Source organism: Posidoniimonas polymericola, from assembly GCF_007859935.1.
Classification (GTDB): domain Bacteria; phylum Planctomycetota; class Planctomycetia; order Pirellulales; family Lacipirellulaceae; genus Posidoniimonas; species Posidoniimonas polymericola.
This window is the reverse complement of sequence record NZ_SJPO01000004.1, coordinates 398,133-455,803: the sequence shown is the minus strand read 5'-3', so window position 1 is coordinate 455,803 and position 57,671 is coordinate 398,133. Positions and strand designations below refer to the sequence as shown.

The 57,671-nt window shown below is 67.6% G+C and carries 45 protein-coding genes (1 of these 45 only partly in view); 30 read left to right on the top strand and 15 right to left on the bottom strand.

The window, feature by feature from the left end; all coding sequences use genetic code 11:
• Nucleotides 1–33: 33 nt before the first annotated feature.
• Together cysC and Pla123a_RS24590 are read left to right on the top strand one after the other, a co-directional pair.
• On the top strand, nt 34–705 hold the full coding sequence (gene cysC, locus Pla123a_RS10900; protein ID WP_146586775.1) for an adenylyl-sulfate kinase: 672 nt from the start codon (nt 34–36) through the stop codon (nt 703–705).
• Between the two features lie 382 nt (nt 706–1,087).
• The gene (locus tag Pla123a_RS24590) at nt 1,088–1,291 is read left to right on the top strand and encodes a BON domain-containing protein (protein WP_197527866.1); all 204 of its coding nucleotides are present in this window, start codon (nt 1,088–1,090) and stop codon (nt 1,289–1,291) included.
• A gap of 25 nt (nt 1,292–1,316) precedes the next feature.
• Here Pla123a_RS24590 and lpxK read toward each other — a convergent pair whose 3' ends face one another.
• Nucleotides 1,317–2,375: a tetraacyldisaccharide 4'-kinase gene (gene lpxK / locus Pla123a_RS10890; protein WP_146586771.1), complete on the bottom strand. Its 1,059-nt coding sequence runs from the start codon at nt 2,373–2,375 to the stop codon at nt 1,317–1,319.
• Between the two features lie 136 nt (nt 2,376–2,511).
• Here lpxK and Pla123a_RS10885 point away from each other — a divergent pair, with 136 nt between their 5' ends.
• Both Pla123a_RS10885 and Pla123a_RS10880 read left to right on the top strand, forming a co-directional pair.
• The gene (locus tag Pla123a_RS10885) at nt 2,512–6,123 is read left to right on the top strand and encodes a hypothetical protein (protein ID WP_146586769.1); all 3,612 of its coding nucleotides are present in this window, start codon (nt 2,512–2,514) and stop codon (nt 6,121–6,123) included.
• A gap of 24 nt (nt 6,124–6,147) precedes the next feature.
• Nucleotides 6,148–6,378, top strand: a complete 231-nt coding sequence (locus tag Pla123a_RS10880; protein WP_146586767.1) for a hypothetical protein — start codon at nt 6,148–6,150, stop codon at nt 6,376–6,378.
• A 1,019-nt stretch (nt 6,379–7,397) separates the two neighbouring features.
• Here the strand turns inward: Pla123a_RS10880 and Pla123a_RS10875 are convergent.
• The gene (locus Pla123a_RS10875) at nt 7,398–8,210 is read right to left on the bottom strand and encodes an SGNH/GDSL hydrolase family protein (RefSeq protein WP_146586765.1); all 813 of its coding nucleotides are present in this window, start codon (nt 8,208–8,210) and stop codon (nt 7,398–7,400) included.
• Nucleotides 8,211–8,418: 208 nt separating this feature from the next.
• On the opposite strand from Pla123a_RS10875, the gene nadB reads away from it, so the two are divergent.
• From nadB to Pla123a_RS10850, 5 genes are all read left to right on the top strand, one after another.
• Nucleotides 8,419–10,077 carry an L-aspartate oxidase gene (gene nadB, locus Pla123a_RS10870; RefSeq protein ID WP_146586763.1) on the top strand — a complete coding sequence of 553 codons (1,659 nt, stop codon included), beginning with the start codon at nt 8,419–8,421 and terminating at the stop codon, nt 10,075–10,077.
• A gap of 407 nt (nt 10,078–10,484) precedes the next feature.
• On the top strand, nt 10,485–11,255 hold the full coding sequence (locus Pla123a_RS10865; RefSeq protein ID WP_231956391.1) for an ABC transporter ATP-binding protein: 771 nt from the start codon (nt 10,485–10,487) through the stop codon (nt 11,253–11,255).
• 98 nt (nt 11,256–11,353) lie between these two features.
• Nucleotides 11,354–14,158 carry a Gldg family protein gene (locus Pla123a_RS10860; RefSeq protein WP_146586761.1) on the top strand — a complete coding sequence of 935 codons (2,805 nt, stop codon included), beginning with the start codon at nt 11,354–11,356 and terminating at the stop codon, nt 14,156–14,158.
• 182 nt (nt 14,159–14,340) lie between these two features.
• A complete protein-coding gene (locus tag Pla123a_RS10855; RefSeq protein ID WP_146586759.1) occupies nt 14,341–16,191 on the top strand; it encodes a DUF4340 domain-containing protein in 1,851 nt (616 codons plus the stop codon).
• Between the two features lie 242 nt (nt 16,192–16,433).
• Complete coding sequence (locus Pla123a_RS10850; protein ID WP_146586757.1) at nt 16,434–17,171, top strand: hypothetical protein; 738 nt, start codon at nt 16,434–16,436, stop codon at nt 17,169–17,171.
• 82 nt (nt 17,172–17,253) lie between these two features.
• Here Pla123a_RS10850 and Pla123a_RS10845 read toward each other — a convergent pair whose 3' ends face one another.
• Nucleotides 17,254–18,834 carry a BNR-4 repeat-containing protein gene (locus tag Pla123a_RS10845; RefSeq protein WP_231956390.1) on the bottom strand — a complete coding sequence of 527 codons (1,581 nt, stop codon included), beginning with the start codon at nt 18,832–18,834 and terminating at the stop codon, nt 17,254–17,256.
• A gap of 84 nt (nt 18,835–18,918) precedes the next feature.
• Between Pla123a_RS10845 and Pla123a_RS10840 the strand changes: the two genes are divergently transcribed.
• The 3 genes from Pla123a_RS10840 (at nt 18,919) to Pla123a_RS10830 (ending at nt 21,396) form a co-directional block, all read left to right on the top strand.
• Nucleotides 18,919–19,581, top strand: a complete 663-nt coding sequence (locus Pla123a_RS10840) for a hypothetical protein (RefSeq protein ID WP_146586756.1) — start codon at nt 18,919–18,921, stop codon at nt 19,579–19,581.
• Between the two features lie 151 nt (nt 19,582–19,732).
• Nucleotides 19,733–20,332 (top strand): hypothetical protein, encoded by a 600-nt coding sequence (locus Pla123a_RS10835; RefSeq protein ID WP_146586754.1) that lies wholly within the window; start codon nt 19,733–19,735, stop codon nt 20,330–20,332.
• Between the two features lie 182 nt (nt 20,333–20,514).
• Nucleotides 20,515–21,396 (top strand): hypothetical protein, encoded by an 882-nt coding sequence (locus tag Pla123a_RS10830; RefSeq protein WP_146586752.1) that lies wholly within the window; start codon nt 20,515–20,517, stop codon nt 21,394–21,396.
• 113 nt (nt 21,397–21,509) lie between these two features.
• On the opposite strand, the gene Pla123a_RS10825 is transcribed toward Pla123a_RS10830, so the two are convergent.
• The gene (locus Pla123a_RS10825) at nt 21,510–24,809 is read right to left on the bottom strand and encodes a beta strand repeat-containing protein (RefSeq protein ID WP_146586750.1); all 3,300 of its coding nucleotides are present in this window, start codon (nt 24,807–24,809) and stop codon (nt 21,510–21,512) included.
• Nucleotides 24,810–25,460: 651 nt separating this feature from the next.
• Between Pla123a_RS10825 and Pla123a_RS10820 the strand changes: the two genes are divergently transcribed.
• A complete protein-coding gene (locus tag Pla123a_RS10820; RefSeq protein WP_146586748.1) occupies nt 25,461–25,973 on the top strand; it encodes a helix-turn-helix domain-containing protein in 513 nt (170 codons plus the stop codon).
• Nucleotides 25,974–26,275: 302 nt separating this feature from the next.
• On the opposite strand, the gene Pla123a_RS10815 is transcribed toward Pla123a_RS10820, so the two are convergent.
• The 6 genes from Pla123a_RS10815 to Pla123a_RS10790 all read right to left on the bottom strand — a co-directional run bounded on the left by Pla123a_RS10815 (nt 26,276) and on the right by Pla123a_RS10790 (nt 34,002).
• Nucleotides 26,276–26,593, bottom strand: coding sequence for a DUF971 domain-containing protein (locus Pla123a_RS10815; protein WP_146586746.1), 318 nt, complete (start codon nt 26,591–26,593; stop codon nt 26,276–26,278).
• Between the two features lie 81 nt (nt 26,594–26,674).
• Nucleotides 26,675–28,534 (bottom strand): oxygen-dependent tRNA uridine(34) hydroxylase TrhO, encoded by a 1,860-nt coding sequence (gene trhO, locus Pla123a_RS10810; protein WP_146586744.1) that lies wholly within the window; start codon nt 28,532–28,534, stop codon nt 26,675–26,677.
• Nucleotides 28,535–28,567: 33 nt separating this feature from the next.
• Entirely contained in the window at nt 28,568–29,269 is a 702-nt protein-coding gene (locus tag Pla123a_RS10805; RefSeq protein ID WP_146586742.1) for a PEP-CTERM sorting domain-containing protein, read from the bottom strand.
• A gap of 73 nt (nt 29,270–29,342) precedes the next feature.
• Entirely contained in the window at nt 29,343–32,156 is a 2,814-nt protein-coding gene (locus tag Pla123a_RS10800; RefSeq protein WP_146586740.1) for a sulfatase-like hydrolase/transferase, read from the bottom strand.
• Between the two features lie 224 nt (nt 32,157–32,380).
• On the bottom strand, nt 32,381–33,637 hold the full coding sequence (locus tag Pla123a_RS10795) for a PQQ-binding-like beta-propeller repeat protein (RefSeq protein ID WP_146586738.1): 1,257 nt from the start codon (nt 33,635–33,637) through the stop codon (nt 32,381–32,383).
• A 71-nt stretch (nt 33,638–33,708) separates the two neighbouring features.
• On the bottom strand, nt 33,709–34,002 hold the full coding sequence (locus tag Pla123a_RS10790) for a hypothetical protein (protein WP_146586736.1): 294 nt from the start codon (nt 34,000–34,002) through the stop codon (nt 33,709–33,711).
• A 199-nt stretch (nt 34,003–34,201) separates the two neighbouring features.
• On the opposite strand from Pla123a_RS10790, the gene Pla123a_RS10785 reads away from it, so the two are divergent.
• The 3 genes from Pla123a_RS10785 (at nt 34,202) to Pla123a_RS10775 (ending at nt 39,014) form a co-directional block, all read left to right on the top strand.
• Complete coding sequence (locus tag Pla123a_RS10785) at nt 34,202–36,586, top strand: DUF1592 domain-containing protein (RefSeq protein WP_197527864.1); 2,385 nt, start codon at nt 34,202–34,204, stop codon at nt 36,584–36,586.
• 264 nt (nt 36,587–36,850) lie between these two features.
• Nucleotides 36,851–38,173, top strand: a complete 1,323-nt coding sequence (locus Pla123a_RS10780; RefSeq protein WP_146586732.1) for a DUF1552 domain-containing protein — start codon at nt 36,851–36,853, stop codon at nt 38,171–38,173.
• Nucleotides 38,174–38,219: 46 nt separating this feature from the next.
• Entirely contained in the window at nt 38,220–39,014 is a 795-nt protein-coding gene (locus Pla123a_RS10775) for a hypothetical protein (protein WP_146586730.1), read from the top strand.
• Nucleotides 39,015–39,030: 16 nt separating this feature from the next.
• Here the strand turns inward: Pla123a_RS10775 and Pla123a_RS10770 are convergent, their stop codons facing one another.
• A complete protein-coding gene (locus tag Pla123a_RS10770) occupies nt 39,031–39,942 on the bottom strand; it encodes a hypothetical protein (RefSeq protein WP_146586728.1) in 912 nt (303 codons plus the stop codon).
• 270 nt (nt 39,943–40,212) lie between these two features.
• Here Pla123a_RS10770 and Pla123a_RS10765 point away from each other — a divergent pair, with 270 nt between their 5' ends.
• Nucleotides 40,213–41,652, top strand: a complete 1,440-nt coding sequence (locus tag Pla123a_RS10765) for an alpha/beta hydrolase (protein ID WP_146586726.1) — start codon at nt 40,213–40,215, stop codon at nt 41,650–41,652.
• A 52-nt stretch (nt 41,653–41,704) separates the two neighbouring features.
• Here Pla123a_RS10765 and Pla123a_RS10760 read toward each other — a convergent pair whose 3' ends face one another.
• The 4 genes from Pla123a_RS10760 to Pla123a_RS10745 all read right to left on the bottom strand — a co-directional run bounded on the left by Pla123a_RS10760 (nt 41,705) and on the right by Pla123a_RS10745 (nt 45,737).
• Nucleotides 41,705–42,397, bottom strand: coding sequence for an alpha/beta hydrolase (locus Pla123a_RS10760; protein ID WP_197527863.1), 693 nt, complete (start codon nt 42,395–42,397; stop codon nt 41,705–41,707).
• A 203-nt stretch (nt 42,398–42,600) separates the two neighbouring features.
• Nucleotides 42,601–43,323, bottom strand: coding sequence for a class I SAM-dependent methyltransferase (locus Pla123a_RS10755; RefSeq protein ID WP_146586722.1), 723 nt, complete (start codon nt 43,321–43,323; stop codon nt 42,601–42,603).
• 5 nt (nt 43,324–43,328) lie between these two features.
• Nucleotides 43,329–44,786: a sodium:solute symporter family protein gene (locus Pla123a_RS10750; protein WP_146586720.1), complete on the bottom strand. Its 1,458-nt coding sequence runs from the start codon at nt 44,784–44,786 to the stop codon at nt 43,329–43,331.
• A 69-nt stretch (nt 44,787–44,855) separates the two neighbouring features.
• Nucleotides 44,856–45,737 carry a hypothetical protein gene (locus Pla123a_RS10745; RefSeq protein WP_146586718.1) on the bottom strand — a complete coding sequence of 294 codons (882 nt, stop codon included), beginning with the start codon at nt 45,735–45,737 and terminating at the stop codon, nt 44,856–44,858.
• Nucleotides 45,738–45,902: 165 nt separating this feature from the next.
• Between Pla123a_RS10745 and Pla123a_RS24585 the strand changes: the two genes are divergently transcribed.
• The 13 genes from Pla123a_RS24585 to Pla123a_RS10685 all read left to right on the top strand — a co-directional run.
• A complete protein-coding gene (locus tag Pla123a_RS24585; protein ID WP_197527862.1) occupies nt 45,903–46,676 on the top strand; it encodes a carboxypeptidase regulatory-like domain-containing protein in 774 nt (257 codons plus the stop codon).
• 160 nt (nt 46,677–46,836) lie between these two features.
• Nucleotides 46,837–48,084, top strand: coding sequence for a cytochrome c (locus Pla123a_RS10740; protein WP_197527861.1), 1,248 nt, complete (start codon nt 46,837–46,839; stop codon nt 48,082–48,084).
• Entirely contained in the window at nt 48,077–49,111 is a 1,035-nt protein-coding gene (locus tag Pla123a_RS10735) for a COX15/CtaA family protein (protein ID WP_197527860.1), read from the top strand. The genes Pla123a_RS10740 and Pla123a_RS10735 overlap by 8 nt, the downstream gene beginning before the upstream one ends.
• 10 nt (nt 49,112–49,121) lie before the next feature.
• Complete coding sequence (gene cyoE / locus Pla123a_RS10730) at nt 49,122–50,030, top strand: heme o synthase (protein WP_146586712.1); 909 nt, start codon at nt 49,122–49,124, stop codon at nt 50,028–50,030.
• 24 nt (nt 50,031–50,054) lie between these two features.
• Complete coding sequence (locus Pla123a_RS10725) at nt 50,055–51,035, top strand: ABC transporter ATP-binding protein (RefSeq protein ID WP_146586710.1); 981 nt, start codon at nt 50,055–50,057, stop codon at nt 51,033–51,035.
• Between the two features lie 113 nt (nt 51,036–51,148).
• Entirely contained in the window at nt 51,149–51,952 is an 804-nt protein-coding gene (locus Pla123a_RS10720; protein ID WP_146586708.1) for an ABC transporter permease, read from the top strand.
• A complete protein-coding gene (locus Pla123a_RS10715; protein ID WP_231956389.1) occupies nt 51,949–52,476 on the top strand; it encodes a DUF420 domain-containing protein in 528 nt (175 codons plus the stop codon). The genes Pla123a_RS10720 and Pla123a_RS10715 overlap by 4 nt, the downstream gene beginning before the upstream one ends.
• A 98-nt stretch (nt 52,477–52,574) precedes the next feature.
• Nucleotides 52,575–54,920, top strand: a complete 2,346-nt coding sequence (locus Pla123a_RS10710; protein WP_146586706.1) for an outer membrane protein assembly factor BamB family protein — start codon at nt 52,575–52,577, stop codon at nt 54,918–54,920.
• Nucleotides 54,921–54,980: 60 nt separating this feature from the next.
• Nucleotides 54,981–55,985 carry an AAA family ATPase gene (locus Pla123a_RS10705; protein WP_146586704.1) on the top strand — a complete coding sequence of 335 codons (1,005 nt, stop codon included), beginning with the start codon at nt 54,981–54,983 and terminating at the stop codon, nt 55,983–55,985.
• A 45-nt stretch (nt 55,986–56,030) separates the two neighbouring features.
• Nucleotides 56,031–56,264: an antitoxin family protein gene (locus Pla123a_RS10700; RefSeq protein ID WP_146586702.1), complete on the top strand. Its 234-nt coding sequence runs from the start codon at nt 56,031–56,033 to the stop codon at nt 56,262–56,264.
• The gene (locus Pla123a_RS10695; protein WP_231956388.1) at nt 56,261–56,662 is read left to right on the top strand and encodes a type II toxin-antitoxin system VapC family toxin; all 402 of its coding nucleotides are present in this window, start codon (nt 56,261–56,263) and stop codon (nt 56,660–56,662) included. The genes Pla123a_RS10700 and Pla123a_RS10695 overlap by 4 nt, the downstream gene beginning before the upstream one ends.
• 80 nt (nt 56,663–56,742) lie before the next feature.
• Entirely contained in the window at nt 56,743–57,246 is a 504-nt protein-coding gene (locus Pla123a_RS10690) for a DMP19 family protein (RefSeq protein WP_146586698.1), read from the top strand.
• A gap of 98 nt (nt 57,247–57,344) precedes the next feature.
• Nucleotides 57,345–57,671, top strand: the beginning of a protein-coding gene (locus tag Pla123a_RS10685; RefSeq protein WP_146586697.1) for a DUF58 domain-containing protein. It continues 642 nt past the right edge of the window; the window shows 327 of its 969 coding nt (coding positions 1–327); it begins with the start codon at nt 57,345–57,347; its stop codon lies off the right edge, out of view.

Below are 57,671 nucleotides of genomic sequence, written 5' to 3'. Positions count from 1 at the left end.
TCCACGACAGCCCCTTCGCTACCGCAGACCGCCATGGCCGACCCCACCGACCCGCAAGTAGTTTGGCACCAGCACGCCGTGACCCGTGAGATGCGCGAGCAGCAGGCCGGCCACCGCGGTTTCGTGCTGTGGTTCACCGGCCTGAGCGGGTCGGGCAAGAGCACCATCGCCGGCGCGGTCGACCAGCAGCTGCACGCCCTCGGCGCCCGGACCTACCTGCTGGACGGCGACAACGTGCGGCACGGGCTGAACGCGGCGCCGAAGATGCTCGAGGACCGCTACGGCGCCGAGCACGCCGAGCGGTTCGGCTTGGGGTTTGGCAAGCAGGACCGCGAGGAGAACATCCGCCGCATCGGCGCGGTGGCCGGGCTGTTCTGCGACGCCGGCTTCGCGACGCTGACGGCGTTCGTGAGCCCCTACCGCGCCGACCGCGACGCCGTGCGGGCGAGCCTGCCCGACGGCGACTTCATCGAGGTGTTTGTCGACACCCCGCTGGAGGTCTGCGAGAGCCGCGACCCCAAGGGTCTGTACAAGAAGGCCCGGGCAGGCGAGATCAAGGGGTTCACCGGGATCGACGACCCATACGAGGCTCCCGCCAACCCGGAGCTGCGGTTGCTGACGGCGGAAAAGGGCATCAGCGAGCTGGCTGATGAGGTCATTCAGTATCTGCGATCCGCCAAAAAGATGACCTCGAAGGTAGATTAAATAGTGCGCTAACGGTTTGACATTTGCCGACCCATACGGTTAGACTGTCGCCTCGCAAGGGACTCGTCGCGCCAAGCTTTCTGACGGAACTCCTACCGAAGCTCCCCACCCCCTTCTGGCGCGGTATTTGCGGATTAACTAAGGACTACGCTGCGGTCGTCTTCGAGGCGGTTGTTCTCGAAACTGGCGCTCGGTTGGACCGCGTCCACTCATGTGGCGCGACGAGCACTTCGCACGACACCTAGTACACAGCAGCGGAAGATCCCTATCTACGGAGGGTAAAGAGTTGCCGCCTACATCCAAGCAGCGTCGCGCAGTCCTGTCTCACGTCGCTGACGTCCCCCAGTTTTCCGCCGAAAGTTCCCCCAGCGAAGGGGGCAGCTTGGCGTCGCGCATTCAAAGCCGCATTCAGCGCCGGCTGGGGGATCGCATCCGTGACCTCCAGGTGTACGTGATCGACAAGAACGTCACGCTGCAGGGGTGCTGCGCCACGTACTATTCTAAGCAGCTAGCCCAGCACGCCGCGCTCGGCGTCCTCGAGGATGAGCGGCTTGAGAACGACATCTGCGTTGGCCTGGTTAACTAGACCCGCCGCTCGGTAGCCTGCCGCCCTATTCGGCCGCGGCTGCCTGCTGAGCGAGCAGATTGAGTCGTTCGGCCAACTGCTGCTCGCCAGATAGCCATTGCATGGCAATCTCCAACGCCCACAGCGGACGATTTCCGAGGATTTCTGATTGGACCTTCGCCAGGTCCTTGTGGGTGCAGACGACCAGGTCGGCGCCGGCCGCGTCGACAGCTACCTGGTCGATATCTTCCCGCGTGTAGCGGTGGTGGTCGGGGAACTCCCGCCAGGCGGCCAGCTTACAGCCGAGCGACTCGAGCGTCCGGCGGAACGCGGCCGGATTGCCAATGCCGCAGAAGGCGGCGACCCGCGTGCCGTCGAGCGTAGCCAGCGTCTGCTCGCGCCCCTCGCTGCTGATCAGCCGCTGCGGGGCGTGGGTTGCCTCGCACCACAGGGCCTGCGGGGCTTGCTTGAGGGCGGTCGCTTTGATCGCCCGTCGCTCGGACTCGTCGACCAGGTCGGCCCGCGTCAGGCAGATCACGTCAGCCCGGCGGAGCGAGCCGACCGGCTCCCGCAGCAGCCCGCGGGGCAGCAGGTGCCCGTGGCCAAACGGGCAGGTCGCGTCCAGGAGCACGATGTCGAGGTCCCGCCCCAGCCGGCGGTGCTGGAACCCGTCGTCCATGAGGATGAGCTGCGTTTCGAGCTCCTCGATTGCGATCCGCGCCGAGGCGACCCGGTCCGGGTCCTGCAGGTGCGGCACGTCGGGCAGCGACTGCTCGAGCTCGATCGCCTCGTCGTTGACGGCGCCCTGCTCGGCGCCGTAGCCGCGGCTGACGATGGCGACCCGCACTGCCGCCTCCCGCAGATAGCGTGCAACCCACTTCACCATCGGCGTCTTGCCGGTGCCGCCGACCGTCAGGTTGCCGATGCTAATGACGGGAACCGACACGCGGGCAACAGCGTCTGAGTCCTTGTCGAACCGCCGGTTCCGCAGCGATACGGCCGCCCGGTACGGCCACTGGCCGCCCCACAGCCCGGCCCGCAGCAGCGCAGCGGCCGGCCCGCGGCGTTTTCCGCTGACGAGTTGGTGGAAGAATTGCTCGTTCACGGGCGAATAGGTAAGCGGCGACGATTACAGGGACTCTGTGGCTGCCCATCCTAGAGATCCGCGGCCCATCGGGCCAGATTGACCCGCCCCGCAGCGGTATAATCGAAGAAAGCCCGCGAAACCTCCTCCGTACCGCATGCCCAAGCTCCCCGCCGCGTTCGAACGATCCAGCGTCCTCAAGGCGATCCGCTCCGCAGACGCGGGGCCGGAGGTCATTGAGTACGACCGCTACGTCGACCAGCACATCCGCCGCACCGGCCGGGCGGTGCAGGCGACCGAGATCGCCTACGCGGTGATGGCGCTGGCCGTCGGCTGGCTCGCCTTCATCCTGATCGCCGCGCTGGCCGAGCACTGGCTGACCGAGCGTGGTTTCTCCGACGGCTTGCGGTACGTCCTGTTCGCCCTGGCGGTTGGCGCCACGGCCTGGGGCGTCAAGAAGTGGCTCTGGCCGCTGCTGACCAGCCGCATCAACCCGCTGTACACGGCCAAGTCAATTGAGCAGAGCGCGCCGTCGCTCAAGAACAGCCTGATCAACCTGCTGACGCTCCGCGGCGACCGCCCGCTGCCGCCGGCGGTGCTCGCCACGCTCGAGCAGCAGGCCGCCGAGGGGATCTCCCGTGCGCCCGACGAGGCGGTGGTCGACCGCTCGCGGGTGGTGCGGATGGCGGCCGTGATGGTGGGGCTGCTGACGGTGGTCTCGCTGTACGCGTTGCTGTCGGCCAAGGACCCCTTTACCACCGCGGCGCGGATTGTCGCCCCGTGGGCCAAGATCGCCGCCCCCAGTCGGGTCAAGATCTCCGACGTCACGCCCGGCGATGCGACCCTGGTCGAGGGGCAGATGCTGGACATCGAGGCCCGCATCGAGGGCCTGGCCGATGGCGAAGAGGTCGAGGTCGTGCTCACCTCGGACGACGGCCAGCGGGTCGACGACCGCCAGCGGCTAGCCTTCGACCAGCAACTCAACCGCTACACGCTCGCGCTGCCGACCCTCGCCGAGCCCGGCAAGCGGCCCGGTCTGACCGGCAAGGTCCGCTACCGGGTCGAGGCCGGCGACGGCCGCTCGCCGACCTTTGTCGCCACCGTCCTGCCGGCGCCCGCCATCGTCGTGACCGGCGTCGACTACCGGTTCCCAGAGTACACCGGCCTGTTGGACTACACGCAAGAAAACTCGGGCGACCTCCGCGCCATCGAACGCACCCGCGTCACGCTGCACGCCCGGGCGAACACGCCGCTGGCCTCGGCCTATGTCGACTTCGACGCCGACGGCAGCCGCGACGTCACGATGACCATTGACGGCGACACGGCGACCGCCAGCTTCGAGCTGGCCCTCCGCCCCGACCGCCAGACCCCCAAGCACACCGGCTACGTGCTGCGGCTCAAGACCCCGGCCGACCTGACCAACGCCAAGCCGGCGCGGCACGCGATCGAGGTCTACCCCGACTACCCGCCCGAGGCCGAGATCACCGCCCCCGCCGAGCCGGACGTTACCGTGCGACTCAACGAGACCCTCCGCATCCGCGGCACGGCCCGCGACCCCGACTTCGGCTTGTCCGACGTCCGCATCGTTGCCGAACGCGACGGCCGCCGCGTGCTGCAGGAGCGGCTGCTTGTGCGGCCGATCCGCACCAAGTTCGACGTCGACTACGCCTTCACGCCGACCAGCCACGGCCTGCAGGCGGGCGATGTCGTGGAGTATTGGCTCGAGGCCTCGGACATCCGCCGGCCCGACCCGCAGACCGTGACCACGCGCCGCCAGACGCTGCGGATCGCGTCGCCTGAGGGCAGCGGCGGCCGGCAGGGCAACGAAATGGCCGACGCCGGCGACCCCGGCAAGGACGACGCCCAGGGCGACGACCCGCAGCAGGGCGAGCAAGGCCAAGCAGGCGACCAAGGCCAAGAGGGTGATCAGGGGCAGCAAGGAGAGAGCGGAGAAGAAGGGACCGACGGCCAGCCCGACCAGAACCAGCAGGGGCAAGAGGGCCAGCGCGAGCAGGACGGCGGCCAGCAGGGCGAGGGGGGCGCCGAACAAGACTCCGAAGACCAGCAAGGCGAGGGCGACGCCAACCAGCAGCAGGGCGAGTCGAACCAAGCCAGCGAGATGGGCAGCCAGCAGCAGCCCGAGGGCGAGGAGGGCCAGCAAGAGGAGCAGCAAGGTCAGGAGGGCGAAGGGGGCGCCGGCTCACAGACCGACGAGCGTGGCGCCGCGCCCAATTCCGAGGACCCGCAGCAGGGCCAGCAGAGCCAGGACGAAGGGGGAGAAGGCGAATCTGGCGGACAGTCCTCCGGTGGCCAGAACGACAGCCGCCGCAACAGCGACCAGAACAACCGCCAACGCGGCGCCGGCGGCAACCAGAGCGGCAAGCAGACCGGCTCGCACGAGAAGCCCCAGGAGGACGCCTCGGGCGGCGGGACGCCGACCGAGCGCGAGCAGGCGGTCGACGACTCCGGCGCCGACGACGGTGAGGCCTTCGAGCGGATGCTCGAGCACATGCAAGAGAACCAGGGCGACCAGAACAACGGCCAGGGCAAGCCGCGCGAGGCCGCCGCCCAGGACCACCCGGCCGACAACGGCGAGAGCGGCGACAAGTCGCAGGGCGCGGGCGCCGACACGCTCGGCGGCGACCTCGACAACGAACCCGAGGAGGACCAGCAGGACGCCTCGGAGTCGGGTGAGTCGAAGGGGGGGCTGCAGCAGTCGCCCCGCGGCGACCCCTCGACGCCCGGCGCGAAGGGCGAGCCCAAGGGCTCGCCGACCGTCGAGAACGACCGCCGGCCGACCCAGAAGAGCCGCACCCGCCCCGACCCGAGCGAGAAGACCGAGGAGGCCCAGTCGGCCGCCTCGAAGAAGGAGAAGTCCGAGGCCGAGTCGCAGAACGAGTCGGGCGGCGAGCAGTCTGGCGGCGGCGCCGAGGGGGGCGGCCAGCGGGCCGACCAGCAGGGCTCCGGCAGCGCCGGCCAGCACCAGGCCGCCGACGAGGGCGCCGGCCGAGCCAGCGAGCAGGGCCAGGGCGAGGCCGGCGAGAAAGGTGGAACCGACCAACGCTCCGACTCGCAGACCGGCGAACGGGGCCGCGACTCGGGCGAGGGCTCTACCGAACAGCAAGGCCAAGGCGACAAAGCCGGCGGCGAGCAGGGCGGCGACCAGTCTGGGGACCAGAACCCTAGCGAAGGCCGCCAGGCCGACCCCAACCAGTCACCCGAAAACCAACCAAGCGACCAATCCGACCCCACCAATCAGGGCGAGTCCGCCCAAGCAGGGCAGGGCGCCGAAGGGCAGTCGCAGCAGGAGAGCGAGTCCGGCGATCGCGCCGACTCCCGCGGCCAGGGCGGCCGCGCGTCGGGCCCGACCGACGGCGGCGATGTCGGCGGCGACGACGCCAACCTCCGGTACGCCCGCGAGAAGACCGACCTCGTGCTCGAGAAGCTGAGCGATCAGCTCAAAGAAGAGGAGGTCGACCCCGAGTTGCTCGACCGGCTCGGCTGGAACGAGGACCAGCTGCGGCGGTTTGTCGAGCGTTGGAACCAGCGGAAGGAAGCGGCCCGCCGCGCGCCAAGCTCCAAGGCGACCGCCGACCTCGACGCCGCGCTGCGCGGCCTGGGAAGACTCCCCGGCAGCCCCGCAACCGACACCCAGCGCACGATCGACGAGCTCCGCAACAACGCCGGCGCCCGCAACGCCCCGGCCCCGATGAAGTGGCGCGAGCGGCTGCAGCGGTACAATCAGGGGGTGAGCGGGGGGAGCAATTAAACCCGGCTAGAAAGTTGACGTCCCATGAGCCTGCGTGATTGGCTATCGCCCGACGCGGCGGACGCGGTGATTCTGACGCTAGCGGCGTGCCTGTTTGTCGCCCCAGCCGTCGGCGTGGTGATTGGCGTGAGTCAGAGTCGGGGGCAGCCCAAGCCGGCTAAGTCGATTGGGCTGGGAGTCGCCGCCGGGTTGTCGGTGTCGCTGTTCTGCTATCTGTTGATCGGGCCCTTGATGAGCGAGTACTGGGCGGGGTGACTTGCGGGGCCGAGGTCCACTCGCAGAAGCGGGGCTGGCACCCGCAGTTGTCATGCCCGATTTGCACCGTGTGGCGGAATCTCATGCAGCGGCATCATCAACGTCCAGCTCCGCGTGGATCAGCGACCAGCCTTCGCGTCCGGGTACGCGGCTGACGGATTTCACCGAGCAGCGAGGGAATATCGGCATCCATCTTCCCGGTGCAACGGCGCCCCGCGGCAATTTCCACGCTAGAAAGGCCGTGAAGTCGACGGGGACGATGAGCGACGTTTCGGCAGACTCTCGAAGGTACACGACGGGCGTCAAGCCCGCCCATACTGGTCGTTCACTCCAGTCCGTTTTCAGGGGATGCCAAGCGGTCCAACCGTCTACGCCACCGAATGTGGCTAGTTCTGCCGGCTCCAGGTGAAGGTCGATGTCTTCCTTCGTAGAGACTTGTGAAACTAACTCCCTTAGCTCCTCGGCCTTGTAGTGGGCGAAACGCAGGAGGCGATGGCGAGCCCATAGGCTTGGCGTCGCTACTAGGGCAACGGAGCACGCAACCATTAATGCCCAGAGGGATGCACGTGCAAGCCAGCCCAAATCCAAGGGGTTCTGCCATGCGTTCCAACTTGCCGCTACAGCCCCGGCAATGACGCACGAGACAAGGAGAACGGCGCGAGGTAGTGTGTGCGCCAACCACTCCCAGTAAATATCCATGTCGCGGGCGGTGTGATGGAGGTGCTTCCTGAAGACCTCGAACGCCGCGGTGGCGCTGCTGTCGAGAGCGGACCACACTAAAGCAACGAGGGAAGCGGCAAGAAACGGTACCCAGGCGTGCATCGTCGGCTCCCCATGGAGTGTGGTGTTCTATATCGTGGATTCGGCAAAGCGGGTCACGACTATTGTCCTCTCTTCGGCGAGCCGGGCCAACCTCTCGTGCGGCCCGATTACGCTGGCGCGTGGCAACGCTATTCTCCGGTTGCGGCCGCATCCCGATACGCCGGTTCCACCAGCCCCCAAACCACCCGTGCCATCTCTTAGTGCCCTTCCTGCGTAAGATGAATCGAGTCGAGCGTCGAGTCGCTGCCGGCGATGATCGACAGGAAGACCCGCTTGGGGATTAGCAGCACGCCGTGCTTGGCGGCGAGGGTTCTTTGGGCCCGGCCGTACGCGTGGCTTAGCGGGATCAGCGGCAGCTCGAACATCATGATCTGACGGCCGGGCTTGCTGAGGTGCGTCAGCAGCGCGTCGAGGCTGGCGGCGAAGTCGGCGGCGTCGGTCGTGCCGAGGATGTCGTTGCCGCCGATCTCGACCACGACTAGCGGCGCGGTGATCGTGTGGGCCTTCGCCCGTTTGAGCGCCGAGGCGGTTGTCTCGCCGACGTGCGACAGGTCCTGGATCTCGAGGCCGTGCTCGCGGCCGAGCAGCGTCGGCCAGGTTAGCGACCGGTCGTCGCCCCCCATGCCGGCGGTGACCGAATCGCCGATCACCGCCATGCTGCGTGAGGACGCGGGGCGGGGCGATGGAGTCTGATGGTGCGTAAATTCGACGCCCTCCGCCAGCATCAAGGCGACCAGCGTCGCGTTGGCCGCCGGCCGGCGCCAATCGGCAAGCCGCTTGAAGGCCGACGCGATCCAAGCGAGCGTCGCGACGCCCGCAACCGCGTAGAGCCATGAGGGGAGGGCGGTCGACGAGAGCACGATGGCGATCACGCCGACCAGAAACGCCACCCCGGTCAGGCGGCGGAGGAATCGGCGTTTCGACAGCGAGGCCCAGACCGCCAACGCGACCAGCAGCACGCCCGAGAAGAACGCGTGGCCGCTCGCGATGTGGTAGACCAGCCAGTGCATACGATTGAGCCGAGGCGATGAGGAGTCCGTTCGGTGGATTTTAACCGTCCGCAGTCGCGGCGTGCCAGTCGCGGCGTGCCAGTGATGCGAAGACTGGATCGCGGGTCGGTCCCAGGGCTGGTGCCCTGGGCTACGGGCCGGTTTGCTACTATGGTCAGTTACGAGCAGGCCGCCTCACGCCTGCGTTCCCCCTCATCGCGACCCGACCATGCCCCAGCCGATCCCGCGTTACCTGGTTCCGTTCCACCCCAAAAAGATCCCGCACCACTTTGTTGACGTGCTGGTGATCGGCGGCGGCATCGCCGGGCTGCGGGCGGCGATGCAGGCGCCCAAGGACCTGTCGGTGCTGATCGTCACGAAGGACGTCGAGCGGGAGTCGAACAGCACCTACGCGCAGGGCGGCATCGCCGGCGTGCTCGACGCGACCGACGACTTCTCGAACCACGTCGAGGACACGCTCACCGCCGGCGCCAACCTGTGCGACCGCGAGGTGGTCGAGATGGTGGTCCGCGAGGCGCCCGAGCACATCCGCCAGCTGATCGACTGGGGCGCGCGCTTCGACACCGACCCGGACGGCGACCTCACGCTCGGCCGTGAGGGCGGCCACAGCCACAACCGCATCGTGCACGCCTTGGGCGACTCAACCGGCCGCGAGATCATGCGCGCCATGTGGACCCACGCCAAGCAGGAGATGGGCGCCCAGGTCTGGCAGAACACGTTCACCATCGACCTGCTGACCCAAGCGGGCGCGTCGGGCGAGAGCGAGTGCCGCGGAGCCTTGGTCTGGAACCCCTACCACGGCAAGACCTTCATCTGGGCCAAGCAGACCGTCCTCTGCACCGGCGGCGCGGGCCAGCTCTTCCGCGAGACCACCAACCCGGCGGTCGCCACCGGCGACGGGCACGCGATTGCCTTCCGGGCCGGCGCCGAGCTGGCCGACATGGAGTTCATGCAGTTCCACCCCACGGTGCTGTACATCGCCGGCAGCAGCCGCAGCCTGGTCACCGAGGCGATGCGCGGCGAGGGCGCCGTGCTGCTCGACTCCAACGGCCACCGCTTCATGCCGGAGTACGACGAGCGGGCCGAGCTGGCCCCCCGTGACGTCGTGAGCCAGGCGATCGTCGCGCAGATGGAGAAGACCAAGCACCCGAACGTCTACCTCGACCTCAGCCACCTCGACGCGGCGTTCGTGCAGAAGCGGTTCCCGGGCATCGCCAAGACCTGCCTGGAGTTCGGCATCGACATCACCACCGACAAGATCCCGGTGCGGCCGGGCGCCCACTACATGCTGGGCGGCGTGGTGGTCGATCAGCACGGCGCGTCGAGCGTGCCGCGGCTGTGGGCCGCCGGCGAGGCGACCAGCACCGGCCTGCACGGCGCCAACCGCCTGGCGTCCAACAGCCTGCTGGAGGGCCTGGTGTACGGCGCGCGGGCGGGCCGCGCGGCGTGCGACGCGGCGCTCGGCGAGGCCGACTCGTTCCGCGCGATCCCGCTGGAGAACCCCGCGGTCGACACGAAGAGCGAGCTGCTCGACCTGCAGGACATCCGCAACTCGCTCAAGGCGCTGATGTGGCGGCGGGCGAGCGTGTGGCGCGACGCCGAGGGGCTCGAGGAGGCCGACCACAACCTCGAGAGCTGGCGGCGGTACGTGCTGTCCCGGCAGCTGATCGACCCGTCCGGCTGGGAGCTGCAGAACATGCTGGTGGTGGCCGAGCTGATGATCCACTCCGCCCGCCAGCGGAACGAGTCCCGCGGCGTGCACCTGCGGACCGACTTTCCCGAGACCGACCCCGCCTGGCGGCGGCGGATCCTGGTCCGGCTGGAGGACGGGCAGATCGAGTCGCGGCTGGATAAGATGCTCGAGTAGCACGGTTTGGGGTGGCACGCCCCTGCAAGGGCGTGGAGCGCCGCCTGGTGGGTCACCACGCCTTTAGAGGGCGTGCCACCCGGGCGTCCGGGCCGAGTGGCGACTCCTCTGCCCGCCGCGAACCCTCCCCGCTGGCCGTGCGTAGCGAGAGAAGCCTGTAAAAATAGGGCGGTATAGACAATTCGGGCCTGTAACGATTAGGCTGCTGGGCTTACAGGGGGACCCTCGCCGGCTTCTTGTGCCTGGCATTCCCCCACCGTTAGGCCGGGGCCCTCGCCCGGCGCAGGCGTTTCAGCTGGGGCGTTCCGGTTGCGTGGCGACCCGGCTGTGGCGTAGCGCCGCTCGGTGCGTCCCGCCCGCCCTACCACTAGAGACCGACCAAGACTTCCCTAGGGAGCTGCCCGTCGATGAGCACGAACGACCAGCCCGGCTCGACGCCCACCCAGACGCCCGAGCCGATGATCGAGGCCGTTGGCCTGTCGAAGTTTTACGGCGACTTCGCCGCGACACGCGACGTGTCGTTCACGATCAATCGCGGCGAGGTGGCCGCGTTCCTCGGCCCCAACGGCGCCGGCAAGAGCACCACGATGAAGCTGCTGACCGGCTACCTGGCGCCGTCGGCCGGCGTCGCACGGATCGCCGGCTACGACGTCGGGACCGACCGGCTGACCGCCTCGCGGCGCCTCGGCTACCTGCCAGAGAACGGCCCGCTGTGGCACGACATGACCCCCCGCGGCCTGCTGAAGTTCATCGGCGAGGCCCGCCAGATGCCGGCCGAACGCCTGCGGCAGCGGACCGACGAGGTGATCGAGCTGTGCAACCTGCAGGCGGTGCTCGGCAAGCCGGTCGGCAAGCTCTCCAAGGGCTACAAGCAGCGGGTCGGCATGGCGCAGGCGCTCCTGCACGAGCCCGACGTGCTGATCCTCGACGAGCCGACCAGCGGCCTCGACCCGAACCAGATCCGCGACGTCCGGAGCCTGATCCGCAAGCTCGGCGAGACCAAGACCATCCTCTTGAGCACGCACATCCTGCAGGAGGTCGACGCCATGTGCAACCGCGTCGTGTTTATCGACGAGGGCCGCGTCGTGTTCGACGGCGCGCCCGCCGAGATGACCCAGCAGGGCGCCTCGATGGACGAGCGTTTCCACCAGCTCACCGGCGCAAGCGCCGGGGTTTAGCGTCGGTCCCCCATCTGGCGATGGGGGCTGTAACTGCTTGAGAACCTGCTCCCCTGGGGCAGCCAACAGCTAACCGCCAATAGCCAACAGCTATAAACATGAACCCGACCGTCATCAAAGCGATCTTCAAACGCGATTTCATCAGCTACTTCTCGAACCCCACGGGGTACGTCTTTATCGGCGTGTTCGTGGTGCTCAGCTCGGTGGCCGCCTTCTGGCCGCCGGAGTTCTTCAGCAACAACCTGGCGAACCTCGACCAGCTCAGCGAGTGGATGCCGTTCATCCTGATCATCTTCATCCCCGCGATCACGATGAGCATCTGGGCCGAGGAGCGGCGCCAGGGGACCGACGAGCTGCTGCTCACCCTGCCGGCCAGCGACTTTGACGTCGTGCTCGGCAAGTACAAGGCGGGCGTCACGATCTTCCTGGTGGCCCTGCTGTTCTCGATGTTCTCCATCTTCCTGGTGTTCTCCTACGGCCTCGGCTCGCCGGACATCGGGCAGTTCCTGACGACCTACCTCGGCTACTTCCTGGTCGGCATGGCGATGCTGGGGATCGGCATGGTCGCCTCGTTCCTGACGAGCAACCTGACCATCGGGTTCATCATGGGCATGCTGTTCAACCTGCCGCTGGCGCTGGCCGGCGAGGCGGACGCCATCACCAAGTACCCGGCGCTGGCCCAGACCATCCGCCAGTGGAGCGCGGCCGAGCAGTTCGGCGACTTCTCCCGCGGCGTGGTGACGCTCAGCGGCGTGGTCTACTTCGTCAGCATCGCGCTGGTGGCGCTGTACATCTGCATGGTGCTGATCGGCCGCCGGCACTGGTCCGGCGGCGAGGAGGGCGCCTCGCTCGGGTGGCACTTTATCGGCCGCACCCTCTGCCTGCTGGTGATCGTCGGCGCGGCGAACATCTTCCTGTCCAACAACAACGCCGTCCGGCTGGACGCCACCGAGGGCCGCATCAACTCGCTGGCCGACAGCAGCCGCAAGCTGATCCGCGAGCTCGGCGACGACGACGAGGTGAAGCCGGTCAAGGTCGACGTGTTCGTCAGCCCCACGGTGCCGACCGAGTACGCCAAGCAGAAGCGTGAGCTCCTGAGCACCCTCGAGGAGCTCAAGTCGATCTCCGGCGGCAAGGTCCAGGTGAACGTCAACCAGATCGAGGTCTTCAGCCAAGAGGCGACCGTCGCCGAGCAGGCCTACGGCATCGAGCCCCGCCAGGTGGTCGCCAACGTGCAGGGCGCCCAGTCGCAGGACGAGATCTTCATGGGCGCGGCGTTCACCAGCGGCCTCGACAAGGTCGTGATCCCGTTTTTCGACCGCGGCGTGCCGGTCGAGTACGAGCTGGTCCGCTCGATCGCGACCGTCTCGCAGCAGAAACGCCGCAAGGTCGGCGTGCTCAAGACCGACGCCCCGCTGATGGGCGGCTTCACCATGCAGGGCCCCACCGAGGAGGCCCGCATTATCACCGAGCTCAAGAAGCAGTACGACCTGATCGAGGTCGACCCGGCCAACCCCATCACCGAGAAGTTTGACGTGCTGCTGGCCGTGCAGCCGTCGTCGCTCAGCCCCGACGCGATGGCCAACTTCGTCGCGCTGGTCAAGAGCGGCCAGCCCGTGGCGGTCTTCGAGGACCCGATGCCGGGCCTGATCCCCGGCGTGCCGGGCACCGCGCAGCCCAAGCAGCCGCAGGGCCAGATGGCGATGTTCGGCGGCGGCCAGCCCGAGCCGAAGGGCGACATCAACCAGCTGTGGGACGTGCTCGGCGTGCGGATGGGCGGCGAGGAGATCATCTGGCAGGCGTGGAACCCGTACCCGTCGGCCGGCGCGTTCTGGACGCCGCAGTGGGTGTTCGTCGACGAGAACAACGGCGCGCAGAACCCGTTCAGCCCCGACGACCCGATCAGCAAGGGCCTGGGCCAGGTGCTGTTCTTCTACGCCGGCGGCCTGAACAACATGAACCGCGAGGACGTCGACTTCATCAACCTGGCGGTGACCGGCGACCAGACCGGCGTGCTGCCGTACGCGGCGATCCGCGCCGTAGGGGACAGCCCGCGGCTCTCGCAGATGCACCGCGTGACCAACAAGTCGTACATCCTGGCCGCGCACGTCCGCGGCAACGTGATCGACGACGAGGAGCTGGAGCTCGACGACAAGGTCACCGACGAGGAGCTCGCCAAGGCCCAAGAAGAACTCGACTCGGGCGAGGCGGCCGACGGCGGCAAGAAGAAAGAAAAGAAGGAGCAGGTCAAGTTCAACGCCGTGGTGGTCGCCGACATCGACTGCCTGTCGGACACGTTCTTCGAGATCCGCCGCGTGGGCGAAGAGGAGATGTTCATCGACTGGCGGTTCCAGAACGTCACCTTCGTGCTGAACGTGCTCGACTCGCTCGCCGGCGACGACCGCTTTATCGCCCTGCGGAAGCGGAGTAAGAACTACCGCACGCTGGAGCAGATCGAGGCCGAGACCGCCAGGTACCGCGAGGCGTCGCAGGAAGAGGTGGAGAAGTTCCAGGAGGACGCCGCCGGCCAGATCGCGGCCGCCAACGAGAGCTACGAGAAGGCGATCGCCACAATCGAGGGCCGTGGTGATCTGTCGGCCATGGAGAAGCAGATGATGCTCGAGGAGGCCAACATCCGCGAACGCCGCAAGCGTGACGTGAAGATCAAGCGGCTCGAGGACGACCGCGACCAGCAGGTCCGCCAGAACGAGCGGGAGCTGGCCGCCAACATCCGCGGCGTGCAGCGGACCTACAAGATGGCCGCCGTGCTGGTGCCGCCGATCTTGCCGATCCTGCTCGCCGCCTGGGTCTTCTTCCACCGCCGCCAGCAGGAGAAGGAGGGCGTCTCACAGAGCCGCCTGCGTTACGGCTCGGCCGACGACAAGAAGGGGGCGGCCGCTTAGCGACGCGACCTCCCGAGAGCCCGCGGCGTTAGCCGCGGGAGCAGCTCCCCCGGCTGACGCCGAGGGCTCGAGACAAACTGCCACGAACCAAACTGCCACGATCAACCAAGCAAGCAGTTTCACAAACAAGTTCGAACCTGATCGGCCGCCAACGCGGCCACTGACGAACCACTGATACCGTTATGAACGAAACCAACAAAACGCTGACCTTCCTGGGCGTCGCCGCGGTGGCGTGCGTCGCGGCCTACCTGAGCCAGCCCCAGTCGGCCGAGATCGACGTCGAGAGCGAGGTGGTCGGCAAGCCGCTGACCAAGTCGTTCGAGGCCGAGCAGGCCGGCCGGATGAAGATCACCCGCTTCGACGAGGACGCGGCCAGCCTGAGCACCTTCGAGGTCGCCCAGGACGGTCGCCTGTGGACCATCCCGTCCAAGGGGGGCTACCCGGCCGACGCGCAGAGCCAGATGGCCGAGGCGGTCAACGGCGTCTTGGACCGCGAGATCCTCTCGGTCGTGACCAGCAACCCGGCCGACCACCCCGAGTATGGCGTCGTCGACCCCGACTCGCCCAAGCTCGACGTCGGCCAGACCGGCGTCGGGACCCGCGTCACGGTGACCGGCGAGGGCGACGCCCCGCTGGTCGACCTGATCATCGGTCACGAGGTCAAGGACTCCGACGGGCTGCACTACGTCCGCCGCGCGAACCAAGACTTCGTCTACGTCGTGAAGATCAACCCCGAGGACTTCTCCACCACGTTTGAGGAGTGGATCGAGGACGACCTCCTAAAGATCAGCCCGTGGGACATCGCCCGGGTCGAGCTGAACGACTACACGGCCGAGATGTTCATGAGCCAACAGGGCGGCCTGGGCGTCGAGACCGACTACAAGACCGACATGACCCTCCGCTACGACGACAGCGCCTCCAAGTGGCAGCCGGTCACGCTCCGCGAGGCGACCGACGCCCGCCGCGGACAGTTCAAGGAGTTCACCCTCGCCGAGGACCAAGAGCTCAACTCCGACAAGCTGGGCGACCTCAAGAGCGCGCTGGACGACCTGCGGATCGTCGACGTCTCGAAGAAGCCGGCCGGGCTGTCCGCTGACCTCAAGGCGGGCGAGGACTTCATGGGCAACAACGAGGCCCTGCTGAGCCTAATCCAGCGCGGCTTCGCGCCAGTCGGCACGCAGGACGGCGCCCGCGACCTGCTGGCGAGCTCCGGCGAGGTGATCGTCACGATGAAGGACGGCGTCGAGTACGTGCTGCGGTTTGGCAACCCGCAGGTCGAGGGGGGCGAGGCCAACGCCGACGGCCAGGCCGCCGACGACAAGGCCGTCAACCGCTACCTGTTCGTGATGGCCCGCTTCGACGAGGGCGCCATCGAGAAGCCGGAGCTCGAAGAAGTCCCCGCGTTGCCCGACGGCGCCCGGGAGCAAGGAGTCGAGCAGACCGGCGATGCGACCGACGACGCCGAGGGCGATGTCGAGGACCAGCCAGAAGAGTCCGCCGACGACGAGGCCGAGCAGGAGGGCGATGAGTCGGCCGAGGAAGACGCCGCCGAGGGTGACTCCGAAGAAGCGCCGACCGAAGAGCTGATCGCCCAGCGTAAAGAGATCGAGCAGCGCAATCAGCAGAAGCTCGACGAGTACGCCGACAAGATCAAGGCCGGCAAGGACAAGGTCCAGGCCCTCAACGACCGCTTCGGCGACTGGTACTACGTGATCTCGAACGACGTCTTCAAGAAGATCCACCTCAGCCGCGAGGACGTCATCAAGGCCAAGGACGCCGCTGAGGGCGAAGAGGGCGCCGACGCCAACGGCGGCCCGCTGAGCGGCGCCGGCGGCGCGATCCCCGGCATGCCCAACTTCGGCGGCCTGGCCGCCCCGCCCGCCGAGCCCGCGGCCGATGACGCCGCCGAACAGCCGGCCGAAGAGCCGGCGGGCGATGCCGAACCCGAGGCCCCGGCCACGACCGAAGAGCCGGCCGCCGACGGCACGACGACAAACGCCGAGGGCGACGCGTCCGAGCAGGCCCCGGAGTAACCGGCCGGGTTCGTGGTGCGGGGCCCGATTGCCAGCAATCGTGGCTCCCGTGAGCGACTCCCCGCCGGTCACCCTGCGTTCTCAGCGCTCACCCGTGCTGACTTGATCGCTGGCGCCTTGGTTGGCGCGGCTACAGTTTTGGAAAGGCCCGCCGATTCTCAGCTTTATCCGGTTCACTCTGGTGCGGCGCCCGTAATCATTGCGGACATCGACCACTGAACACGAACCCTAGGATTAGCTGCATGCGCGTTTTGCTCCCCCAACTCTGCCTCGGCATCTTCACGGCTCTCGCCTGCCTGCCGGCCGCCGCCAACCACGTTGACTTCATCCAGGACGACTCGGACCCGTCGAACGGCGTCACCAACGCTACGTTCAGCCTCACTAGCAGTGCGGGCGGAACATCGACCGACACCCAGGTCGGCGAGCCGGCCGATATCCTCGGCGGCCAACGCGTCGTGACCCTCGTCCACGACGGCTTCGGCGGCTCGGTCACCGCGGAGAAGCTCGCGGGGACCGACTACATTGGCGTCACCAACGACAACACCGCGGCCGGCATCCTGACGCTCGACTACAGCGCGTTCGAGGACGCGGACTTCGCATCGCGGTGGAGCCGGATCGATGTCAGCCTGCCGTTGATCGACATCGGCGTCGGGGACGGTGAACTCGACGTCATGCTGACGATTGAGAGCTCGGCCGGCGTTGGCACGGCCGCGTCGGGGCGGATCGAGCAGTCCGTCACGGGCGGATCGACCGTGTTGTCGTTCCCGTTCAACGACCCGGCGTTCAGTGGCGTCGACTTCTCGGATGTCGATCGGATTACGGCGGTGTTCGACACCGCCATTATCGGCACCGACTTCCGCATCGGCGGGATCACCCGAGAAGGCTCCCCGGCCGTGCCAGAGCCCGTCGCGGCCTCGCTCGCCGTGCTCGGCCTGCTGGGCGGATTTGCTCAGAAACGAACTCGCATCGTGAGGAGCTGATCGCCAACCTCAACACCGGCTTCCGAACCAACAGGCGCCTCGGACTCGTTCCGGGGCGCCTGTTTTCGTGCCGCCCCCGATGCTACTGACCGATACGCTCGGGCCGGGCATTCTCGCCCTCCATCTCTACCGGCAGACGGAACACATCGCCTGCCTGGTTGCAGAAGTAGAGCCGCGACTCCGACGGCTGGCGGCCGTGGCCGTCGGCCCACAGCGCGTAGAAGTCGGGGTGCGCGTTGACCGGCCGCCGCACGTAGGTGTGGTTGAACTCCGACTTGCCGGTTAGCCGCCGCTCGAGCCGCCAGGTCTGTCCGCCGTCTTCGCTCACGTGCGAGGCGACCTCGCCCCCTGGGTTGTAGGCCTGCGGGCCCGGCAGCGTCGGCGCGAGAACGCGGAGCCGGTCGTCCTCCATGTACAGCGAGCCCAGGTCGTAGTTGTTGTCCGACTCGGTCACGATGCTCTGCCGCCAGGCGTCGCCGGTCCAGCGGAACAGCTCCCAGGTGCGCGGGTCGTTGCCGGGGCCGGGCGCGTGGCCGCCGCTGGTGACGACCAGCACGAGCGGCCGGCCCTCGGCGTCCAGGCGGATATCTTTCAGGTAGACGCAGCGGCCCTCCGACTCGAAGTCGTGCACCAGGGCAGGGGAGTCGGCGGTCGTGATCGGGAGTTCAACCGGCTCGCCTTTGGCCGTGGTCCAGGTCAGCCCCTCGTCGGCCGACAGCAGGCAGTACAAGTTCGTGCGGGCGTCGAGGCCGCCCTGTTTTGGGTGGTAGTTGAACGCGACCGCCATTCTCTCCTGGCCTACAGCGCTGATCTGATAATGCCCCTTATCGATCGCCGCCAGCCGCTTCCACTCCGACCAGCGGTAGCCGTTGGGGCTGGTCATGAACATGCTGGTCCGGTCGGCCGGGTCCTGGTAGTGCGTGAAGAACGCGGCGAAGCCGCCGGCCGGCCGCCGCCAGACCTGTAAGTACGAGAAGTTGTCGAGCGGCTTCTGGATGGCCGCCGGCCCGTAGGTCGCGTCGACCTGGGTAAAGCGGTCGATCGAGTACGGCTCAATGCTCTTGTGGATGAACGACGGCCGGCCCCGCCCGTGGGAGGTCGAGAACACCCACAGGTAACCGTCGTCGTCCACCGACAGCACCGGGTTATCGTGCGCGTCGCCGGTCTTCTTGTCGAGCAATAGCCGCGGACGCGGGACCGTTCCGGTCTTGTGGTCGTAGTACGAGACCATGTGCACCAGCCGGTTGGTGGTCCCCGGCGCGGCGCCGCCGTACACGAAGAACGTCTTCTCGACTTCGGGGCAGTACACGGCGAACGGGCTGTGCTTGGCCGGGTAGGTGGCCATCCCGCCGGAGTACTTGTAGCGGTACTCGTCGTGGGTGTTGCCAACGCTGTACCAGACGCCGCGGTAGCCGGCGAGCGGCTTGGCGTCGAGAAACGAGACTTCGGCGCAGGCCAGCGGCGCCGTGAGCGCCGCGGCAAGGAAGAGCAGCGTAGGATTCAGGAGGGTCGGCGGTTGCATCGGCAGTCCTTCGGCGAGGGCGTTCAAGAATGATGGTTCTAACCGACGCGAGCAGGCGGCGGAGCGGGCGTTCGCCTTGAAGAGGAAAGTCGCCGTGAACGCGCGATCGGCAATCACGACGAAGAAGAATTGGAAAACCATCACTTTAGATGATTGACGTCGCCCGACCGTCCCGGTTACGATTTGCCGCACCAAGGCGAACCGTCAACCACGAAGGTAGATCTCATGAATCGTTGGCTATGCTTCCCGCTGCTCACTGTCCTGACGGCCGCCGCGGCGCCCGCCGCCGCCCAGACGCCGTCGCCCGTTTCGATCACCGGCACGGGCAAAGTTGATTACTTTACTGCCCTCCCGGGCGAATTCTCCCCGTTTGGGGGCGAGGGCACCTTCAGCTTTATGGGCGTCGACATGCCCTACACGCTGACGTCGGCCGACGTCGGCGGGCTGAATTTTATCGACCCCGGGCCCCCCGCGGTCGCCACCTTCAGCAACTCGATCCCGGTGACCTTCGCGAGCACCGACCCGAGCGAGCCGAGTGAGATCTCGATGAACTACACCGGGGAGGTCACTCTAACGCCGACCGACATGACCGGCACGCAATTCACCGCGGTGTTCATCGCGGACTTTACCCCCATCGCCGGCAGTGGGGTGGGCCTGTTCGCTGACGTTGTGGGCGGCACATTCGAAATGACCGCGGTGGTGTCCGATCCGTTCGTGCCAATTGTTGATCCAACGCAGACGGTCTTCACGCTCAACTCTCCCTACCAATGGAACTCGAGCGGCGGTGCCCTCGACGTCTTCCTGGTCACGCCGGAGCCCGCCGCCGCCGCGATGGCGTGGGTGCTCGGGCTGATCGCGGCCGGACGCCCCAGGGCGACCCGCTGCTAGGCTATTCTTGCGGCCGTTCCCGATCGCCCGCGGTGCGGGCGATCGGGTTGGCGTGGGGTTGTCGGGCTAAAGACCTCGCAAGATTCCGACGACAACCAGAGTAAGCGTCCGCCGATCCGCGGCCGTCGCCCATCCCCACGCCGGCTGGCCCATGCCGCTCCGCACTGCAATCTGGTTGATCTTCGGCCTGTTGGCCTGCGGAAACTGCGGTGCCGTGCCCGCCGAGTCGTTCGAGCTGACCTACGCGTCGCCGACCGACCGGCTGAACGTCGCTAGCGGCGGCGACCTCCTGCCGGCCGCGTCGCGGTGCGTGCTGCGGGTCGAGTCGCCCCACCCGGCTGGCACGCCGGGCGTCGCCCGCGCGACGCTGGTGGTCGAGCGCAAAGTGGCGCAGCCCGGCTGGTGGGCCCGCCGGTTTGGCGCCGAGCCCGCCGCGGTGACGCCGACCGGCGCCTGGGTCACCGACCTGCCCGCCAGCGAGGCGCAGAACCTGCTAGCAACCCTCGATCGCGAACGCTTCTACTTGCGGTCACGCCCGCTCGGGGCCGAAGTGCAGATTGGCGTGCGGCGTGACGGCGAGCGGTTCGCCAAGGAATTCCGCCCGCTAGCAGAGTTCGACGCCCTAGTGCTGCGGGTCCGCCGCCACGGCGTCGACCCCCGCGACGTTGCCGCCGACGCGCCAGACGAGGCGTCCCAGTTGTCGGGCGGGCTGTGCCGCCGCCTCCCGGCGCTCGAACCCGCCCGGCGTTAGTGACGAGGGGCGGCCTTGTCGGGCGCTAAGCTGCGCCGGTCGTGCCGCGCGTGACGACGCCCACCGCTGGGGTGACGTCGGCAAGCCGGTTCGATCGATAACCATTTCGTCGGATAACCGAAGCGAGACGCTCGGCCGGCCTGCACGGATGTGTTACCGCTACGACTCACGGAGGGTTTCTGATGAGGCGGAATCTTGTTGCCGCCGCTGCGCTTGCAGCGTGCCTGACCGGCGCGGAGTCCCGCGCCCTAGACGTCGACCCCTGCCTAGCGGGCGTCGGTGAAAACGAATCCGCAATCGAGCTCTGCGGTTACAGCAGCGGCTGCTGCGCCGCGGCCGGTCCGGTCGTGACGTTCGACGTCGATTTCTTGTTCATGAAGTACTACCAGTCGGGCGGCGTGCAGTCTTCCGACGCCGGAGAGATTATTGGCGGCGGCGACAACGCCGAGTTCGACTTCTCGCTGTCGCCCCGTTTCACCCTCGGCGTGGAGACCTGCGACGGCCTCGGCGCGCGGGTCCGCTACTGGTTCTTTGACGAGACCGCCCGCACCGCGGACAACTCCGGCTTTGTCTCGGTCGACGCCTACACGTTCGACGCCGAGATCTTCAAGCGAGTGCAGCTCGGCCGCTCGACCACGATCGAGGGTTTCGGCGGCGTCCGCTGGAGCGAGTTCAACCTCGACGACGACACCGACCTCGACTGGCGGGTGGACGGCGTCGGCCTGACGACCGGCTTCGAGATCAGCCACTACCTAACCTGCAACCACCGCCTGTACGCCGGCACCCGGCTGGCCGTGGTCGTGGGCGACGCGCTGCTGGCCGACAACGGCGACCTCGACGATTCGACCGGCCTGGGGGTGAGCAACACCCAGCTGCAGGTCGAGCTGGCCGCCGGCTACGAGGGCAAGACCAACCTCGGCCGCGGAGTGACCATGGTCTACGGCGCCGGCGCCGAGCTGCACAACTGGAGCGACGCCGCCATCAAAGCCGACGCCTCCGACGAGGCCTACCTGACCGACTCTGGCTTCGCGGGCTTCACCTTCCGCCTGGGCGCCGAGTACTAGCCGCACGATTTACCCAGCAACGCCTCAACGTAGCTGACTTTCGACGCCCCCCGCCCGCGACCGCGTGCGGGGGGCCTTGCTGCTTCGGGGGCCGCACGGGCAATCGCCGCTCCTCAACGCATGCGAGCCCCCGCCGCGGCGAGGCTCGCCAGGGCCAGCAGCGCCGCCGCGTGCGGCGCAGGCACGGCAGACGGGGCGGGGGCGGCGGAAGCGCCGTAGTTGTTCCGCCAGACGTCGTAGCCGTTCTGCTGGAAAGTCGTGCCGAGGCCGTCCCGCCAGACGGTGTAGTCTGCGGCGTCCACGGCGCCATCGCTGTTATAGTCGCCGGGCAGACCGCCCGTGGCCTGCAGCACGACGCTCGAGCCGCCCACGATCAGGTCGAGCTGACTCGCCGCGGTTCCCACCAGCGTCAGGCCGTCGTTGATGATGCTCGCCGCGGTGAGCACTTCGAACTGCTGCCCGGGCACGGGAGAAAAGCCCGCGCCAAACGAGACCGACAGGATGCCGTCCAGTGTCGCTTGGCCGGCGACCGTGACCAGGTCGAAGTCGACCCCGCTGTCGATCCCCAGCAGCAAGGTCGAGGCGCCGTTCAGGCCGAGGTCGCCGCCGATGGCGTTCGACCCCAGCAGGGTCGCGGCTCCGCTCGCCCCGCTGACCAAGTCACCGTTGACCGTGCTGTTGATCAGGTTGACGTCGCCGTTGTTGGTGATTCCGCCGGCCGCCGAGATCGTGGCGTTGATGGCGTTCAGCTCGCCGTCGACGACGATGCCGCCGGCGGTGACATCGATCGCCACGCCGCTGGTGGCGTCGATGGTCTCGCCCGGAGCGAGGGTCAAGTCTCCGCCGGTCACCTCCAGCAGGCCGCTGCCGAGAATCAGGTTCCCCGGGTTGACCAGCTGCCCGGCCGAGAGCGTCCCGCCCGCCAGGGCCAGCGGCGTGTCGATTGTGGCGACCCCCTCGATGACCAGCGACTTGGCCGCGGTGAGCGGCGTCGCGACATCGAGCTGCTGCAGCCGGGCGGCGCTCAGGGTCTGGTCGTTGCGGAGGGTGAGCGTCCCCGCATCGAAGGCAAAGGCGCCGTCGCTGGTGAACGCCAGGTCGTCCGCCTCGAGCGAGCCACCCGTCAGGGTCAGCAACGAGCCGGTCGACAGCGTCACGCTCTCGTCGGTGGTGAACGACTTGGCTGCGTCGAGTGTGAGCTCGTCCTGGAACGGCCGGTTGACCGCGAAGCCGCCCGCCTGCAGCACGACCCCGGTCGCGAGGTCGATGTGCCCGCCTGTCCAGCTGAGGACGCCGGTGCTGTCGATAGCGTTCGCCCGGAGCGAGCCGGCGAACAGCTCGAGTCGCCCGTTCGTCGCGACGTCGACCACGCCGACGGTCGTGACATCGCCGCCGTTGATCACCAACCGCGACTGGCCCTCGATGTTGACCGCCGAGGTTGATGTGATCGCCCCGCCGCTCACGACCTCGAGCCGGCCCCCGGCGCTGATTACGGTGGTGGCGCCCGTGTAGGTGCTGATGCCCGACAGCCGCTGCGTGCCCGCCTGACGCTTAACGAAGTTTCCTGCCCCGGTGATCGAGCCGGCGAAGTCGTACACCCCCGAAGCGGGCTCCATCGCGACGCCGGCGTTCAGGCCCGTTACAATGGTCCCCTCGCCGGTGACCCCGCCGGTGGCGTCGCCCCCGACGTTATTGGCGACAATCAGCGTCGCGCCGGCGGCGATATAGGTTGGGCTGATCGGCAGGCCCGAAACCCCCGCCAGGTTGAGCGTCCCCTCTTCAATGCGGGTCGCGCCGGTGTAGAGGTGCTGGGCGTCGTGGTTGAACTCGATCGTGCCCGCCCCCCGCTTGGTGTACCCGCCCGACCCCACGATCCGCGCGTTGAACTGCCGCGTGCCGGCATCCACGCGGTCGAGGAACACCCCGCCGTTGATCTGCACATCGACCGCGGTGGCGCTGGAAACCAGCGGGGCGCCAACCGAGTTGTCGAGCTGATCGAACGAGACCGTCCCCGCGTTAAACTCGATCCGGTCGTCGACCCCGTCCAGCGTGACCGCGTCGAACGTGTGGCCGCTGCCGTTCAGACGGAGCACGCCGGCGCCGTCCGTGCCGACGCTGAAGGTCCCGCCCGCCTCGCTGTTGGGGCCGTTCAGCGTGATCGTGCCAGAGCGGAAGTCGAGCGTCCCGCGGTTAACGATCCCGCCGGCGGTGATCGATCCGCCGTCGAGCGTGAGGGTCGCCCCCGCGCGGTTGTCGATCGAGAACACGTTGGGGCCCACGCCGCCGACGGCGCCACGGACCACGAGTTCGCCCGCGAGGATTTGAAAAGCGTTGTCGAGTCCAGGGCTGTCGCCCGTGAGGATCCACCTGCCGGCGCCCTCCTTGATGAAGCTCGTTACGTTGCCGTCGGAGGGGGCCTCGATCTCGCCGTTGAACTCGTTGTCGTCGGTGTTCGTGCCGCCCAGCCGGAAGAACTGGCCGCTGCCGTCGGTCGTGACGCCGCCGGTCAGGACCAGCGGCCCGCTGCCGGACGACTCGACCACGCCGCTGGCGTTGCCGCCGCCGGTGAGCCGCAGGACCCGGTCGCTGGTGTCGCCCGCGCCGACGTACCGCAGCGTGGCCCGGGCGCCGCCGCCCGACAGGTTGTTGCCGAGCGTGATCACGCTGTCCGCCAGCGAGGCCTGGCCCAGCGCGTTGGCCGCGCCACCGACGTTGGCGATCGAGTCGAACTCGAGGATCGCCGCGTTTACCGCGACTGGCCCCGTGAAGGTGTTAGCGCCGGTGACCCGCACGACTCCGGTGTGGTTCGCCAGGTCGGTGTCGAGCCCCGCCCGCAGGCCGATCCGGCCCGCGCCGTCGGAGATCACGCCGCTGACCACGACCGACTGCGCGTGCGCATCGTTCCGCGAGGTGAGCATCAGCGTCGTGACGCCGCTCGCCTGCAGCGTCGAAATGCCGCCGTTCACGACAATCGGGTCGCCGGTCGTGCTCACGTTGAAACGCTGGATACTGCCGGAGCTGTTGTCGAACGCGATGTCGCTGTTGACGACCAGCCCGCCCCCGGCGTTGTTGCTGAGCAGCGAGTTGGTCGCGTCGCCGAGTTGGAGCACGCCGGTGTCAAACGTGTAGACCCCCTGCACGCCGTTGGCGGTGATCGAGGTCAACGGCTGGGCTGCGCCGTCGAGCGAGATCGTCACCGGGCCAGCGAGCGACGCGGCGGTCAGCAGGAGCGTGTCCGTCGCGGTCGGCACGTCTTCGGGCGACCAGTTGGTCTGGACCCCGCCGGAGATGATGACCGAGTTCCAGAGGCTGTCCCCGGCTCCGCCGTCCCATTCGTAGCTGGCGGCGATCGAGATCGAGCCCCACGCGGCCAGCAAAACACACGAGAGCGCAACACGGCAAAGCCTTGGCATGATCAATCCTCGGAGAAGCAGGTGACAACGCGGGAAGAGCCCACAGCTAGGTGCGGTAGGGCCCAGTGCGGCCGCGACATTCTCCACCGGAAGACCGGACTTAACAAGCAGCAATCAATGAGTAAGTGGCGAGATCGTGGGCAGAACGCCGCGGTCCGACCCAGCAGGCCGCCAGCAAGGGGTCACTACTAGCGGCCCTGCAGTGGGAGCGCGCGAGTCAAAGAATGGAGACTGGCTCGAAGCGGGGGCACGGCAGGCATCCCCGACCGGCATGGCCGCGCCGTGCCTGTCCCTATTTTTTTTCGAGGCGACCACCGGAGGCCGAAGCCTCCCTCCGGCTCCCCGCTTGAAAAGGGGACAGGCACGCGACCGCAGTCGCGCGGGCGTCAATGGCGCAGCCAACACGGCGGTCGCGAGCCAGTCCCCTATTCAAGCTTGCTCGTTTGCGCGGCGCATTGACCGGTCGGTTTAATGAGCGATCTTAGTCTCTTCCAAGAGCCCACTGTTCTTCCCATTTCGCTGTCGAAAAGAGCCACCCGGCGCCGTAGAAACGAGGTTGTACGGCGGGCTGCGCTGCGCGCTCGGGGGGACGGGGCGAGCGTCCTAAACCAAGGGCCCACAACCGGGGACCGAAACCAAGGAGACACCGCGATGACGATCGGACGACCAAAGACCCTCGATGAGGGCAAGCAGCGGGAGGTGTGTGCGTTGACGACCGCCGGTATGCCGCTGGCGAAGATCGCGGCGTATGTCGGCTGCAGCACCAAGACGATCCGCCGTCTGCGGGACGAAGACCCGGGGTTTGACGAGCGGATGCGGCGGGCCCAGCTCGGAGCCGACCTCACCCCGCTCGAGGCAATGCGCCGCGCGTCGGGCACGCACTGGCGGGCGGCGGCCTGGATGCTTGAGCGGCAGGAGTCGAGCAGCCGGCGCCGCCGCCGCGAGCGGCTGCGGGCGGAGATCCACGCGGCGCTCGACACGGCCCTGGGCGAGACCCGCGAGCTGCTGCTCCGCGAGGCGACCGACCCGTTCGCGGCGCCGCGGATCGACTCGCGGCTGCGCGAGATTTTTCACAAGGCCGCCCGGTCGGCGACCGGCGAGCCTTTTGTCCCCGCCGGCGAGCAGAATGGGACAAAAGTCGACCGCTTGGACGCGGCCGCCTAGGCGGCCGGGCCTAGAATAGCAGGCCCAAACGCGATGCGATGGTTGAAACGGCGCTCGACTTTTGTCTCTAGGAATCGATGTCGGAATTAGGGACAAAAGTCAGCCGAGCAAGACCCCGGTGTCAGCCGGGGGAGCAGCACCCCAAGGAGCCTGCGGCAGCGATGCGATGCGGCTCCGGCGGCTGACGCCGACGGCTCTTGTTGGGGGAGCAGCATCCCGAGGAGCCCGCGGCCGAAGCCTACCTAGGGCGATGCCCTAGGCTACGGTGAGGTTGGCCGTTGGCCAACGAAAGGGGTCGGCGATTACGACTCGATCGCCGTGCCGAGTTCCCGCAGCAGATCGAACTGGAACAGCCCGCTGCCGTGGCCGTCGGAGAACTTGATGGCGTACGCGTACGAGCCGACCGGCCGCATCCCCTCGATCGACAGCGGGCGGGCCTCGGCGGCGGAGAGCACCGGCAGCATAGTCGGCGGCGGCTCGGGCGCGGCGTGCTTCTCGCGGCAAGTCGCGCAGGGGCACGCGTCGCGGAGCTCGCGGGCCGAGTACTCCCGGACCTGGCCATCGGACCAGGCAATGCGGAGCCCACGTTCAGTACGTTCGAGGGAAGAAGGAATCAACATAATTACGTCGGTATTCGGTTACGAAGCGTCGCGGCTCCGCCGCGAGTTCGGTGTCGATGTTAGGAAGCCGCCAAAAGAGCCCTAAGAGTCATCGCGAGCCACAGCGGCCCCAACCCGACCCCCCAGCGGCAGTGACTTCGGGTCGGGCCGCCAACTGGCGTCGGCCCACTCCGGCGGGCCGATCGAAAACTCGACCGGCTGCTCGGTCGCCGGGTGGGTGAAGCGGATCGAGCACGACTGCAGGCACATCGGCGGGTCCTCGGCGTCGAGGGCCTGCTGCTTGGTCACACGGCCGTCAGGGCGATAGGTCGGGTCGCCGACGATCGGCAGGCCGAGCGACCACAGGTGCAGCCGGATCTGATTGGTGCGTCCGGTGACCGGCCGCACGTCGAGCAGCGTGGTTCCGTCATCGAAGCGTTGGGCGACTTGGAACTCGGTCTCGCTCGCGGCGCCTTCGGCGTCGAGCAGCTTGATGCCGGCGGCGGCGGTCTCCTTGGAGATAGCCGCCGTGCAGCGGAACGTGTCCTGCGAGGGCGAGCCGTGCACGCGGGCCCGGTACCGCTTCTCGACCAGGCCCTGACTGAACTGCGGCTGCAGCCGCTGGGCCATCCGCCGCGTGCGGGTCAGCACCACCACGCCGCTGGTGTTGCTGTCCAGGCGGTGGGCGTTGCGGAGCTGCTGCGGGGCGTAGACCTGATTGAGCAGATGCGAGAGCGTGTTGCGGTTGAAGCGGCCGCAGGGGTGCATCGGCAGCGGCGCCGGCTTGCGGACGACGACGATCGCCTCGTCCTCGTACAGCAGCTCAACGCCGGCGTTGACGTCGGGCTCGACGAGGTTCGGCTGGGCGTGGTCGTAGCGCTGGCCCGGCTCGACCCGGCGGCTGGCGTCGACCCTCCGGCCGGCGTACTGCAGGCGGCCGGCGTTGACCTCGGCAGACCACCACTCGGGCGAGCCCGCCTGGGCGACCGACGTGAGGAAGTCGACCAGCGGCATGCCGTCGCAGCGGGCGGGGACGTAGATCGGCCGCAGGTTGTCGTACGGCAGGCTGCCGGGCAGGGGGTCGCCGGCGGCGTCGAGCGCGGCCTGACGCTCGACGAGCCGGGCGGCCTGCTCCTCCTCGGGCGGGCAATAGCAGTGCGGGCAGCTAACGTCCTTCACGTAGGTGGGCGACTGCTGCTCGTCCTCGGTGAGGATCGCCTGGCAGGCGTAGCACTGGGCGGCGCCGGTCTCGCGGAGGGCGGCGTCCACGGCGACGCGCTGGTCGAACACGAAGCAGTCGCCACGGTAGTGGTCCTGGCCGACCTGCTCGAAGTACTTGAGGATGCCGCCCTCGAGCTGCCGCACATCGCGGAAGCCGCGCATCGCCATCAGCGGGCCGGCCTTCTCGCAGCGGATGCCGCCGGTGCAGTACATCACCAGCGGCTTGTCCCGCCAGGCCTCGGGAAACCGGTCGACGGCGGCCGGGAAGTCGCGGAAGTGGTCGATGTGCGGGACCTCGGCGTTCTCAAAGGCGCCGAGCTTCACCTCGTAGTCGTTGCGGGTGTCGAGCAGCGTGAAGTCGCGGCCCTCGTCGAGCCACTGCTTCAGTTCGGCGGGGGAGATCTTGCGGGAGTCGCCCGACCCGGGCCCGACGCCGTCGATGCCGAAGGCGATGATTTCCTGCTTGACCTTTACCAGCATGCGGTTGAAGGGCTGGTACGCAGTGAAGCTGCGTTTGACGTCGAGCGGGCCGATCTCGTCGTGCGACTCGAGCCGCTCGAGCAGCCGGCCGACGCTCGGCTCGTCGCCGGCGACAAACAGGTTGATCCCCTCGGGCGCCATCAGGATCGTGCCGCGGAGCTTCGCCCGCTGGCAAAGGTTGCGGAGCCCCTGTCGGAGCTCTTTGAGGGATTCAATCCGCGTGAACTTGTACGCGGCGATATTGAGGACGCTGGGCTGCATGCCGGGGATTATAGCGGCCGGGGCGCGGGCGCCCTAGCGGCGGGGGCGGCGTGCCGCACTCGCCCCGATCGCCAAAAAGAGCAGCGTGGCGGAGCCGGGTTCAGGAATTGGTAGGAACCGGAGCTCGCTGACCCTTAGCGTTCCGCTTACGAGGTCGCCGACCGGTCCGTCGACGCTCATGACCGGTAGTGATGTACTAGCGATGAGGCGGGTCTCGGTGACCTGCGACACGACATCGGCAAGGGATGCATCGCCCGCGAGCTTGACAATCGTATCGATGTCAAACTCGCCTAGGGGGAAATACATTTCACCCGCCGTCCAATAGCCTGATGAGAGAGGAGTGAAGAGGAACTGGGATACGGCGAAGGTTGTGTCACCGCTGGTGATGGTCAGGTAGAGATCAACCTGGTCCGGTCCCATGTACTGCGCCGAGATGTACAGCGGACTGCCGCCTAGGTTATAGTCACCAACCCATTCGGTGGAGTTCCGAAACAGCAGCCGCCCCGAGAGGTCGTTGCCGCCAGTGGAGGTATACGTGATGTAGTGATCGAGTGGGTGCCCGTCACCATCGCCGTACTGAACGGATGCGGGGCCAGTTGGCGACTCCCAGCCGTGTGAGAGTCCATCGAAAAACCAATTGCGCTGTCCGCGCGTAATCGCCTCGGCGCTGGCGGCGAACCATCCAATCGACAACAGACCAATGGACAGGAAAACTAGGCGTTGCGGTCGCGGCATGAGTTCGCCCTGGGGGTAGGTGCTGCTTCTTGGAGGAATCCCGCGGCCAGGCGCCGGTGTCGGCTTGCGGGTACTACGATCCTACCCGGCGTGAGCTCCGGCGGCAAACGATCCCGAGGGAGGCTAGCAGAAGCATGCCGGCGGATGGCTCTGGCACGGGGGCAAGCTGCACGCTGCTGACGGCCGTGAAATCGATGCCGTACCACGTCCGCCAGAAGTTGAAGTCGTGCTGGTCGACCACGCCGTCGCGGATGCCGTGGCCGCTGCCGTTGTCGGCGTCGCCGGAGATGCCCGGAGCGCCGGTCGCGCCCTGGTTGTCGCGCCAGACGGTGTAGTCGGCGGCGTCGACCGACCCGTCGCCGTTGAAGTCGCCCGGCAGCGCGTCGAGGTCGAGCAGCGCGAGCATGTCGGACTCGCCGTTGATGACCACCAGGTCCAGGCCGGCGGCGTCGTTGCGTGTGAGTTCCAGGCCGGAGTCAACAATCGATTGAGCAACCAGCAACGGGAACACCTGGCCGGCCGCTGCCGTGTAGCCGTCGATGGCGATGACCTCGGCGGCGCCCGCGAGCACGGCGGTCTCGGTGACCACGACCACATCGCTTGCCACCTGGCCGCCCGCGGCAGAGAGTTCGAACTCAACCGCTCCGCCCGGGCCGATCTGCAGGTCTCCCGAGATCAGGCTGGAGCCAATCGACTCGCCCGGGGCCAGGCGGCCGCCGGCGACAGACAAGTCGCCCACGACGAGGTCGGCGGAGAGCTCGCCGCCGGTCATCGCGAACGCGCCGCCCAGGTTGAGCGAGCCGGCCCGGACGCGGCCTTGTCGGAGTTCGAGCGATCCGGCCGTCGCGAGCGTGATGTCGCCGGCGGTGTGCAGCTCGGCCGCGGTGGCGTCGACAATCAAGGCGCCCTCGTTGATCGACACCCCACTGGCGACATCAATCAGCCCCTCCAGCGCGACCGTGCTCGAGCCGGTCTTGGTGATGCGGGTGGGGGCGTCGTAGTCCATGGTAGCGCCGGTGAGGCGGAGCAGTTGTGTGCCGTCGCCGGTGATCTCGAGGTCGTGGACGAGGTAGGCGATCTGGTCGAATTCGAAGTCGAAGCTCCCTGCGCCGGCGGCGGTCGCGTCGATGCGGAGCTTGGGACCCTCCCCGGCGAGGTTGTTCACAAAGACCATGCCGATGTCCAGGCTGCGGTTGATGGTCGCCTGATGATTGTCGGCGCCATTGTAGTCGCCGGTGAAACGGACCTCGTTGAGCATGAACTCGCGGAGGGTGGAGCGGCGCATGTCGTTGGTAGAGGTGTAGTCACCGGCGTCGCTGGTGGTGAACTCCAGGATCGCGTTTGCGTAGGCGTCCTCCGGCCTCAGGGTTGCGAATAGGCCGCTCTCCTCGAGCCTCCATGCGATTAGTGTGCTCCAAGCGACGGCCGACTGGTCAGTGCGGAACACAAAGTGGTCCTCGGTTTTGTACACTAGTGCGCCGAGACTGCTCCATTTGGGGCGCTCGAGCGTGGCTTCCCAGTGCGTCAGCTCATGATTTAGCTCGTCAACAATATGCTGGTACTTTCCGTTGCTACTGTTCCCGTTGTAGTAGGTTCTTTCCGATGGGTCCCAGACCATGTTGTTGAGTCGAGCGAACGGATGGTCGAGCGGCCGCACGAGTTTCCAGTCGCCCTTGCGCACCGCGAAACGACCGTCGTCGCCCCGCCAGAAGAGCACGTCGTGGGGGTTGGTCGCGACGTCTCCGTTGACGTAGGGGGTCAGGTCGACGCCATCGACGTCGAGCTGGGTTGGGTCGCCACCCGCCATCGCGTAGAACGTCGGCAGCAGGTCGCGGGCGGTGATCGGCTGGTCGTACACCTGCCCGGCGACGCCGGGGGTCTTCATGAGGAAGGGAACGCGGATGCCCCCGTCGAACGTCTGCCCCTTGGTGCCGAAGAACGGGCTGTTGGACTGCCCGATGTTGAGCGCCGGGGCGCCGTTGTCGTTGAGGAAGACCACCACGGTGTTGTCGTCGACGCCGTTGGCGACCAGCGCGTCCATGATCATGCCGACCGCGCGATCGGCGGCGTAGTTGAGCGCGGCGATCTTCTTTTGGTCGGGGTCGTCAATCAGGCCGTCGAAGTGATCCAGGTCCGACTGCTTGACCTGGATTGGGGTGTGCGGAGCAGTGATCGCGGTGTACAAGAAAAACGGTTCCTGAGATCCCGCGTGGCGGTTGATGAAGTCGGCGCTCTCCTCGCCGAACGCATCGGTCAGGTAGCGGCCGCGGGTGGGGTCGTAGAGCGAGGGATCCCCTTCCGAGCCCCAGGAGAGTTCGACATCAACGTCGCCCCGCCGCATGCGCGATCGCTCCGACGCCCCCGGCCAGGGCCAGTAGTCACGCCCCCCGCCCAGCAGCCCAAAGAACTCGTCGAAACCCATGTCCTGCGGTCGGTTAAGGCCGTCTTGGTAGCCGAGATGCCACTTGCCGACTACCCCGGTTGTGTACCCGAGCGACTGCAGGTGGTTACCCATCGTAAGCTGGCCCGCCACCAGGCCCTGGGTGCTGCTGAAGTCGTTGCTGGGGTTGTTCTCCCAGCCGAACCTGCTCCCGTACTGTCCGGTCAGCATGCCGGCCCGGGACGGGCTGCAGAGCGGCGCCGAGACGTAGCCTTGAGAAAACACTGTCGCCTGGCTTGCCAGGGCGTCGATGTTTGGAGTGTCCGAAACCCGAGTCTGACCGAACAGGTCGTTCGAGAAACCGAACTCGTTGTACCCCGCGTCGTCGACCATGATCAGGACGATATTCGGCTGGGCTGGCGCTGGTTGCGCCCTGGCGGGCCCAGAGCAGAGCACCAGACCAGTCAGCACAGAAAGTTGTAGGTAGCTTAGTCGCTGAGGGTACATGGGGGCAGTCTCAGAGAGCGGGCCACGATTACCCGGGGGCAATTTATGTACCCGGGGCAGTAATGGGCCAGTGGATGCCGAAGGCCGCGGATTCCGGCATAGGGAGGTGGCGTAAGGAGGGACGCAGCGATTGCTGCATAGCCAGTTTAGTTGCGGAGCTCCGCGGTCGCAAGCAATTTGCAGCGACGCCACTTTTTGCCAACTGCGCCATCTATGGCGGGCCCCTACTCCCCGATCGCGGCCAGGTACTCCTGGCGGGTGTCGCCCTGGCCTGAGCCGTAGCGGTGGTACAGGCGGCCGCTGGACGGGGTGGTGGTGGGGAAGCAGTCTGTGCCGAGCTGGTTCTCGGCGAGCTGCTCGTAGCGGTCGGGCGTGGCGCGGAAAACGAAGGTCGTGCCCTGTTCGCTGCTGATGTAGATGTTGCCCCCGACCAGCACCGGCGAGGCGCTGTAGCTGCCGCCGAGACGCTTCTTCCACTGCTCCTCGCCGTCCTCGGCCCGCCAGCAGTAGGCGACGCCCCGGTCGGTCACCGCGTACAGGTAGCCGTCCACCAGCAGCATCGACTGCTCGTAGCACTTGGCCCGGTTCTCCCAGACGACCTGGTGATCGCCGGTCAACGGGATGGCGAGCGTGAAGTCGTTGGGGAAGCCGCCGCTGGCGAAGGCCAGGCCGGCGGCCGGGTCGACCACCATGGTGCCGCAGGTCGCGGCGGCGCCGGCGAGTTCCTTCCACAGCTCGGCGCCATTGGAGGCGTCGTACGCGGCGATCAGCCCGGCGCCGCTGATCAGGAGTTGTCGCTGGCCGTTGACGACGACATCGATTGGCGTGGAGAACGAGATCCCCTCGCGGCGCGGCGCCTTCCAGACCTGGCTGCCGTCGGCGGGCGAGAGCGCGTAGATGCCGCTGTCGGGCCCGTCGTACTCGGCGGCAATGATCAGCTTGCCGTCCACCAACCGAGGGGAGGAGCCAAAACCAAACTGGTACATCTGTGGGTCGAACCCGCAGACCCGCTGCTGCCAGAGCTCCGCGCCCGCGAGGTCGAACGCCGTGACCCAGGCGCCGCCGTCCTGGTAGAACAACGCGAACACCCTTTGGCCGTCGCTGGCGACCGTGGGGCTGGCGTGGGAATTGTTGCCGTGGATCCGCCCGGGGAGTCCTCCTTTGTGCACCACGGTCTCGCGAAGCAGCTTGCCGGTCGACTTGTCGACGACCAGCAGCGACTGCGTGCCGGCCGACTCGTCGGCGGTGGTCAGGTAGATTCGGTCGCCGATGATCGTCGGCGAGCTGTGCCCCCGGCCCGGGATCGGCGTCCGCCAGGCGAGGTTGGTCTTGTCCGACCACTTGATCGGGGCGGTCGCGCCGGCGGCGGCGTGGTTGTCGCCCGTGGGACCGCGCCACTGCGGCCAGTCCTGGGCAATCGCGGCCACTGGGCAACTAAGTGCAGTAAGGACAAACAGCAACGCAAAACGTGGCAGTGGCATGGTGAGGGCCTCGTCGCAGGTGGGGAAGGTCCCTGCGTTCTAGCGGTTGGCCACGCACTTGAAAAGCCGCGCTAGGAGATGCCGAGGCTCCCCTCGAAGCCGACCGGCGCAAAGTGCTCGGTCTTGAGTGGGTCGATCATCTTTACGGCCGCGATGCTCGAGTACTCCAGCATCACGAACCGGCCGCCCATCGCGTCGGGCGTGGTCCGCTCGAGCAGCAGCAGGCTCCCCTTCACCATGAACCCGCGGAAGGTGATGGCGTCGTTGAGCTGGTTGATCACAATCCCCCGCTTTGGCAGCGAAGCAGGCCAGTCGCTAAAGAGCTCCTGGAACGGGCTGACACTCGGCATCGCGGCGGTTTGCATGACGGGGCTCGGCGGTGGGACGCAGGGAGTAGACGCTCCCTAAGTCTAGGTCACACAATTGGTTGCGGGCCGGTCGGCAATTATCCGAGGATTCCGGCCGAATTCACCGATCCGGGCAGACAGCGCCCCCTGGGATGCGTCACAATAGTAGCGTCCTGCCTTAACTGCGGCCGCGACGGTCGCACCCCCCCGAATGTCTATGCGACTAGCACCTTTCAGCCCAGGCGGAGCCGCGGTGAGCGGCGCGGTATCGCTGCTGCTGGCGATCGCGGCGTGGTTCGCGGTTGCGTCGGTCGCCGCGGCGTCGGATGCTAGTGGGCCGCCGGACGGCAAAGCGATCTACTCCGAGCGGTGCGCCGCCTGCCACGGCGACGACGGCCAGGGGACCGACAGCTACCCCTCGGCCCTGGCCGGCGACCTGCCGGTGTCACGGCTCGCCGAGGTCATCACCGACACCATGCCGGAAGGGGAGCCGGAGCAGTGCACCGGCGCCGACGCGGAGGCGGCGGCCCGCTACTTGTACGACGCGTTCTACTCGCCGATCGCCCAGGCGCGGCTGCGGCCGCCGCGGGTCAAGCTCTCGCGACTCACCACGCGGCAGCACCAGCAGACGCTCGTGGACCTGGCGCAGTCGTTCGCCTGGCGGCCTAAGCGGGATGGCCAGCAGGGTCTCGCCGCCACGTTCTACGAGGGGCCGGGCGCCGACGCCAATCGGAAGAGCGCCGAACGCATCGACCCGCGGGTCGATTTTTCCCTGATTGATTCGGGGCTGTTCAGCAAAGAGTTCTTGTTCCCGCCCGAAGACACGAGCCTCGAGCCGATCCCCCGGGCGAACAAGCACTCGGTCGTAATGCTGTGGCAGGGGGGCGTGCGGGCGCCGGAGACCGGCCCCCACGAATTCATCGTCGAGACCAACGCCGGCTTCACGCTGCACATCAACGACCACCGCGAGCCGATCATCGACGGCCGCGTCAAGAGCGGCGACTCGAACGGCGGCCGCGCGCGAATCAACCTGGTCGAGGGCCGCACGTACCACGTCCGCCTCAGCGTGACGCGAGTCCACGAAGAGGACGTCACCGTAGAGCTGCGGTGGAAGACGCCGACCGGCGTCGAAGAGCTGATCCCCGCCCGGGCGCTGTCGCCGCACGAGTCGCCCGAGCTGCTCATCATCGACGCGCCGCTGCCGCCCGACGACCAGAGCGAGGGCTTTGTGCGGGCGGCAAATGTCTCGGCCCAGTGGGACGACGCCGTCACCCGCGTCGCACTCGAGACCGCCGACCGGCTCGTCAAGGCGCTGCCCGAACTGCGTAAGCTGCCCGACGACCGCGGCCAGGCGAAGGAGAAGGCGCGGGAGTTCTGCCTCGAGTTTGCGGACCGCGCGTTCCGCCATCCTCTGAGCGACGAGCAACGCCGGCGGCATGTCGACGCGTTCTTCGACGCCGACCTCAGCTGGCGCCAGGCTGCCAAGCTGTCGCTGCTCACGACGCTCAAGTCGCCCTACTTCCTGTACCCCGAGCTCGGCACGGCCGGCGCCGAGCCCGACTGGCGGGTCGCGTCGCGGCTGGCGCTGACGCTGTGGGATTCAACGCCCGACGAGCCGCTCAACCTGCTCGCCCGCCGCGGCAAGATCCACACCCGCGACCAGGCGCTCGAGCAGGCCCACTGGATGCTCGAGGACCCCCGCGCCGAGGCCAAGCTGGTGCAGTTCTTCCGCAACTGGCTCGAGATGAACATCCCCGAGCCGCTGCGGCGTGACTCGGAGACCTACGCTGGGTTCTCTAGCCGCGTCGCCGACGACATGCGGACCTCGCTCGAGCTGTTTGTGCTCGACCTGCTGCTGAGCGAGTCGACGGACTTCCGGCAGCTGTTCCTTTCGCAGGAGTTCTACCTCAATGATCGGCTCGCGACCTTCCTCGGCGCCGAACCTCCGATCTCCGAAGAGCTGGGCGACGACGAGTTCCACCGCGTGACTCTTGAGCCCGACGACCGGGCCGGCGTCGTGACCCACCCGTTTGTGGTCGCCAATCACGCGTACTATCGCGAGACCTCGCCGATCCACCGCGGCGTGTTCCTCGCTCGGCACATTCTCGGCCGCGCCCTGCGGCCGCCGCCCGTGGCGGTCGCGCCCACAGCGCCCGACCTGCACCCCGACATGACCACCCGCGAGCGCGTCGCGCTGCAGACCAGCCCGCCGGAGTGCCAGCACTGCCACGTGATGATCAACGACCTCGGCTTCAGCCTTGAGCAGTTCGACGCCGTCGGCCGGCTCCGCGACCAGGAGCACGGCAAGCCGATCGACCCGTCCGGCGGCTACGTCACGACCGACGGCCAGGAGCACGAGTTCCAGCACGCCCGCGAACTGGCCCACTTCCTCGCCGACAGCCGCGACGTGCAGCGGGCGTTTGTGATCCAGTTGTTCGAGCACCTCGCCAAGCAGCCGATCATGGCCTACGGTGAGGACACGCCAGACGTGTTGATGCAGCGGTTCGAGGAGCACGGGTTCAGCATCCGCAACCTCGCCGCCGAGATCGCCGCGACCATCGCGGTCCCCCCGAGTCCACCGTCCTCAGGTCCCCAGGGTTGAGAAGCGAAGCATCGACACAATCCGTTAGGCCCGGCATTTATGCCGGGTCGCAAGCTGAAGCAACCGGCGAGAAGCCCCGTTAACGGGGCTTACCACGGCTGCTGCTTTAGCTCATTGACCCCGGCATGAATGCCGGGGCTAACTTTCCACGACCGAGAATACTAGAACGCTTCCATCGATCGAACTCGCCATGCGGGTAAGTTGTTTGACGCAGCGGCGGAACGGCGTGGATGCAGTTCAGGAACCATTCCACAGGACGCCGGCATGTACCCGACATCGCGGAGACGATTCCTCAAGGCCCTCGGCGTGACGCCGGCGGCGTTGCCGTTTGTGCTCAACCTGCCGAGTCTGGCGGCAAACGCGCCGGGCGCCGGGCTGCGGAAGAAGCGGCTGGTGGTGGTATTCAGCCCCAACGGGGTGATCCCGCAGAACTTCTGGCCCGACGCCGATGCCGAGTCGCTCGTGCTGCCGGCCAGCCTGGCGCCGCTCGAGCCGTTCCGCGACCAGCTCGTGACCCTCCAAGGCGTTAACAACGACGTCAAGGGCGACGGCGACGACCACATGCGCGGCATCGGCTGCATGCTGACCGGCGCCGAGCTGATGCCGGGCAACATCCAGGGGGGTGGGCACACGCCGGCCGGCTGGTCGAGCGGCCTGTCGGTCGACCAGGAGATCAAGAACACGCTGCAGGCCGACCCTGCCACGCGGACGCGGTTCGGCTCGCTCGAATTCGGCGTGCATGTGCCCGACCAGGCCGACACCTGGACCCGCATGATCTACGGCGGCCCCAACAAGCCGATCGCGCCGATCAGCAACCCGTACCAGATGTTCGACAAGCTGTACGGCAGCCGCCGCGACAACGAGCTGGTCAAGAGCGTGCTGGACGACATCCAGGCCGACTTCAAGCAGGTCGAGTCGCTGGTGGGCGAGGAGGACCGCCGGCTGCTGGCCGAGCACGCCGAACTGGTCCGCGGAATGGAGCAGACGCTCGCCGCCGACAACGGGGCCGGGCTCGACCACGTCGTGCCGGCGCTCGAGCCGGACGTCGGCGACCAGAATGACGAAGTCCCCAAGATCAGCCGGATGCAGATCGAGCTGATGGTGAGCAGCTTCTTGGCCGACTTCACCCGCGTAGCGTCGCTGCAGTACACGCGTTCGGTCGGCGGGCTACGGCTGCGCTGGCTCGGGATCGACGAGGGCCACCACGAGCTGTCGCACGAGCCCGACAAGAACGACGAGGCGGTCGACAAGCTGACCCGCATTAACGCCTGGTACTGCGGCGAGATCGCCCACCTGGCCCAGCGGCTGGCCGAGACCCCTGAGCCGGGCGGCGGCGGTAGCCTGCTCGACAACACGGTGATTGTCTGGACCAACGAACTCGGCAAGGGCAACAGCCACACGCACATCGACACGCCCTTCGTGCTGATCGGCGGCGGCCTGGGGATCCCCGGCGGCCGGGCGTTAAACCTGGGCGGCGTGTCGCACAACCGGCTGCTGCTCTGGCTGGCGCAGCAGTTCGGCTCGAAGGTCGAGACGTTCGGCAACCCCGACTACTGCGGCGACGGGCCGGTGACCGGTTTGGCGTAGCGGCTCGCCCGGTGACAGTTCCCGAACGCTAGCGAACGGAGTCTGGATGGCGGCCCTCGCGGTAGTCTTGCTGATCGACCTGGTGCTGGCCTACTACCTGCAGGCAGGTTGGCGGCCGCACCGAATCTACGGCGACATCTACGGCGGGCTGAACATCCTCAGCGGATTGGCGGTCGGACAGGCCTGCCTGGCGGCGGTGTGGCTGGCATTCCGCCGCCGGCCGAGCGTGGCCGCCTGGGTGCTGCCGCCGATCGTGCTGTTTGCGGCGTCGTGGGTGCGGATGCAGGTCGGTTTCTTCCCCGAGTTCACGCTGCTCGACTACGCTTGCCGCAACCTGCTGCAAGCACTGGTCCCGTTGGTGGTGCTCTGGCTGCTGGTAAGAATCCCACTCTGGCGTCGCGTAAGCCGCGAGTCGGACCACGTCGGGCTGCAACTCGGGTTCTCGATCAAGCACATGCTGTTCTGGATGACCTCGGTCGCGGCAATGGCGGCGTTGATCGGCCGCGCGACCCAGCAGAACGGCAGCCCGCTGGCGATCATGCAGTGGATGGGCCTGATCGCCCCGGGCCTGGTCGCCGTGCCGGTGGTGCTGATCCGCCAGACGCCGATCCCGCTGCTGCTGCGGTTGCCGCTGCACGTGGCGGTGGGCGCCGGCGTCGGCTACGGCCTGGCCGAACTCGCCCAGAACGGGCTGCACACGTTGCTCTCGATTGAGTTCGCGGCTCAGGCGGTGGTGCTTGCGCTGGGGGTAGAGCTGGGGAGGGTCACGCTCGCCGCACACGCAACTCAGTCCGAGTCCGAAGCCGAGAGCGACGCTATTGGCGAAGATCAGCAGCAATGAGCCGTCGACTCGCGGTTTACAGCGAGGGCAATCTTTTGGCGCTGCTTGCTCTTCGTCGGGACGACGCAACTCGCTGCTTGCGTGTGGAAGCCGATGCCAGGATCGAAACGACAATCAGCGTGGTCCCCGCGGGTTCAGGCGTGACATCGATGCGTGCCGTCGCAAGCAGCGTGTACCGGGGCGTCGCCGAGGTGATTGAGTATAACGGATCAAGGTAATAGTCCACCATGATCGCGGCGCCCGGCTGGCCGCCCGGGATTAGGTACGCGTCCGTGACAGAGATTGGCGGCTCGTTGGCAGGCGCCTGGGTGTAGAAGGATTCCTGAGTCAGCCCGGCGACGAAGAGCTGCTCGAAAGATACCGTGGCTCCGCTCCAACCGCTGCTTGGAAAGAGCTGGACCCACGCCTCAGTGCCGGACGTAATGGTGTAGCCAGGCGTCGTTGCTTGAATCGCCTCGAACGGCCGGTCGTCGCTCTCAGAAGCAACGCCGTCCAGTTCACCAGTAATGATGCCCCCCAATCCAGCAGTGCGGTGGTATCTTGTGATGACCGCTGGTGTAGTAGGGGCAGCCAGCCAGTCGCCGGCGACTATGTGTACCTCAGAAGGCCTGTAAATCGAGCGAAGGCCGTAGGCGTCCCCAGGCCCGAGCATGGGCGGAGCGGAAATTGTGGCCGCACCCGTCCGAGGGTTATAACTGAACTCGGGTCCTGAGAGGTAGGCGGGCTGTGTGAACGTCGAGTTCTGGGGGTCGATGAATTGCGTCCCTTCAGGTGCATGCGCTGTTTGGTGTCGTGCAAGCTGGAAAGAGTTGTTGACGCGAATCACCACGCCCGCCGATCCCAGTGACGCGGTCATGGCGCTCTGCAGCCCGGCGTCACAAGGGGCACTGACGGCAAGCACGATGCCGGCAACAAGAAGAATACGCATGCTCGTGGTCTCCTACAGGGCAGGTGACGCCGCCAAGCGGGCGCAACGTCTGCTGGGGAATTATGGGCGACCGCCGCGAAACGCTCTTGGCGCATCGAGCAACGTCCCCCCAGGAAGAAGCTGGTCGGATGGTAGTTTTCTAGCGGTTGCGTCGCAAGATCATGAAACAGCCCAGAAAAATCGACTTCGACCGGTTCATTTCGCAAGATCGTTTCGCCCTAGGCGACTAACCCCATGCCGCCAATTCAACTCACTTTGCGAGCCGTTCGAATGACTACCTCTACCGCTTCGATTGCCCGGTGCGCGGCCCTGGTCGTGACGGTGCTGATCCTATCGGCATCCGTGCACGCCGCGGACGATGTGGGCGTTGCTGGCACTTGGCTCGGCACGCTCAAGATGCCCGTCGCGGAGCTGCGGATTGGACTCGAGATCGAAACGCCCGCCGACGGCGAGCCGACGGTCACGCTGGTGAGCCTCGACCAGGGGAGCGTCCGCGTAGCAGCCGACGGCGCCGTGGTCGAGGGCGGCACGCTGACCGCGCCGTTCCCTGCGATCCGCGGCAAGTTCGTTGGCGAGCTTTCCGACGACGCGCAGCAACTCGACGGGACCTGGACGCAGATGTTCGTGTCGTCGCCGCTCGAGCTCCGCCGCGTCGACGCGCTGCCCGCCCAGGCCAGGCCGCAGGAACCCAAGCCGCCGTACCCCTACACCGAGGAGGCGGTGGAGTTCACGAACCCTGATGGGGGCCACACCCTGGCCGGGACCCTGACCCTGCCGCCAGGAGCAGGCCCGCACCCCGCGGTGGTCATGATCACCGGCTCAGGCCCGCAGGACCGTGACGAGTCGCTGATGGGGCACAAGCCGTTCCTTGTGATCGCCGATGCGCTGACGCGGCGGGGGATGGCGGTGCTGCGGTGCGACGACCGTGGCTTCGGCGAGTCGAAGGGCGACTTCGCCGCCGCGACCAGCGCCGACCTGGCGACCGATACGCTCGCCGCGGTCCGGTTCTTAGCGGATCACGCCGATATTGATTCGCAACGCATTGCTCTCTGCGGCCACAGCGAGGGCGCGATGCTCGCGCCGTTGATCGCCGCCGACCACCCAGCAGAAATCGCGGCGGTCGTGCTGATCGCGCCGCCCGCCGTGACCGGCGAGGAGATCATCATCAGCCAGGCGAGCCTGATGGAGAAGAAGCTCGGCGAGTCGGCCGAGTCGATCGCGTCATTGGCCACGCTCCGCCGCCGGGCGATCCGCGGAGCTGTCGATGCAGATACGGAAGAGGACTTCCAGACCGAACTTGCGGACGCCATCGACGCGCACCTCCAAGAGACTACCACGGCCGGCAAGCAGCGCGATGACGCAAGGCAGGCGATGCAGGCGCTCGGCGCCTACCGGACGCCGTGGTTCAAGCACTTCCTGGGCTACGACCCGGCGCCAGCCCTCCGCCGGGTACGCTGCCCGGTGCTGGCGATCATCGGCGGGCGTGACGTGCAGGTCGTCCCCGAGGTGAACCTGCCTCCGCTGCGCGAGGCGCTGGCCGCCGCGCCGACCACGGATGTCACGATCGAGAGCCCTCCCAAGCTGAACCACCTGCTGCAGACCAGCAAGTCGGGGCTGCCGACCGAGTACGGGATGATCGAGGAGACCATCGCGCCGTCTGCCCTGGAGATGATCGTCGACTGGACCGCGTCTCGGTTGCAGCCTAAGTAAAGAGCGCCGTAGGCCGCATCGGCTACCAAGGAGTCTGGCCTCGTTCGCCAGTTCACTCGTCGAGCGAGGCTTCGATCGTGTCGAGCAACACGCTACGCGTGGCGTCTTGCTGCTCGGCGCGACTGATGGTCGCGGAGCCGTCGAGGAACTGCCACGCGTAGTTGCCAAACTGGCAGTGGTTCCCGCCCTCGATCTCGACGAAGCGGGCGCCCGGTGGGAGGAGGCCGCGGTTGGACGCCACCCTCTCCGCCGGGGCGACGCCGTCGTTGGTTGCGTAGACTTTCGCAACTGGCATTGTCAGCGACGACAGGTCGTCCTGTTTGGGGTGGGTAGTGCCGATCAACACAAGGCCGGAGAGCAGTTCGGTGTTGTCGCGGGCAAGCAGGCAAGCCAGTGCGCCCCCAAGTGAGTGCCCGGCTGCGGTCCAGTGAACAACCTCCGGGTGCTCGGCGATGATCCGCCGAGCGCGGTCAACCGATTCGTTCCTGTGTGACTCAAACGGCGCGAAGCGGTAGGGAAGCTTTATGATGAACACCGCGTGTCCTTGCTCCGCGATGGGCCGCAGCAGGGGGGCGTAGGCGGGCGCCGCTACGCCGGAGCCGCAGAAGAAGAGCAGGCCCGCGTCGTACTCGCTCGGCATCATACTCAGCGACTCGCGGCCGTCCTGCAACTCGACGGCGTCGCTGCTGTGCAGAACCTCGGCGGGCAATCCCACCGTGCGGTATCCGGCGACGAGGTAGGTCATGGCGAAGACGCCCCAGGCCACAAACGCCCTTCTGAGCCACCTACGCCAGGGCGAGCGTGGTCGGCCAGTGTCTTGGCGGGGACGGGGCATAGGCAGGCGCAGCTAGGGCAGTCGTTAGTCAACGGGCGTTGCTGGTGTGGCGTCCACGTCGATAGGCGGTTGAGACTTCGACGGCGCCCAAGCAGTTCGCACGCGTCACAACGTTATTGCCACTGGCCAACTGGTTTCTTTGGATTTGCTTGCTGCCTCACAAGCGACATCACCACCAGCATCGGGTAGCCAACGTACTTCTCGGCCCGCGGGTAGCGCTCGGCGAACGCGGCGTCGGGGGCGATCTCCTGAAGGTCGGCAATCTGGAAGCCGGCCCGCAGGGCGGCCATCACAAACACGCTGACTGAGTGCGGCAGGCTGCCGACGTGCACCACCTCGCCCGAGTCGGGGTCGGTGAAGCGGGCCTGGGAGCCGCGGAGGAACATCGCTGGGTGCATGCCGGAGAGAACGGCCCGGCCGCCGGGACGCAGCGATTGGTACGCGGCCGCGAAGAAGGGGTCGAGCTCGCGGATGTGCTCTAGCACCAGGCCGCTGACGACAAGGTCGAACTCCTGGTCGAACGGCAGCGGCTCGTGCAGGTCGAGCTCAATGAAGCGGACGCGGTCGGCGCCCGGCTTCGCGCGGGCGGCGTCGAGCATGCCGCGCGAGAAGTCGACCGCGGCGACCTCGGCCCCCGCCGCGGCCAGCCACAGGGCGTGCCGCCCGGCGCCGCAGCCGAGGTCCAGCGCCCGCAGGCCGGTTGGGTTGCCGACCGCGGAGCGCAAGTGGGGCTCCTCGAGTGGCGGCAGCGGGTTGGCGTCGTGGTCGTAGACCTGAGACCAGCGGTCGTAGCCAGAGCGGACGGCGGCGAGCGGGTCGGAGGTAGGCTCGGGCATGGTCGTCACTCGGGTGCTGGTGGATCGTCTACTGGCGTGACACCCGGGCCGAGCTGCGGGTTCGGCCCGCCCAGCAGCAGACTGCCTACAATCATCCCCACCACCGCCGCCAGCAGCCCGGCTAGCTGGGAAGGAAAAACCCCGCCCAGGGTGGTCGAGAAGAACAAGATCCAGACGCCGACGCCCAGCGCAAGCGAACTCACCGCGCCGCGGTTGGTGGCCCGCCGCCAGTACAGCCCGGCGGTGAGCGGCACGAACGCGCCGACCAGGGGTATCTGGTAGCTGCTCGACACCAGCTCGTAGATCGACTTGTCGTGCATGGCGAGCGCGTACACCAGCACGCCGACCGAGAACATCAGCACCGCGCCGCGCATCAGACGCAGCTCCTGCCGGTCGGTCATTGACGGAAGCAGGTGCCGCATGATGTTCTGCACGAAGATGGTCGACGGCGCGAGGATCGTCGCCGACGCGGTCGACATGATCGCCGACAGCAGGGCGCCAAAGAACAAGACCTGCGTGAACGGCGGCATCCGATCGAGGATCAACGCCGGCAGGATTTTTTCCGGGTCGGTCTCCAGGTGGGCGGCTGCGCCCTCGGGCGAGATGATCAAGGCCGACGCCACGATGAACATCGGCACGACCGAGAACGCCATGTACGCGAGGCCGCCGATCACCGGGCCGACCGCGGCGGTCTGCTCGTCCCGGGCCGAGGTGACCCGCTGGAAGACGTCCTGCTGTGGGATCGAGCCGAGCATGATGGTCACCCCCGCGCCGATGAAGAACACGATCTCGTGGAAGTCGGCCGGCGGCAGGAACCGCAGCAGCCCGTCGGACGCCACGCGCTCGAGCACCACACTCGGGCCGCCCGCCATCTGGCCAGAGATCACCGCGATCACCGTCAGGCCGATGACAATCACGGTCATCTGCAGCGAGTCGGTGAGCGCGACCGACCACATGCCGCCGAACAGGGTGTACAGCAGCACCGCCGCCATGCCGATCAGCGAGCCCTGCAGCCCGGTGATGGCTCCGCCCGAGAGCACCTCGAACACCAACCCGAGCGCGGTGACCTGGGCCGCGACCCAGCCGAGGTACGACAGGATGCTGACCGCCGAGCAGAACACCTCGACCACGCGGCCGTAGCGGCGGCGGTAGAAGTCGCCCACAGTGAGCAGCGACATGCGGTACAGACGCCGCGCGTAGAACACGCCAACCAGCACCAGGCAGAGCCCGGCGCCCCAGGGGTCTTCGACCGTGCCGCCCAGGCCGCTGACGATGAAGATCGCCGGGATGCCGAGCACGGTCTCGGAGCCGAACCAGGTCGCGAAGGTGGTCGCCACGACCATCGGCAGCGGCAGCGAGCGGCCCGCCACCGCGTAGTCGGTCGTGTTGTGGACCTTGCGCGCAGCCAGCAGGCCAATCGCCACCGATGCGGCCAGGTACAGCAGCACGAATCCCAACAGCATCGACCTTCTCCCCGGGGACGCGAAAGCCGTAGCGTACCGGGTGAGGTGGCCGTCAGCGAGTGCAGTAGGCTAGTAGTGCACGTAGGTTTTGTTGTCGGTGCCGACGTACCAGTGGGCCTCGAACCGAAGGCGGCCGGGCTCGCCGGGGAGCTCGAAGCAGAGGATCGGGTCGAACGTCATGTGCCAGCGGACGCGGCGGATGGCGCGCTGCAACCGCTCGGCCTCGGCCTGTTGGCCCTGCCGGACCGCCACGGAGTAGCTGGCTTCCAGGCGGCGGAGGCTGGCGGGCTGCGGGAGGAGCCAGGCAGCGAAGTTGAGTAACGCGTCCTCGGCGCGTTCGGCGGCCGCGGCGAGCGCCGCGCCGCAGCGGCTCTGCTGCTCGCCCGCCCACGCCCGGGCGCGGAAGAATGCGCCGTAGTTGCGGGCCAGCATGAACGCGTCCTGCTGGTCGCCGGCGGCCTCGGCCCGCAGCTCGTCGGCCGGGTAGAGCCGCATGGTTGGCTCGCTGGCGAACACCGGCTCGAGGTAGTAGAAGGTCGCCTCGGGGTGGGCGTCGAGCGCCTCGAGGTGGCGGAGCATCACGCCCTGCGGCGGCGATTGGGGGATCTGCGTCGGGTTCTCGGTCGCCTCGAACACAACCTCGCCGGCCGGCAGGAAGAACGACCGCCGCGCGAGCGCAATCACCGTGTAGGTTTTGAAGCAGTAAGGGTTGGCCGCGCGGCACGCCCGCCAGACCTCGCTGCGGAGCTGGCCCGGTCGGCGGTTGCGGGCGATCCAGTCGCCGAGCCGCCAGAGCGTGCCGGGCCGGGCGACCGTGACGTCGTCGACCCAGCGTCCGAAATCGCTGAACGGCCTGGCCGCAGGCGCCAGCCGCGGGGAGCGCGGCGCCGTGCTGGTCGCTGCGAGAGCTTGCAGGGTTACCTGCGGCGGCGCCGCCGTTTGCGTGTCCATGTAGGGTTCCTTCGGTTGGGTGAGACGCAAGTTGGCCGGGTGCGGCTTGCGAGCCGACGCCCACGTTCTTGCATCGCCAGGCCCGCGGCTGCTTATTCCCGGCCCCTGCGGCGCCAGGGGAGAACTGGTAAACTGGGGGGCATGTCAAATCACACACTTCGCGTGATGCTGCCTGCGACCGCTGCGCTCGCGCTGCTGCTTCCGCTTGCGCTGGTGGGCCCGGCGGCGGCGGTTGAGTGGGGCGGGCTGAAGGGCCGGTTTGTCGTCGACGGCAAGCCGCCGGCGCCCGCCGACCCGCAGGTCACGGCCGACGAGTTCTGTATCAACTGCCAGCCGAAACAGCAGTCCGTTGTGGTTGGCAAGTCGGGCGGCTTGGCCAACGCCGTCGTGTGGCTGAGGGCGCCGCGTGGCGAATCGCTGCCGCTCCCTCCCGGCGACTCGGGGAAGCTCGCCGAGCCGGTCGAGCTGGCCAACAAGAACTGCGTCTTCACGCCGCATGTCACGCTGCTCCGCGCCGGGCAGACGCTGCGGATCACCAACCAGGACCCGACCGGGCACAACACCAAGTTCGACCTTATCCGCAATGCGGCGTTCAACCAACTGATCCCGGCGAGCGGCAAGATCTCCAAGCAGTTCGCCGAGGCCGAGAGCAAGCCGCTGCCGGTGGCCTGCAACATTCACCCGTTCATGCGTGGCTACGTGCTGGTTCGGGACGACCCGTACATGGCGGTCGCCGACGCCGAGGGGCGGTTTGAGATTGCTCTGCTGCCGGCCGGGACCCACGAGCTGCAGTTCTGGCACGAGACCGGCTACCTCAAAAACCTGGCGCTCCCCACGGGCGAGACCAGCCGGCGGGGCAGGGCAGAGCTTGAGGTCGTCGCCGGCGAGACCCTCGACCTGGGGGATATCGCCGTGCCGGCCGAGCTGCTGGTCGATTGATCGCCGGGCGGCTACTGTCTATGAGAAACACCGAAGCAAACTCCCTGCTTGGCCAGGGGCCACCCCGTTGATTACGTTGTCGCACCATCCACGCGTTCGATCTCGCTGCGGCAGGAGGCTCTGCCCGCTAGGACACCGCTCGCTGCCGCTGGCTTTTCTGTTGCTCGCCACGGTTGGTTGCGGCGACTTCAGCGACTTTCCAGCGCACGAGCTGGTCCAGGCCGAGGAGCAGCTCGTGCCGACCCACCGGCAGCAGGTCGCGGCCATACTCAACGAGGTGTTTGGCGCGCCGAGCGAGCCGATCGTGCCCGACGGGCTAGCAGACCTGCTCGACCTGCGGCTGCTTCAGCAGGCGGCAGGGCGGGTCGCCTCGAACGAGCCGGGCCAGACGCTCGGGCTGTACCGCCGGCACTGCGCCGTGTGCCACGGCCTCAGCGGCGACGGGCAGGGGCCCGCCGCCTTGTACGAGGCGCCGTATCCCCGCGACTTCCGCGCCGGCGTGTTCAAGTTCAAGTCGACCTACCGCGGCGCCAAGCCGACCGGGGCCGACCTGGCCGCCACGCTCCGCTTCGGCCTGCCGGGCACGGCGATGCCGTCGTTCGCCTTGCTGCCGGTCGAGGAGATCGAATCTCTCGTCGAGTACGTGAGGTACCTGGCGATCCGCGGCGAGCTGGAGCAGGCGCTGGCGCGCTACGTCGGCGAGGAGCTCGACTTCGACCCGGCGACCGGCGAGGTTGACGACGAATCGCGGCTCGATTGGCGCGACACCGAAACCCGCGAGCTGGTGCTCGACGAGCTGCTGCCGCCGATCGCCCGCGGGTGGCGCGAGGCCGAATCATCGGTTGTTGCTGCCGCAGCGCCGGTCGGGGCTGGCGAGCGTTTCTCTGCCGCAGAAGTCACGGCCGGCCGCGCGCTATTCCACGACGCCCAGCGGGCCAACTGCGCGAAGTGCCACGGCGAGGACGGCGCCGGCGGCGCCAACCTGGTGGACTACAACGACTGGAATAAGCGGGTGCACGAGTACCTCGAAGAGACCAAGCGGCGGGTCGCGTCGCGGCAGACGCTCGAAGAGCGCGTGGCCGAGGCGGCGCCCGACCGGCACGAGTTCCTTGTGAGAGAGTTGGCCACGCGCTACGCCGAGATCGACGCCCGCCGCGCCGCGGGCGACGTGCTGCTGCCGCCGCGGATCGCCGACCCACGGACGCTGGTCCCCGGATCGCTGCGGGGCGCCCGCTCTCGCGAGCACCTGTACCGTGTCATCTCGCAGGGGATCGCCGGCACGCCAATGCCGGCGGTCGGCCCGACCGACCCGGGCGGCGTCGGCGCACTGAACGAAGACGAGATCTGGCGGCTTGTCGCGTATGTCGAAAGCCTGACGGACCAGCCTGATGGGGGGCGCCATGACTGACGCCACGACAATCCAGCCTAGCCGGGTATCTCCGTGGCCACGGCGGTGGGCGCTGCTGCTGTGTGCTCTGACCTTCCCGCTGTTGTGGGTCGGCGGCCTGGTGACCTCGACCGACGCGGGCATGGCGGTGCCCGACTGGCCGACGACCTACGGCTACAACATGTTCGCCTACCCGCTCTCGACCTGGTTCTTTGCGCCGTGGGACCTGTTTGTCGAGCACGGCCACCGGCTGCTTGGCTCGCTGGTTGGCTTGCTGACCATTGGGTTGGTGGTTGCGGTCTGGTGGACCGACCGCCGGCGGTGGCTGCGGTGGCTGACGGTCGCGGCGCTAGCGCTAGTGATTGTGCAGGGCGTGCTCGGCGGGATGCGGGTGATGATGAACGAGCGGCAACTGGCGATGGTCCACGGCTGCACCGGCCCGCTGTTCTTCGCGCTGGCGTGCGTGATGCTGGCGATGACCTCGCGGTGGTGGTCGGCGGGCGGTGCGACAAATCGTCGCAGCATGGGCGTGCCGCTCGCGGCGACCGCCCTGTTCGCCTACTTGCAGCTGGTGATCGGCGCCCAGCTGCGGCATGTTCCGGTGACGGTCAGCCCGTGGGCGTTCGCGGGGCTGGTGAAGCTGCACCTGGTAATGGCGGCCGTAGTTTCAGGGCATGTGGCGTGGTCGACCGCCGCGGTCTGGCGTCGGCCGGCGGGGCCTGGGGTGCTGCGGCTGCTGACCGCGGGGTTGTCGCTGGCGCTGGTCATTCAGCTCTCGCTGGGGGCGTGCACCTGGGTGGTGAAGTACGGGCTCCCCGGCTGGGCCTTCGGCTGGCTGCCGGCTACCATAGGGGCTAACGTAGCGGACGGATTGGCTCAAACCCACATCGCGACCGCGCACAGCGCGACCGGCTCCCTCATCCTGGGCCTGGCCGCCGCCGGCGCGACGCTTGCCCTCCGTTTTGCTGCCTTTGCCGCGGACACCTCCCCCGCAGCGCGACCGACCCCCGCAAATTCAATCTCAGCGAACTCACCTTCAGCGAACTGAGTCCCTGCGCATGAGCACTGGCGCGACCACCCTGGCGATCCCTCGGCGTGAAGCCGCCGCCGATTCGAAACTGCGTGACTACGCGGAGCTGGCCAAGCCCCGCATCACGATCCTGGAGCTCGTGACCGCGGTCGCCGGCATGTACCTGGCGACCCACGCCCAGTGGTCGGCCGGCACGGTCGTCGCGACGCTGCTGGGCGCCGGGCTGCTGGCCGCCAGCGCCAACACGCTCAACCAGTACATCGAGCGTCGCCTCGACGCGAAGATGACCCGCACGGCGGGCCGCCCGCTCCCCGCCGGCCGCATGGCCCCGGTCGAGGCCCTGGTGTTCGGCACGGTCTGCGTGTCGGTCGGCTTCACGCTGCTGGTGCTGGGCGTCAACCTGACGACCGCGCTGTTGGGCCTGTTGAGCTGGTTCCTGTACGTGGCGGTCTACACCCCGCTCAAGATGCGCACCCCGCTCAACACGACCGTCGGCGCCGTCAGCGGCGCGCTGCCGATCGTGATGGGCTGGACCGCCGGGGGCGGGGCGCTCGACACCACCGCACTCGGCTTGTTTTTGGTGCTGTTCCTGTGGCAGTACCCGCACTTCATGGCGATCGCCTGGCTCTGCCGTGACGACTACGCCGCCGCCGGCTACAAGATGGACACCACGGTCGAGCCAACCGGCGCCCGCGCCGGCGCGTTCGCCGTGGCGGGCGCGGCGATGCTGCTCCCCGCGGCCCTGCTGCCGGCCCTGCGGACCGCGTACTCGGCCCAGACCTACGCCGTGCTCACGACGCTCTTCACCCTGGCGTTCCTGCTGGCCGCGGCGTGGTTCTTGGTCCGCCGCAACGAACGCAACGCCCGACTGCTGCTGCGGGCCAGCCTGCTGTACCTGCCGGCGTGGATGACCGTGCTGTGCCTGTTCGGCTCCTAGACTGCTGACCCCGCCACGAGCGTTATGGACAACCAAGTCGCCGCGGTTCACGTTGCCGACCTGCGCTACAAGTACGGCGACCGCGAGGCGCTCCGCGGCCTGTCGCTCGACGTGCGGCCGGGCGAGCTGTTCGCCGTACTCGGCCCCAACGGCAGCGGCAAGACCACCTTCTTCCGCATCCTCTCGACCCTCGCGCCGCTGCAGCAGGGGACAGTTAGCGTGTTCGGCGCCGACCTCAAGACCCAGGCCGACCAGGTCCGCGCGGCGCTCGGCGTCGTGTTCCAGGCGCCGAGCCTCGACAAGCACCTGACCGTCAACGAGAACCTCCGCTGCCACGGCCTGCTGTACGGGCTGAGCGGCGCGACGCTGCTCCGCCGCTGCGAGGAGATGCTCGAGCAGCTGGGCGTCGCGGATCGCGCCGAAGACAAAGTGGGCGACCTGTCGGGCGGACTCCGCCGCCGGGTGGAGCTGGCCCAGGGGATGCTGCACAGCCCGCGGCTGCTGCTGCTGGACGAGCCGTCGACCGGCCTCGACCCGGCCGCCCGCAGCGACCTCTGGCGGTACCTGGCCCAGGCCCGCGACGCCGAGGGCGTCACCGTGCTGACCACCACGCATTTGCTGGAAGAAGCCGACCGCGCGGACCGGATCGCCATCGTGCACGAGGGCCGGGTCGCGGCGCTCGACACGCCCGACGCGCTGAAGTCGCAGGTCGGCGGCGACTCGATCACACTCCGCACAGAAAACCCCTCAGAACTGGCGGCGGCGATCACCGAGAAGTTTGACGTGCCCGCCAACGTGCTCGACCACTCGGTGCGGCTCGAGCAGCCGGGCGGCGCCGCCTGGGCGCCGAAGCTGTTCGAGGCATTCGGCGACCGCATCACCGAGCTGACCATTGGCAAGCCGAGCCTCGAGGACGTGTTCATCGACCGCACCGGGCACCGCTTCTTCGGCAGCGAGTTCAAGTCGGCCGAAGAGACCGCGAAGAAGAAAAAGCGGAAGCATTAGATCGAGCGTCCGACCTTTGCTAAGAAGGAAGGGAACACGAATCAACGCTAATGACCACTAGTCAGTGGTTGTCAGCGAAGATCAGTGTTCCCACCGAGAACAAGAAGCCTGACATGAACTCCGCCACTGTCCCTGCCTTGCCGGTCGTGTTCGCGCTCTCGCAGCGGGAGCTGGTGCGGTTCTTCCGCCAGCGCAACCGGGTGATCGGCGCGTTCCTGCAGCCGATCATCTTCTGGCTGCTCTTCAGCGAGGGCCTGCGGTCGAGCAACCTGGGGTATACGCACTTCTACCCCGGCACGCTGGCGATGATCCTGCTGTTCACGGCGATCTTCGCGACCATCTCGATCATCGAGGACCGCAACGAGGGCTTCCTGCAGGGGGTGCTGGTGGCGCCGGTGCCGCGGATGGCGATGGTGCTCGGCAAGGTGATCGGCGGCGCGTCGATCGCCATGATCCAGGCGATCCTGTTCATGCTGCTCGGCTGGCTCACCAGCCCGGAGATCAACCCGCCGCTGCTGCAGGCGCTGGCCGGCGTGGGGCTGATGGTGGTGGTGTCGATCGCGCTGACCTCGCTCGGCTTCCTGATCGCGTGGCGGATGAACTCCAGCCAAGCGTACCACGCCATCATGAGCGTGTTCCTGTTCCCGATGTGGCTGCTGTCCGGCGCGTTCTTCCCGCAGGGCAAGGACGGGCTGCTCGGCTGGGTGGTCGCCCTCAACCCGCTGACCTACGGCGTGGCCGGGCTGAAGCGGCACCTGGTGCTGACGCTCAGCGGCCTTGCGCCGCCGACGGTCGCCGACGGCAACACGCCGCCGCTGTGGCTCTGCTGGCTGGTGAGCGTCGTGTTTGCCGTGGTCATGCTCGGCCTCTGCTGGCGGGTAGCGGGCACACGCACCAAGGGGGACTTTGTCTCGTGAGCACGCTGCTCAGTATTCTTCCGTTGGCCGCCGCCAACCCGATTGTGCACGTCAACGCCGCGCTCAATGCGCTGGCCGCCGTCTTGCTAGTGCTCGGCTATGTGCTGATCAAGCAGCGCAAGGAAGTCGCGCACAAACGCGTGATGCTGACCGCGTTCGCGGTGTCGTCCGCGTTCCTGGTCTGCTACCTGTACTACCACTACCAGGTGCAGCACGTGAAGTTCACGGCCGAGGGCCCGGTCCGCTATGTCTATTACGGAATCCTGTTGTCGCACGTGCTGCTCGCCCTGTCGGTGCCGCCGCTCGCTCTGACAACCATCTACTTCGGGCACAAGGCCTTGGCGTGCAACTCGCCGCAATCGGACGAGTCGTGCTCCCCCGAGGAACGGGCGACCCGCGGGCAGTATCGAATCGAACACCGCCGAATTGCCCGGATTACCTTCCCTGTGTGGTTGTACGTCTCGGTGACGGGCGTGCTGGTGTACGTAATGCTGTACCACCTATGGCCGCCGGCCGGGCTGTAGCGGCCGGAAACTGTCGGCCCGCGGGGCGGCAGCAAATCTGCGGCCGCTGGGTGATGAATCTTTGTCAGGCCCGTGGCCGGCCCGTATAATCACGGGCGATGCACGTCCCCTCACCACTCGCCCTGCGACGGTCGCTGCTGGCGGCCGTTTCCGCGGTCGCCTTGCCGGCGATTGTCTGCCTGGCGCCCGGCCCGCGGTCTGATTGTTGGGCGGCCCCCTCGCCGATCGAGGCCGCCACGGTCTCCAGCCGCACCGAACGGCTGCTCGCCCAGGTTGACTCGCTGCAGGAAGACCAGCAGTGGGAGGACGCCCTCGAGACCATCACCCTGGTGATGGACGAGTCCGACGGGCAACTCGTGCGACTGCCCGAGGGCCGCTACGTGCCGCTGCGGGAGGCCTGCCAGGCCCGGCTCGCGCGGATGCCGGCCGAGGTGCTCGCCGAGTACCGCCGCCGCATCGACCCGTCCGCCGAGCGGCTGCTCGACGAGGGCCGACAGGCCCGCGACCCGGCCATCGTTCAGCGGATAATCGACGACTACTTCACCAGCTCCGCGACCCCGCGCGCGGTGCTGCTGCTGGCGGACCTGGCGATCGAACGGGGCGACGCCGCCGCCGCCCGCCGAGCGCTGGGCCGGCTGCACCCGCTGCTGTCGGGGCCGCGTGGCCGGCCGATCGGCGTCGTGCTGGCGGGCGTTGATCTGATGCAGCACTGGGCGAAGATCGAGCCGCTGCTGCTGGCGCCACGCGAGGCCCTGCCTCCCATCTACCCCGACGCCGAGGGCGCGCTCCCCGAGGCTTTGACGCGTCTGGCGTTGATCTCGCTGCTCGAGCAGGACACCGACCGCGCGGCGATCGAGGCCGCGCTGCTGCGCCTCGCGGCGCCCGACGCCAAGGGCGTCGTGGCCGGCGTTAGCGGGCCGCTCGGCGAGCGGCTCGCGGAGGTGATGGCCGCCGCCGCTGAGTGGCCGAGTGTGGGCCTGCCGGCCGGCGCGACCACGCTGGGGGGAGACTCGCAGCGGACCGGCGTCGCCGCGCCGCTCGGCGAGATCGTCGGCCCGATCTGGTCCGAGAGCCACAAGCTGACGCCGGTCGAGTCGCTGGCCAACCTGCGGCCGCGGGTGAACCGCATCGTGCAGCGCGGCGGGCGGATCATCTTTCAACAGCCCCAGCCGATCGTCAGCACGACCCCACAGGTCACGCCCGCGGTCTTTGGCCCCTGGGTTGTGACACGCGACGCCGGAGCCTTGATCGCGTTGCAGCTGGCCGACGGCGCGCCGGCCGTCACCAGGGACGGGCTGCTGTACCAGGCGCCGGTCCTCAACGCCGGGCCGGCGATGTACCAGGCCCAGGGGATGCGGGCGTTCCAGGTGATGCAGTCGGGCGTGCTGGGCGGCGCGTTCCAGACGCCGCTCGGGCCGCTTGAGATCGACCACGGCGTGCTGTACGCCCGCGTCGGTCGTGAACGCCCGCGGCGCACCGGGCAGGTGGTGCGGACCGCGGTCGACCCGCGGCTGCTCGGCTTCGGCCTGCTGAGCGAGGGCCTGCAGGTTGTCGAGCTTGACGAGCCCGACGTGCCGTGGCGGTTCAGCGGCCCGCCCCTGGTCGAGAGCGGACTGGTCTACGTGGCGCTCGACGCCGCCGAGGTGCGGCCCCGGGTGGCGCTCGCCTGCTACTCCGCGGCGACCGGCCGCCAGTTGTGGTTCACCTCGGTCTGCAGCGGCCCGCCCGCCGAGGAAACCATCAGCGCCCGCCCGGCCGACACGCTCACCAAGCAGGGCGGCACACTGTTCTTCAACTCCAACCTCGGCGCAATCGCAGCGGTCGACGCCAGCAGCGGCGCGGTCGACTGGATCGCCGAGTACCCCCGCTACCCGGTCGGCGGAGCGCCCGACCGCGGCGCCGAATCCCCGCGCGTCTCGCCGTGCATCGCGTACCGTGGGCGGCTGCTGGCCGCGCCGGTCGATTCGCCCCACGTGTTCGCGCTCGACCAGGCGTCGGGACGTTGGCTGTGGGCGACCAAGCGGTCCGACCCCCGCGTCGAACTGCTCGGCGTCCGCGGCGGCACGCTGGTCGCCGGCGGCGAGCTGCTCACCGGCGTCGACCTGAACACCGGCGAGGTGCGCTACCAGTGGCCCAGCAGCACCCGCTCCGGGATCCGCGGCATGGGCCGCGGCTGCCTGGCCGGCGACGAGGTGTTCTGGCCGACCCGCGGCGCCATCTACGCCCGCAATGCCGAGACCGGAGCGGCGACGCGCACCCCGATCGACCTCGCGCCGGTCGGCGGCGCCGGGGCGAATTTAACGCCCGCCCACGGCCTGTTGGTGGTCGCCAGCCGCGAACAACTGACTGTCTACGGCCCGCAACCGGCCGAACCGCCGCAGCCGGGCGAGCAGGTCTCGCTGCTGGACGCGGCGCCCGGCGCAGCGGCCGGCGTAAACGACTAGTATGAATACCAGCCCGCGGCCCCGCCGCGGTTCCTCCCCTACCCGTTTAGGCGACCCAGCATGCTCCCCGAGTCCGACATCGAGGCGATCACCCAACTCGGCGAGGCCCACCGCCGGCTCAAGAGCGAGCTCGGCAAGGTAATTGTCGGTCAGCAAGAGGTGGTCGAGCAGCTCCTGATTTCCTTGTTCGCCCGCGGCCACTGCCTGCTGGTCGGCGTGCCCGGCCTGGCCAAGACGCTGCTGATCCGCTCGCTGAGCGACTCGCTGTCGCTCGACTTCAACCGCGTGCAGTTCACCCCCGACCTTATGCCCGCCGACATCACCGGCACCGAGGTGATGCAGGAGGACCGCGCGACCGGCAACCGGGCGTTCAAGTTCGTGCCGGGCCCGATCTTCGCCAACATCGTGCTGGCCGACGAGATCAACCGCACGCCGCCCAAGACGCAGGCCGCCCTGCTCGAGGCGATGCAAGAGAAGCAGGTCACCGTGGGCGGCGAACGCCGGGCGCTGCCCGATCCATTTTTTGTGCTCGCCACGCAGAACCCGATCGAGCAGGAGGGCACCTACCCGCTGCCCGAGGCCCAGCTCGACCGCTTCATGTTCATGGTGCAGGTCGACTACCCCGAGGCCGACGAGGAGCTGCAGATCGTCAAGCAGACCACCGCCGACTACAAGACCGAGATCAGCCCGACGCTCACCGCCGAGCAGATCTCTGAGATGAGCCACCTGGTCCGCCGGATGCCGATCGCCGACCACCTGGCGATGTACGCCATCAACCTCGTGCGGCAGACCCGCGTCCGCAAGGGCGGCGTACCGGAGATCGTCGAGAACTACGTCAGCTGGGGCGCCGGCCCGCGGGCGAGCCAGTTCCTGGTGCTCGCCGCCAAGGCCCGCGCCGCCCTGGCCGGCCGCCACTGCGTCGAGGCCGACGATTTGAAGGCGGTAGCCAAGCCGGTGCTGCGGCACCGCATCGTGACCAACTTCAACGCTGAAGCCGACGGCGTGACCGCCGATGATGTGATCACGGCGCTCTTGGAGAAGACCGCGATCGAAGCGGCGGCGTAAAACCGAAGATGCTGATAAAAGTCGTTGTCAGACAAGGAGATCAAAATGGACCCCGGCTTCGGCTCTGAAAAGACCGTGCACGCGATTTTTGCGAATGGGATGTTCCACCCAACCGAGCCGGTGCAGCTCCCGGAAAACTGCGAGGTGGAGTTCGTGCTGAAAGTCGTTGGGAACGCCGAGGAACAAGGCCACAAGAAACGCATCGAGGCGATCTTGTCGCAGCGGTTTGATTCGGAGAGTGGCGATCTTGCGGAGCGGCACAACGAGCACCAGCCGTGAGGATTGTCTTGCTCGATACCGTCGGATTGCTCGCTATGATGGACCGCCGTGACCAGTGGCATGAAGCGGCTAATAAGGCGTGGGCATTATTGGTCGCGGGCCCGGGTCGCTATGTCACCACGCCGCAGGTGATGTGGGAGTGTGGCAACGCCATGGCCCGAACCGGTCACGGGGAAGTCGTCGCGAACCTGTTTCAAGAGATGTCCGAACACGGCAACCTGATTGACCCGTCGCCTAGCGAGGTCGTAGCGGCCTGGTCCGCCTATCGCAACGCTCCCGCCGGCGGACCGAGTATTGTCGATTGCCTTTCATTTGAAGTGATGAGGAGAGTGGGCGCGACCGAGTCGTTCACCAACGACCGGCACTTTGCTGCGGCGGGATTTGCAACATTGTTTTGAGTTTAGCAAAGGTAGCCGGCGAGCTACGCCTCGGCGGTTGCGCACCGGAAGGGACTAACCACGGAGGACACGGAGGACACATGAAGGTTGTGAGGGTGCAGCAATGTGTGCTCATGTTGTGCTTGGTTGCCGGTGGATGCCGTGATTCGGAGCCTGCTGTGAGAATGAATTGGGACGGGCTCTGGGATAAATATCACGCGGTTGGGTACGAGGGCATGGAGCCACCGGAACTCTTGTGGCTCAACACGCGTGCTTTCATTGATTCAGTCAATAATGGAGGGGTGGTTAGCTTCTTTTACAATTCGGGGGCAGATCACTACAGCGACACCATAGTCGCGCTCTCAGAGCTGAAAGCCACAGTTGCGGTTGAGAAGCTACGAGCTGTTGGCGATCTGTTCGGCAGTAAAGTTCCATCAGATCTTGGTGGAAGGAATGACATCATCAACTCCTGGGACAATCAAGGAAGGGAAGCGAAAGTCTGCGACAGCAGCGATTCGGAGCTCTACGATTACTTTCCAGAGCTTGAGAAACTCCTAGAGGCTTACCTGATTTCGCACGATTTCGATCCCGACTACGGCTTTTAGATCATTGTTCTTCACCGTTAGTGCCGGTGCTTCGTAGTCCCCGCGTTAAAACCCGCCGAGGCGTAGCTCGCCGGCTACTCCGCTAAACCACTCACCGAATGCCCACCCCCCCCACATCACGACGGTTCCTCGACCCCGCGGTCTTGGCCAAGCTCAAGGGGCTGCGGCTGCGCGCGGAGCATATTGTCGAGGGGTACGTCGCCGGCTTGCACCGCAGCCCGTTCCAGGGGTTCAGTATCGAGTTCGCCGAGCACCGTGAGTACGCCCCCGGCGACGACCTGCGGTTTGTCGACTGGAAGGTGTTCGGCAAGACCGACCGGGTCTACCTGAAGCAGTACGAGGAGGAGACCAACCTCATCGCGTACCTGGTGCTCGACCAGTCGGAGAGCATGACCTACCAGAGCGCCGCGCCGGCAAGCAACGAG

Coding starts and splice junctions, on each gene's coding strand:
- cysC (WP_146586775.1), top strand. CDS start 34: ATGGCCGACCCCACCGACCCGCAAGTAGTTTGGCACCAGCACGCCGTG.
- Pla123a_RS10885 (WP_146586769.1), top strand. CDS start 2,512: ATGCCCAAGCTCCCCGCCGCGTTCGAACGATCCAGCGTCCTCAAGGCG.
- Pla123a_RS10880 (WP_146586767.1), top strand. CDS start 6,148: ATGAGCCTGCGTGATTGGCTATCGCCCGACGCGGCGGACGCGGTGATT.
- Pla123a_RS10875 (WP_146586765.1), bottom strand. CDS start 8,210: ATGCACTGGCTGGTCTACCACATCGCGAGCGGCCACGCGTTCTTCTCG.
- nadB (WP_146586763.1), top strand. CDS start 8,419: ATGCCCCAGCCGATCCCGCGTTACCTGGTTCCGTTCCACCCCAAAAAG.
- Pla123a_RS10865 (WP_231956391.1), top strand. CDS start 10,485: ATGAGCACGAACGACCAGCCCGGCTCGACGCCCACCCAGACGCCCGAG.
- Pla123a_RS10860 (WP_146586761.1), top strand. CDS start 11,354: ATGAACCCGACCGTCATCAAAGCGATCTTCAAACGCGATTTCATCAGC.
- Pla123a_RS10855 (WP_146586759.1), top strand. CDS start 14,341: ATGAACGAAACCAACAAAACGCTGACCTTCCTGGGCGTCGCCGCGGTG.
- Pla123a_RS10850 (WP_146586757.1), top strand. CDS start 16,434: ATGCGCGTTTTGCTCCCCCAACTCTGCCTCGGCATCTTCACGGCTCTC.
- Pla123a_RS10845 (WP_231956390.1), bottom strand. CDS start 18,834: ATGGTTTTCCAATTCTTCTTCGTCGTGATTGCCGATCGCGCGTTCACG.
- Pla123a_RS10840 (WP_146586756.1), top strand. CDS start 18,919: ATGAATCGTTGGCTATGCTTCCCGCTGCTCACTGTCCTGACGGCCGCC.
- Pla123a_RS10835 (WP_146586754.1), top strand. CDS start 19,733: ATGCCGCTCCGCACTGCAATCTGGTTGATCTTCGGCCTGTTGGCCTGC.
- Pla123a_RS10830 (WP_146586752.1), top strand. CDS start 20,515: ATGAGGCGGAATCTTGTTGCCGCCGCTGCGCTTGCAGCGTGCCTGACC.
- Pla123a_RS10825 (WP_146586750.1), bottom strand. CDS start 24,809: ATGCCAAGGCTTTGCCGTGTTGCGCTCTCGTGTGTTTTGCTGGCCGCG.
- Pla123a_RS10820 (WP_146586748.1), top strand. CDS start 25,461: ATGACGATCGGACGACCAAAGACCCTCGATGAGGGCAAGCAGCGGGAG.
- Pla123a_RS10815 (WP_146586746.1), bottom strand. CDS start 26,593: ATGTTGATTCCTTCTTCCCTCGAACGTACTGAACGTGGGCTCCGCATT.
- trhO (WP_146586744.1), bottom strand. CDS start 28,534: ATGCAGCCCAGCGTCCTCAATATCGCCGCGTACAAGTTCACGCGGATT.
- Pla123a_RS10805 (WP_146586742.1), bottom strand. CDS start 29,269: ATGCCGCGACCGCAACGCCTAGTTTTCCTGTCCATTGGTCTGTTGTCG.
- Pla123a_RS10800 (WP_146586740.1), bottom strand. CDS start 32,156: ATGTACCCTCAGCGACTAAGCTACCTACAACTTTCTGTGCTGACTGGT.
- Pla123a_RS10795 (WP_146586738.1), bottom strand. CDS start 33,637: ATGCCACTGCCACGTTTTGCGTTGCTGTTTGTCCTTACTGCACTTAGT.
- Pla123a_RS10790 (WP_146586736.1), bottom strand. CDS start 34,002: ATGCAAACCGCCGCGATGCCGAGTGTCAGCCCGTTCCAGGAGCTCTTT.
- Pla123a_RS10785 (WP_197527864.1), top strand. CDS start 34,202: ATGCGACTAGCACCTTTCAGCCCAGGCGGAGCCGCGGTGAGCGGCGCG.
- Pla123a_RS10780 (WP_146586732.1), top strand. CDS start 36,851: ATGTACCCGACATCGCGGAGACGATTCCTCAAGGCCCTCGGCGTGACG.
- Pla123a_RS10775 (WP_146586730.1), top strand. CDS start 38,220: ATGGCGGCCCTCGCGGTAGTCTTGCTGATCGACCTGGTGCTGGCCTAC.
- Pla123a_RS10770 (WP_146586728.1), bottom strand. CDS start 39,942: ATGCGTATTCTTCTTGTTGCCGGCATCGTGCTTGCCGTCAGTGCCCCT.
- Pla123a_RS10765 (WP_146586726.1), top strand. CDS start 40,213: ATGACTACCTCTACCGCTTCGATTGCCCGGTGCGCGGCCCTGGTCGTG.
- Pla123a_RS10760 (WP_197527863.1), bottom strand. CDS start 42,397: ATGACCTACCTCGTCGCCGGATACCGCACGGTGGGATTGCCCGCCGAG.
- Pla123a_RS10755 (WP_146586722.1), bottom strand. CDS start 43,323: ATGCCCGAGCCTACCTCCGACCCGCTCGCCGCCGTCCGCTCTGGCTAC.
- Pla123a_RS10750 (WP_146586720.1), bottom strand. CDS start 44,786: ATGCTGTTGGGATTCGTGCTGCTGTACCTGGCCGCATCGGTGGCGATT.
- Pla123a_RS10745 (WP_146586718.1), bottom strand. CDS start 45,737: ATGGACACGCAAACGGCGGCGCCGCCGCAGGTAACCCTGCAAGCTCTC.
- Pla123a_RS24585 (WP_197527862.1), top strand. CDS start 45,903: ATGCTGCCTGCGACCGCTGCGCTCGCGCTGCTGCTTCCGCTTGCGCTG.
- Pla123a_RS10735 (WP_197527860.1), top strand. CDS start 48,077: ATGACTGACGCCACGACAATCCAGCCTAGCCGGGTATCTCCGTGGCCA.
- cyoE (WP_146586712.1), top strand. CDS start 49,122: ATGAGCACTGGCGCGACCACCCTGGCGATCCCTCGGCGTGAAGCCGCC.
- Pla123a_RS10725 (WP_146586710.1), top strand. CDS start 50,055: ATGGACAACCAAGTCGCCGCGGTTCACGTTGCCGACCTGCGCTACAAG.
- Pla123a_RS10720 (WP_146586708.1), top strand. CDS start 51,149: ATGAACTCCGCCACTGTCCCTGCCTTGCCGGTCGTGTTCGCGCTCTCG.
- Pla123a_RS10710 (WP_146586706.1), top strand. CDS start 52,575: ATGCACGTCCCCTCACCACTCGCCCTGCGACGGTCGCTGCTGGCGGCC.
- Pla123a_RS10705 (WP_146586704.1), top strand. CDS start 54,981: ATGCTCCCCGAGTCCGACATCGAGGCGATCACCCAACTCGGCGAGGCC.
- Pla123a_RS10700 (WP_146586702.1), top strand. CDS start 56,031: ATGGACCCCGGCTTCGGCTCTGAAAAGACCGTGCACGCGATTTTTGCG.
- Pla123a_RS10690 (WP_146586698.1), top strand. CDS start 56,743: ATGAAGGTTGTGAGGGTGCAGCAATGTGTGCTCATGTTGTGCTTGGTT.